Origin of the sequence: Halomonas sp. BN3-1, from assembly GCF_003056325.1 — a bacterium.
Classification (GTDB): Bacteria; Pseudomonadota; Gammaproteobacteria; order Pseudomonadales; family Halomonadaceae; genus Halomonas; species Halomonas litopenaei.
Map to the genome: position 1 here is coordinate 227,282 of NZ_PYVV01000002.1, position 57,671 is coordinate 284,952.

Here is a 57,671-nt window from a genome sequence, read left to right on the forward strand (position 1 = left end):
TTGGGGGAGCGGTGGCGGTGGTGCGGGGTGACGGCCCAGACGCCGGTATCGCTGTGGCGGTAGGTGTCGAGCACCGAGACAAGTTCGCCACGGGCCAGATGGTGCTCGACGTAGTAGTCGGGAAGCTGACCCAGGCCCACGCCCTTCAGCACGGCGTCGAGCAGGGCCGGGCCGGAGTTGCCCTGCCAGGGGCCCTTGATCGCCACTTCCCGGGGAATGCCGTCGACGGCGAAGCGCCAGCGATCACGTGAGCCATGCAGGCAGCGGTGGTGCTTCAGTTCGGACAGGGCGTGGGGCTGCGAGTAGCGCTGGAAGTAGTCGGGGGAGCCCACCACGTACTCGCGTCTATCGGCCAGGCGGCGGGCGATCATGGTGCTGTCCTCCAGCGTGCCCATGCGGATGCCGATATCGAAGCCCTCCTCGATCAGGTCCACCTGGCGGTTGGTGAAGTGCAGGCGCACGCCGAGCTGAGGGTATTGGATCAGCAGGTCGTTGATCAGAGGCGCCACGTAGCGCTCGCCAAAGGTGGTGGCGCAGGTCAGCGCCAGCTCGCCCCTGGGGTGAGCCTCGAAGTCCTTGACCACGGCGTCGGCCTCGCGAAAGCCGTCGACCAGCGCCTCGCACTGCTGATAGTAGAGCCGACCGGCCTCGGTCAGGCTTATCTGGCGGGTGGTGCGATACAGAAGCGGCGTATCGAGCCGGCTTTCCAGGGCGGCCACCTGTCGGCTGACGTGGGAGCTGGATACACCCAGGCGTCGGGCGGCGGCGGCAAAGGACTTCAGGCGTACCACTTCGATAAAGGCTTCAATGCCGGCCCAGGGATGCATGGCGCTCTCCATTGTTGCGAGACAGCAACAATGTTATGCCGAATGCGTGCTTTATCCCAGTCCGTAGCGAGGTCTAGACTGTGGTCATCATCCACCGGGTCAGGATGACCCGTGCCCCTTACGTCAGTACGCCAGGCTTGGTCGTTCATGCCTGGCGTGCAACCCCCGATCCGAGGAGATTGCCATGAAGTCTCGCGCCGCCATTGCCCTTGAAGCCGGCAAGCCGCTTACCCTGACCGAAATCGATGTCGAAGGCCCCAAGGCCGGCGAGGTGCTGGTCAGGGTGGTCGCCACCAGTGTCTGTCACACCGACGCCTATACCCTGTCCGGAGCAGACCCGGAGGGGCTGTTTCCTTCGGTACTGGGTCACGAGGGAGCCGGTGTGGTCGAAGAAGTGGGGGAGGGCGTCACCAGCCTGAAGCCCGGCGACCACGTCATCCCGCTGTACACGGCCGAGTGTGGCGAGTGCAAGTTCTGCCGTTCGGGCAAGACCAATCTGTGCAGCTCGGTCCGTGCCACCCAGGGCAAGGGCCAGATGCCTGACGGCACCACACGCTTCTCGCTGGATGGCAAGCCGCTCTATCACTATATGGGCACTTCCACCTTCAGCGAGTACACCGTGGTGCCAGAGGTTTCGCTGGCCAAGGTGTCCAAGGAAGCGCCGCTGGACAAGATCTGTCTGCTCGGCTGCGGGGTGACCACCGGGATCGGCGCGGTGATGAACACCGCCAAGGTCGAGCCGGGTGCCACCGTGGCGGTGTTCGGTCTCGGTGCCATCGGCCTTGCGGTAATCCAGGGTGCGGTGATGGCCAAGGCCGGTCGTATCATCGCCATCGACGTGAATCCGGACAAGTTCGAGCTGGCCAAGCAGTTTGGCGCCACCGACTTCGTCAATCCGAAGGACTACAGCGATTCCATCCAGCAGGTGATCGTCGACCTGACCGACGGCGGCGTCGACTACTCCTTCGAGTGCATCGGCAACGTCAACGTCATGCGGTCGGCGCTGGAGTGCTGTCACAAGGGTTGGGGCGAGTCGATCGTCATCGGTGTCGCCGGCGCCGGCGAAGAGATCTCCACCCGGCCTTTCCAGCTGGTGACCGGTCGGGTATGGAAGGGCTCCGCCTTCGGTGGCGTCAAGGGCCGTAGCCAGCTGCCGGGCTACGTCGAGCAGTACATGAAGGGCGAGCTGAACATCGACGACTTCATTACCCACAACATGGAGTTCGAGAAGATCAACGAGGCCTTCGACCTGCTTCACGCCGGCGAGAGCATCCGCACCGTACTGCATTACTGAGCCGGTAGCATCGAGACGGCGCTGATGAGGCCACGCCCGCCTGTCCCAAGCGATGGGCCAGGCGGGCGCCGATTGGCGGTGAGCCGATTGCTGGCGCAGTATTGATGCCAGCTCGCCCCACCGCCAGACGGCCGCGTCGTCCGCCAGAACGCACCGCGTCGTTTTATCCGCCCCGGACCTCGGGGCTTCATCGTTGAGGGGAAGTCGCCATGTCCATGAGCGAACATCTGGAACTGGTCAGCGCCAATCGCAGCTTCGGCGGCTGGCACAAGCGCTATCGTCACCACTCGCGGGCGCTGGACTGCGAGATGACCTTCGCCATCTATCTGCCGCCCCAGGCCGAGACGGAGAAGGTGCCGCTGCTGTGGTGGCTGTCGGGGCTGACCTGCACCGACGAGAACTTCATGCAGAAGGCCGGTGCCCATCGGCTGGCGGCGGAGCTGGGCATCGCCATCCTCTGCCCCGACACCAGTCCCCGGGGGACCGACCTGCCGGGTGAGCACGACAGCTACGATCTGGGTTCCGGGGCGGGCTTCTACGTCAACGCCACCCAGGAGCCGTGGAAGGCCCACTACCGGATGTATGACTACGTCACCGAAGAGCTGCCTTCGGTGGTTCGTCAGCACTTCCCGCTCAACGGTCGCGAGTCCATCAGTGGTCACTCCATGGGAGGCCACGGTGCCTTGATTCTGGCGCTGCGCAAGCCGGGGCACTACCGCTCGGTGTCGGCGTTCTCGCCGATCGTCAATCCGACCCAGTGCCCCTGGGGGCGCAAGGCGTTCTCGGCCTATCTGGGCGAGGATTCCAGCAAGTGGACCCAGTACGACGCCTGTGAGCTGGTGGCCCGTGGCGCCTCACGTCAGCCGTTGTTCATCGACCAGGGCGACGCCGATGACTTCCTCGATGAGCAGTTGTGTCCAGAGCGACTGGAGGCGGTCTGTGCCGAGCGCGATCACCCGCTGATCCTGCGTCGCCAGCCCGGCTACGACCACAGCTACTTCTTCATCGCGACCTTTATCGAGGATCACCTGCGCTACCACGCCGAGAAGCTCTACGCCAAGCGCTGAGCGAGACTTCTCGCCAGCCTGCAGTACCCTCCAAGGTATCCACCACGGCCCCCGATCATCGGGGGCCGTGGTGTTTCTGGGCTTATTTTTTTGCCCGGGATTTCTGCGGCCTGAACTTCCGGACCATGGAGTGGGGGAAGAGAGTGCTGGGTGTTGGCGTGTCCGGGCAGGGGGTGGGCGTGCGCTGGCTGGCGAGCCAAAGGCGGCGTCCCGGCAAGGCATCAACGGGTCGCCTGGAGAGATAGCCCTGTCGTGAATGGGGAAATATGGCCGATCCTTTGCCTTGTCAGGTGACAGATGCGACCTCGTCATAGTCACCTGCGACATCATTGTCGGAGACGACTGGTCAAGCGGCAGCCGATAGCGATTATTGTGATGCCGAGACTCAGTCGCCAGGCGTAAAGTCGTCGGAGAAAAGCACGGACGCTCCTGCCTGCGATACCCGTAGCGACGCTGGCAACGTCGAGGGTGTCGACACCATGCGCGAGTCCTGTTCCGTTTACGACGTCGCGATAACAACAAATGGACGTGACGGTACCTCGTGGCTTGCGACGAGGAGGCCGACGCTGTGGAGAAGATGACCATGACCCTGCCTAGCCGGCCCGAGGGGCCACAGACCGTAGGTTTTCTGCTGCTCGAGCATTTCACCCTGATCTCGCTGGCCTCGGCCATCGAGCCGCTGCGCATGGCCAACCAGTTATCGGGCCAGGAACTCTATCGCTGGTTCACCCTGAGCCTGGATGGTGCGCCGCTTCAGGCCAGCGACGGCCTGACCGTGACGCCGGACTCGTCGATCACGGTGCCGCTGTCGCTGGACATGGTCGTGGTCTGCGGCGGCGTGGCGCCGACCCGCCATGTGCACCAGGGCCACGTAAGCTGGCTGAAGGCCCAGGCACGCCACCTCAAGCGATTTGGCTCGGTGTGTACCGGCGCCTGGGCGCTGGCCCGGGCCGGGCTGCTCGAGGGTTATGAGGTCAGCACCCATTGGAAGTGCCAGGCAGCGCTGCAGGAGGCCTACCCGGGCATCGGCCTGACGTCGAAACTTTTCGCCATGGACCGGGACCGTTTCACCTGCTCCGGCGGCACCGCGCCGCTGGACATGATGCTGACGCTGATCGGGCGTGACCATGGGCGCGAGCTGGCGGCGGGCATTTCCGACATGTTCGTGTGCGACCGGGTGCGTGGTGAGCAGGACCAGCAGCGGGTGCCGCTCAAGCATATGCTCGGCACCACCCAGCCGCGACTGCAGGAGATCGTCGCGCTGATGGAGAACAACCTTGAAGAGCCCATCGACCTGGACGAACTGGCCCGCTACGTCAGCCTGTCGCGGCGCCAGCTGGAACGGCTGTTCCAGCGCAACCTGCACTGCTCGCCGTCGCGCTATTACATGCGCCTGCGGCTCAATCGCGCCCGTCAGCTGTTGAAGCAGACCTCGATGTCGATCATCGATATCGCCGCCGCCTGTGGCTTCGTCTCCACCCCGCACTTCTCCAAGTGCTACCGCGAGTGCTTCGGCCTGCCGCCGCGGGAGGAGCGACTGGGCTGGAGCGCCTTCTCGCCGGTGGTGGCCGGTAGCACCGTATCCCCGCTGCTGGCGGCGGCCCCTGACGAACCGGTGTCCCGGGCGCTGTCGGCGTTGGAAGAAGCCCGCGGGGAGCCGACCTACGGCAGCTTCAAGGTGTTGCCCAAGTAGCGAAGGGCGTGTTGAACAATGCGCCTTCGCTGGCTGAATTTGCTGGACGAGGCCTGGGACCAGGCTTCGGCATGCCTGGACGCCAGATATCGGCAGGAGAGCCTTTGGCCACACCGGTAAAATGCTGACAGCGGCGATTGCCCGCCCCACCCAAGGCCTTGATATACTCCCCGGATCGATTCCAACCGAGCCCGATGCATGCGCAACTGGTGGCGCCCTCTCAGCCGACTTCTGCTACGCGCCACCCTTGCCTTTGCGCTGGGGTCAGTGGTGCTGGTGCTGGTGTTTCGCGTGGTGCCGGTGTTCGGCTCCATGGTGATGCTGGAGCGCGAGGTCTCGTCCTGGTTCTCCGGCGAGCCGCTGGACATCCAGCAGCGCTGGCGTCCCTGGGATGAGCTATCCGACAACGCCAAGCTGGCGGTAATCGCGGCGGAAGACCAGCGCTTCCCCGACCATCATGGCTTCGACCTGGTGGAGTTGAAGCGTGCCATCGAGTCCGCGATGAATGGTGGCTCGCTGCGCGGGGCCAGCACCATTACCCAGCAGACCGCCAAGAATCTGTTTCTGTGGACCGGGCGGGACTATGTGCGCAAGGTGTTCGAGGCCTGGTTCGCCACCCTGATGGAACTGCTGTGGCCCAAGGAGCGCATCCTCGAGGTCTATCTCAATATCGTCGAATTCGACCGGGGGGTCTTTGGCCTGGAGGCCGCCAGTCGCCACTACTTTGGCGTCGGTGCCGATCAGTTGAGCGCCGCCCAGGCGGCCCGCCTGGCGGCGGTGCTGCCCAACCCGCGAGAGCGCAGCGCCTCGCACCCGGGGCCGCGCACCGCCCGTCATGCCGCCTGGATTCAGCGACAGATGAATAACCTGGGCCTTGGCTACCTGGAGAAGCTGTAGCCGGCAGGCGTCGCAGTCCTTGATCCTTTGGGTTCTGTCCACTCGCTTCTTTTTCCCTTCGCCCCTTCACTTCTGGCACGCCTTCCCTCGGTCTCGACGCTCGTCGTTTCGCTTCTTTCCTTTGCCCACGGGTGCCTTTTGTCGCTGCCGGAACGGCGGTGACGCTTTTGGAATTCTCGTCGTCGCAATCAGGCGTCGTGGCCCCCCGGGGCGGCGCTATCCTGCCCGCACAACGCCAGCGTTTGCCGCTGGCGCTCTCCCTGAAGCGGGTAAGGACAACAGCGATGAACTCCCCTCTGACGCAAACCGAAACTGGTGCCATCGACGCCCGGGCGCTTCACCGCGAGGCCACGGTGATCGACGGTCTGATCATCGCCAAGTGGAGCCGTGAACTCCTCGAGGACATGCGCCGTGGTGGGCTGTCGGCGGCCAACTGCACCGTGTCGGTGTGGGAGGGGTTCCAGGCCACGGTGGACAATATCGTGGCCACCAACGCGCTGATGGAAGAGTGCAGCGACCTGGTGCTGCCGGTGCGCACCACCGCAGACATCCGGCGTGCCAAGCAGCAAGACAAGACCGGCATCATCTTCGGCTTTCAGAATGCCCATGCTTTTGAAGACCAGATCGGCTACGTCGAGATCTTCAAGAAGCTCGGCGTCGGTATCGTCCAGCTCTGCTACAACACCCAGAACCTGGTGGGCACCGGCTGCTACGAGCGCGACGGTGGCCTGTCCGGCTTCGGTCGCGAGATCGTCGCCGAGATGAACCGGGTCGGGGTGATGTGTGACCTGTCTCACGTTGGCGCCAACACCTCGCGCGAAGTGATCCTCGAGTCGTCCAGGCCGGTCTGTTATTCCCACTGCCTGCCCTCCGGGCTCAAGGAACATCCGCGCAACAAGTCCGACGAGGAGCTCAAGTTCATCGCCGATCATGGCGGCTTCGTCGGCGTAACCATGTTCACCCCCTTCCTGCGGGCCGGGGTCAACGCCACCATCGACGACTACGTCGAGGCCATCGTCTACGTGATGAATATCGTCGGCGAAGACGCCATCGGTATCGGCACCGACTTCACCCAGGGCCACGACCAGGCCTTCTTCGAGTGGCTGACCCACGACAAGGGCTACGCCCGTCGCCTGACCTCCTTTGGCGAGATCATCAACCCCAAGGGGATTCGCACCATCGGCGAGTTCGGCAACCTCACCGAAGCGCTGCTGCGCCACGGCCTCAGCGAGGCCCAGGTGCGCAAGATCATGGGCGAGAACTGGGTACGGGTGCTGGCCGATGTCTGGGGCGAATAGCACACAACCACCACAACAATACCGCCTGCCAAGGAGTCGACCGTGACCAAGATGGCGCCTGAACTGCCCATAGAGGTGGACGTCGAGACCGGTGTCTGGACCTCCGATGCCCTGCCGATGCTGTATGTGCCGCGACACTTCTTTATCAACAACCATATCGCCGTGGAGCAGGCGCTGGGCGTCGAGGCCTACGCCGAGATTCTCTACCACGCCGGCTACAAGAGCGCCTGGCACTGGTGCGAGAAGGAGGCCGAGTTGCACGGTCTGGTCGGCGAGGCGGTGTTCGAGCACTACATGACGCGTCTGTCCCAGCGAGGCTGGGGCCGCTTCATCACCGAGGCCATCGACCTGGAGGCGGGGACCGCCCGGGTGCGACTGGAACACAGCGCCTTCGTCTACCAGCTGGGCAAGGTTGGCTACCGGGTCGAGTACATGTTCACCGGCTGGTTCGCCGGTGCCATGGACCAGATTCTGGCGGCCTCGGGGTCGGCGCTGCGTACCCGTGCCGAGCAGACCCAGAGCGCCGCCGAGCCAGGCTGCGAGGTAGGCCGCTTCGAGGTCCAGCCGCTCGCCACCGTGCCTCGCTGAGCTGCGCTATCTCGTCGATTCGGTGCGCCGCCCTGGTGTTCCTGTCAGGTGACGCTGTTCGGCGAACCCGATCGGCGACCCTAATCAGCAACCCCGGTCGGCGAGCTCAGCCAGCAACCCCCGTCGGCGAGCCCAGCCAGCGGCTCCCGTCAGCGACCCCAGTCAGCGACCACCGCAGGCCAAGCGTCTTTCGTGGTTCCACCTTCGTCCGGGCAGAGGAGTTTCCCCATGGCCTTTGACGCGATCTTCGAGCCGATCACCATCGGCAGTCAGACCATTCGCAATCGCGTGGTCAGCACCGCCCACGCCGAGGTCCACGCCACCGACGGTGGCATGACCACGGAGCGCTACGTGCGCTACTACGAGGAGAAGGCCAAGGGCGGCTGCGGGCTATGCATCTGCGGCGGCTCCTCGGTGGTCTCCATCGACAGCCCCCAGGCCTGGTGGAGTTCGGTGAACCTGTCCACCGACCGCATCATCCCGCACTTTCAGAACCTGGCCGAGGCGGTGCACCGCCACGGCGGCAAGATCATGATCCAGATTACCCATATGGGGCGTCGTTCGCGCTGGGATGGCCACGACTGGCCCACCCTGGTGTCACCCTCGGGCATCCGAGAGCCGGTCCATCGCTCCACCTGCAAGACCATCGAGGAGGAGGAAATCTGGCGCATCGTCGGTGACTTCGCCCAGGCCGCTCGCCGGGCCAAGGAGGGCGGTCTCGATGGGGTCGAGCTGTCCGCCGTGCACCAGCACCTGATCGACCAGTTCTGGAGCCCCCGCGTCAACAAGCGCGAGGACGCCTGGGGCGGCACCTTCGAGGGCCGCATGCGCTTTGGCCTGGAGGTGCTCAAGGCGGTGCGTGCCGAGGTCGGCGACGACTTCGTGGTGGGCATGCGCATCTGCGGCGACGAGTTCCACCCCGATGGCCTGACCCACGACGACATGAAGGCCATCGCCGCCTACTACGATGCCACCGGCAAGGTGGACTTCTTCGGCGTAGTCGGCTCCGGCTGTGACACCCACAACTCCCTGGCCAACGTCATTCCCAACATGTCCTATCCGCCGGAGCCCTTCCTGCACCTGGCCGCGGGTATCAAGGAAGTGGTCAGCGTGCCGGTGATCCACGCCCAGAACATCAAGGACCCGACCCAGGCCAACCGCATCCTCGAAGGCGGCTACGTCGACCTGGTGGGGATGACCCGGGCGCATATCGCCGACCCCCACCTGATCGCCAAGATCAAGATGGGCCAGGTCGACCAGATCCGTCAGTGCGTCGGCGCCAACTACTGCATCGATCGCCAGTACCAGGGCCTCGACGTGCTGTGCATCCAGAACGCGGCGACATCGCGGGAGTATATGGGCCTGCCGCATGTCATCAGCCAGAGCGAAGGCCCGAGGCGTCGCGCGGTGGTGGTGGGTGGCGGTCCCGGTGGCATGGAGGCCGCCCGGGTGCTGGCCGAGCGCGGCCATGAGGTGACCCTGTTCGAGGCCGAGGACAGCCTGGGCGGCCAGATCACCCTGGCGGCTAGGGCCCCGAGTCGCGACCAGATCGCCGGGATTACCCGCTGGTATCAGCTCGAACTTGCCCGGCTCAAGGTGGACCTGCGCCTGGGCACCCGGGCCGATGTACCCACCATCGATGACCTGAGGCCCGACCTGGTGGTGCTGGCCACCGGCGGACGGCCGTTTCTCGACCAGTACGCCGACTGGGGCTTCGACCCTGACCCGGAAAAGAGCCTGGTTGTCAGCACCTGGGACATCCTCTCGGGCAAGGTGGCACCGGGCCAGAACGTGCTGGTGTTCGATTCCATCTGCGAGTTCTCCGGGGTATCCGCCGCCGACTTTCTGGCCGACAAGGGCGCCCGGGTCGAGATCGTCACCGACGACATCAAGCCCGGGGCCGCGGTGGGGGGCACCACCTTCCCCACCTACTACCGCAGCCTGTACGAGAAGGAGGTCATCATGACCTCGGACCTGATGCTGCACGAGGTCTACCGCGAGGGGGCGTCGCTGGTGGCGGTGCTCGAGAACGAGTACAGCGGGGTGCAGGAGGAGCGCGTGGTCGACCAGATCGTGGTGGAGAACGGCGTGCGCCCGGACGAGCGGCTCTACCTCGAGATGAAGGAGGCCTCGCTCAATCGCGGTCAGGTCGATCTGGAAGCGCTCTACGCGGCCAGGCCGCAGCCCTGCCTGGCGCACCTGGACGCAGAAGGTGGCAGCGCTGGAGATCGCAGCGCCGGTTTCGTGCTGTTCCGACTGGGCGACGGGGTGGCGCCGCGCAATGTGCACGCCGCGATCTATGACGCCCTGCGTCTGTGCAAGGACGTTTGAGCGAGCCACGAGGGCGGCCCTGCCGCCGCCCGCCTGCCCCTCGTCGAGAGGAGATAGAAGATGCCCGCAACCGTTCTTCCTGACTTGCTGGCCGTGCTGGTGCTGGCCGTGCTGACACTGACCCTGGTGGGTGGGGCCAGACGCTTCACCCTGTGGCGACGCGGGCGGCCCTCGCCGGTGCCCTGGTTGGCGGGCCTGGCGGCGATGCCACGACGCTATCTGGTGGATCTGCACCACGTGGTGGCCCGGGACAAGGCCTTCGCCCACACCCACGTGGCCACCGCCGGGGGCTTTGTCGCCGCTGCGCTGCTGATGCTGCTGGTGTTGCTGGTGCCGATGCCGGCGGGGCTAAGGCTCGGCCTGACCGGCCTGATGCTGGCCGCCAGCGTGCTGATGCTGGTCGGTGCCAGGCTGGTCGCCAGGCGGCGGCGCTCGCTGCCGGCGCGGCTGTCGCGTGGCCCCTGGATGCGCCTGCCCAGGAGCCTCACGGTTTTCTCGGCAAGCCTTGCCGGCGTTGCACTGGTCAGTCTGCTTTCCTCGCTGCTGCCGCCAGGCTGGCTCGGCGGCATCCTCGGCTGGACGCTGGCTGGTGTGCTGCTGGTGGGGCTCGCACTGGGGCTCGCCGAGATGTTGCTGGGCATGACCTGGGGCGGGCCGATGAAGCACGCCTTCGCCGGTGCACTGCACCTGGCCTGGCATCGCCGGGCAGAGCGCTTTTCCACGCGCTCAAGCGAGCGTGAGGGGCGCACGCCGCGCTCCACTGGGCTCAAGGCGCTCGATCTGGACGACCCCGAGGCGCCGCTGGGGGTGGCGTGTCCCGAGGACTTCACCTGGAACCAGCGCCTGGGCTTCGATGCCTGCGTGCAGTGCGGGCGTTGCGAGGCGGTGTGCCCGGCCTTCGCCGCCGGCCAGCCGCTCAATCCCAAGAAGCTGATCCAGGACATGGTCCGAGGCATGACCGGTGCCAGCGCCGACAGCTACCACGGCTCGCCCTATCCCGGCCGGCCGCTCACTCAAGATAGAGGTCAAGACAAGTCTCAGAACCAGGGCCGGCCGGGAGGACCCATCGTCGTCGAGGCGGGTGGCGCCCTGCTCGATGCCGATACCCTATGGTCCTGCACCACCTGCCGGGCCTGCGTGGAAGAGTGCCCGATGATGATCGAGCACGTGGACGCCATCGTCGACCTGCGCCGTCACCTGACCCTGGAGCGCGGCAAGACCCCGGGCAAGGGCGCGGCGGTGCTCGACAATCTGATCGCCACCGACAATCCCGGCGGCTTTGCCCCTGGGTCACGCATGCACTGGGCGGCCGACCTGGCGCTCCCGCTGATGCGCGACTACGGCCAGGTGGATGTGCTGCTGTGGCTGGGGGACGGCGCCTTCGACATGCGTAATCAGCGTACTCTGCGCGCCCTGGTCAAGATCCTGCGGGCGGCGTCGGTGGACTTTGCCGTGCTTGGCAACGAGGAGTGCGATAGCGGCGACGTGGCGCGCCGGCTGGGAGACGAGGCGACCTTTCAGCGTCTGGCCAGGGCCAACGTGGCGACGCTTTCACACTATCGCTTTCAGACCATCGTCACCTGCGACCCCCACAGCTTCCACGTGCTCGGCAACGAGTACGGCGCCTTCGGCGGCGACTACCGGGTGCGCCACCACAGCACCTTCATTCAGGAGCTGATCGCTGACGGACGGCTCACGCTCGAATCCCGTCAGCGCGGCCGTGTCACCTACCACGACCCTTGCTACCTGGGGCGCTACAACGGCGAATACGAGGCCCCGCGCCAGGTGCTGGCGGCGCTCGGCATCGAGCTATCCGAGATGCAGCGCTCCGGTTTCCGTTCACGCTGCTGCGGTGGCGGTGGCGGCGCCCCGATCACCGACGTACCTGGCGAGCGGCGGATTCCCGACATGCGCATGGCCGACGTGGCCGAGACCGGCGCCGAGCTGGTAGCGGTGGGCTGCCCCCAGTGCACCGCCATGCTCGAAGGGGTGGTCGATGCCACCGCCCAGGTGCGCGATATCGCCGAGCTGGTGGCCGAGGCGCTGATCGAACCGCCTGCCGGCAAGCGCCAAGCGCGCAACGCGCCAGCACACGGCAGGACGGTCGCCGCAAAAGGAGGTGTGGCAAAAGGAGGTGTGGCAAGAGGCGTGGACCCGGTCGTGGACCGAGGCGTGGGCCGTGATGTAGAGGAGCTGAGCCAATGAACCCGTCCGATGAAGCGACGCGAGGCAGCGCCCCAGTAGCGATGGGTCGGCGGCGTCGCGATCCCCGGCAAGAGTGGATCGCCCGCAACCGCCTGCATCCGCAGCATCAGGCGGTGCTGGCCACGTTGGAGGGCGCCACCACGCCACAGGCGTGGATGGGCCCCCAAGGACGGTTGCGCCGGAACCCCCACGCGGTGGGCTTTATTGGCCCCAACGGTCGTCGGCGTATCGACCGCAGCGGTGTCCAGGCGGGAGCCGCCGCGTCGCCTGCAGGTCGCGCCCAGACCACAGACGTTCAGGTCGCCCGCGACCGGCGCCGAGCGGTGACGTTGGAAGCCCCGGCGGGCTGGATCGCGGTGGTCCCGGATACCGCGTCCGGCAGGCTGACCGAGCACGATCGCGATCTGTTCGGCCTGGCCCGCCGACTGGCCGATAGCGGTTCCAAGCCAGAGGGAACTGAACTGGCCGTGGTGGCCATCCTGTTCGGGGATTCGCCGCCACCCGCGCTGAAGCAGGCGCTCGGCGAGGCCGGGGCCGATCGGGTGGTCTGCCTGGCGGTGGCGGAGGGTTATGCCCCCGAGGCACGCCTGGCGGCCTGTACCCGAGTGGATGAAGCGCTGGCGCCGCGCCATTGGCTGTTTCCCGATACCGCCCTGGATGGCGGCGATCTGGGGCGCAGGCTGGCGGTACGGCTGGGCGAGCGGCCCGCCTGTGGAGTGTGGCGGGTCGAGGCGGATGGCGGGCTCGATGCCGGCGGGTCCTGCGTCTGTCGGACCGGGTCCGGGCGCGAGGACCAGCCCCGTCCGCTGCCGCGCATCCTGATGGCGCTGGCCGAATGCGCCGAGCCGGTGGTCGAGACCCGCCGCGAGGCGAGAGCGATGGCCCTGGAGCCACCGCACGCGCCTGAGATGAGGGTCGAGGATCTTGGCGCGGTGGCGGTGGACCCTGCCGAGATCGCGCTGCACGAGGCGCCCTTTATCCTGTCCGGCGGCAATGGCGTTGGCGACTGGCCCGGCTTTCACCGGGCCGCCCAGGCGCTGGGCGCCAGCGAAGGCGCCTCCCGGGTGGCGGTGGACGACGGCCATATGCCACGCCATCGCCAGGTGGGGGCCACCGGCACCTTCGTCAGCGCCCGGGTCTACCTGGCGGTGGGGATCAGCGGGGCGATCCAGCACCTGCAGGGGATCCAGCGCTGCGACAAGGTCATCGCCGTCAACCGCGACGCCGGCTGCGATATGGTCAAGCGGGCCGATCTGTCGGTGATTGGCAATGGCGACGAGATCCTCGCCGAACTGGTACGTCTGGTCGAGGCCGGGGGGGAACGTGGAGGCAAAGGTGATAGCGAGCGTGGCGATACCCACGAGTTCCGGCCAGCGGAAACATCCTCGAAGGAGGCCCTGAATGTTGCCTGAATCTTCCTCCCCCCATGGCGAGGCCCAGATCGGCGCCAGTGCCGATGCCAATGGCGGTGTCAAAAACAAAGCCAACGCCAACGCCAACGCCAAGGCCTCAAGCGCCGATGCTGGCAATTCGAAAGTCGGCGCCATTACCTCGCTTCGCCTGGATGTGCTTTTGTCGGTGGGGCGCCATCGTCTGACCGGTCGCGCCCAGCGTGCCGATGGCGACGCCCGGGCGCTGGAAATGGCGTTGTCTCTGAAACAGGCGCTGTCACTGAGAGAGGCATTAGTGGCTGAGAAGACGACCCCTCCCGAGGTGGAGTTGATTCCCTGGCACCAGGGGCCGGAGGGCGACGACACCGAAGCGGCGCTGCGTGGCTATCTGGGCATGGGCCTGGACGCCATTCGCTGGATCAAGGCACCGGCGGCGGCGGACGCCATGGCGCCACTTCGGGCGTCGCTGGCATCGCCTTCGGAGGGGGTCGCTCACCACCGTCAGGCGCGCCTGGTGCTGTGCGGGATGCGTGCCGAGCAGGGCGAGGGCACCGGCATGCTGCCGATGGTGCTGGCCGAGCAACTCGGCTGGGCCTGGGTCCCTGGGGTGGTGGCCCTCGAGCGTATTGAAGCGATCGAGGGTCGCCAGCGGCACGCTGAGGACGGTGAGCCGGGCAAGGTCAAGGACAGCGAGGAGACCGCGCTGTTCCGGGCCATCGTGCTGCAGGCGCTGCCGCAGGGACAGCGACGCCGTCTGGCGGTGACCCTGCCGGCCATCCTGGGGGTGGACAGCGCGGCACCGGCCGCGCGCCAGAGCGCCTTCGGTCCGGCCCGGCGTGGTCAGCTGCGTCTGGTCGAGTCAGGCGAAGAGCTGGTGCTGGACCCGGCGGTGGAGCAGTGGCCGCTGATACCGGCCCGCGCCCGCCCCAGGCGGCTCAAGATCGTCACCGCCACCAGCGCCCGGGATCGCTTCAAGGCCGCCGCCGCCAAGGCCGAAGGTGGCGGTGGTCGGGTGCTCGAGGATGTCTCGGCCACAGAAGGGGCCGCCGCCATCCTGTCGATGCTCGAGGCAGAGGGCGTCTTGCCTGCCGGCGGGGCCCGGCACGGTCAACAAGGTAGTCCACAAGGCGATGGACGCTGACGCCAAGCGGTGCCAGCATCAAGGCAGGGACCGCCAGTGGCAGGGCGCGTCGACCCGGCAAAGTCCGCACCGCTGCCTTACATGGACATAACTAGAGTCAAGCAATGACCGTCGAACCCGATACCACCGTGACTTCCGACGCCAGCCGATCCCGGCGTACCCGGGCGACCCTCAAGGGGCGCCAGACCGACCCCGACCTCCTCGAGGCATTGCGTCGGTTGCTGGGCGATGAACGCAAGCACCCCGAGCTGCGGCGGCGCGATCTCTTGATCGAGCACCTGCACGCTATCCAGGACGCCAATGGTCATCTGGCGCTTGACTGGCTGAGGGCGCTTGCGAGCTACATGACGCTGCCCATGGCGGCGGTCTACGAGACGGCGACCTTTTACGCTCACTTCAATGTGGTGCATGACGGCGAGGCGCCACCACCCGCACTGACGGTGCGCGTGTGCGACTCGCTGTCCTGTGAACTGGCCGGGGCCGAGCGTCTGGCCGAGGCGCTGAGCGACGGCCTCGACCCCGAGCAGGTGCGCGTTACCCGTGCCCCCTGCATGGGCCGCTGCGACCTGGCGCCGGTGGTCGAGGTGGGGCACCACCACCTGGGCCACGCCACCCCGCAGGCGGTGGAGGTGCTGGTGGAAACCGGCAAGGTCCACCCTGAGGCGGTGCTGTGGCAGCGCCTCGACGAATATCGCCGAGAGGGCGGCTACGAGCTGCTGCGCGGCTGCCGGGAAGGCCAGGTGACGGTCGATGAGTTGACCTCGATGCTCGAGCGCGCGGGCCTGCGTGGCCTCGGAGGCGCGGGTTTCCCGACCCATCGCAAGTGGCAGAGCGTTCGCGCCGAGTCCGGTCCTCGCTGGTGCGCGGTCAACGCCGACGAAGGTGAACCGGGGACCTTCAAGGATCGCTACTACCTGGAGCGCGCCCCCCATCAGATGCTGGAAGGCGCCCTGGTGGCCTGCTGGGCGGTCGAGGCAGAAGGCGTCTATATCTACCTGCGCGACGAGTATCCCGGCGTCCACCGGGTACTGATCGAGGCCATCGAGGAGCTCGAAGACGCCGGTATCGCGCAGCCGGGCCAGCTTATCCTCAGGCGTGGCGCCGGGGCCTACATCTGCGGCGAAGAGTCGGCGATGATCGAGTCGCTGGAGGGCAAGCCTGGCAAGCCCAGGCATCGTCCGCCGCTGGTCGCCCACAAGGGCCTGTTCGGCCGGCCTACGCTGGTCAACAACGTCGAGACCCTGTACTGGATACCGGTGCTGTGGCGCGAGGGGGTGGCCATGTACGCCGGTCAGGGCCGGCGCGAGCGCAGCGGCCTGCGCAGTTTTTCGCTGTCCGGGCGGGTGCGGCGGCCTGGTGTCTATCTGGCGCCCGCCGGCATCAGCCTGCGCGAGCTGGTCGACGAGTACGGCGGCGGCATGGCGCAGGGCCATCAGCTGGCCGGCTACCTACCGGGGGGCGCCTCCGGCGGTATCCTGCCTGCCGCCAAGGCGGATATCGCACTGGACTTCGACACCCTCCAGGCCGAGGGCTGCTTTATCGGCTCGGCGGCGGTGATCGTGCTGTCCGACCAGGACGACCTGCGTGCGGTGGCCACCAACCTGCTGGCCTTTTTCGCCGATGAATCCTGCGGTCAGTGCACCCCCTGTCGGGTCGGCAGCGAGAAGATGCTGAGCCTGCTCGAGCGCGATCGATGGGTGGTGGAGGACCTGGAGCGGTTGTCCCGGGTGATGCAGGACGCCTCGATCTGCGGCCTGGGGCAGGCGGCGCCGAATCCGGTGCTGAGTCTGCTGCGCCACTTCCGCGATGATCTGGGGCGCCACGACATCATCGTCACCGATACCGCCGAGGGAGCGTGCTGATGACCGGATCCAGGAACGCTTTTGTCTCCCACGTCGCTGATGATTCGACGCTTGAGTCCTTCACGCTGACGCTGGATGGTGTCGAAGTGAGCGCCTGGCCCGGCGAGACCCTGTGGCAGGTGGCCAAGCGTGCCGGGGAGACCATACCGCACCTGTGCTTCAAGGACGCCAGCGGCTACCGCGCCGACGGCAACTGCCGTGCCTGCATGGTGGAGATCGAAGGCGAGCGGGTGCTCGCCGCCAGCTGCCTGAGGGAGGCGCGCCCCGAGATGGTGGTCAGAAGCCAGTCGTCCGAGCGCGCCCGGGTCGCCCGCGAGGGCGTGCTGGAGCTGCTGCTCAGCGATCAGCCGCCGCGCGACGATAGCCCGGACCGTGCAAGCCAGCTGTGGCAGATGGCCGATCACCTGGCGGTGGACGCCACCCGCGCCCGCGCACGCTATCCCCGGCGCAGGCCCGACGTCGTGCGTCATGCGCCCGGCGCTCGCCTTCCCGGCCAGTGCCCGCCGATCGCAGACGATGCGAGCGGGGGGCGCCGTGCTTCCGCGACAGCAGGCCACGACACCAGCCATCCGGCGATGACGGTCAATCTGGACGCCTGTATCCACTGCACCCTGTGCGTGCGCGCCTGTCGTGAGGTGCAGGTCAATGACGTCATCGGCATGGCCCATCGCGGCGCCGCCAGCAAGGTGGTGTTCGACCTCGATGACGTTATGGGCCAGAGCAGCTGCGTGGGTTGCGGCGAGTGCGTCCAGGCCTGTCCCACCGGCGCCCTGTCGCCGACCAGCTTGATCGATGCCCAGGGCCGTGGTAACAGCGACAGCGCCGAGCGCAAGGTGGACTCGGTGTGTCCCTACTGCGGTGTCGGCTGCCAGTTGACCTACCACGTCAAGGATGACGCCATCCTCTACGTGGAAGGCCGCGACGGCCCGGCCAACCAGGGACGGCTGTGCGTCAAGGGACGCTTCGGCTTCGACTACGGCCGCCACCCGTCGCGGCTGACCCGGCCGCTGGTGCGGCGCGAGGGCGTGCCCAAGGGTATGGATGAGGGCTTCGATCCCGCCCGGCCACTGACCCATTTTCGTGAGGCCGACTGGGACGAGGCGCTGGCGCTGGCCGCCGGGGGCCTGACCCGGCTCAAGGCCGACCACGGTCCCAGGGCGCTGGCAGGCTTCGGCAGTGCCAAGTGCTCCAACGAGGAGGCCTGGCTGTTCCAGAAGCTGGTACGCACCGGCTTCGGCTCCAACAACGTCGACCACTGCACCCGGCTGTGTCACGCAAGCTCGGTGGCGGCGCTGATGGAATGCATCGGCTCCGGTGCGGTGACCGCCTCCTTCATGCAGGCGCTGAACGCCGACGTGGTGATCCTCACCGGCTGCAATCCGGCGGTCAATCATCCGGTGGCGGCGACCTTCTTCAAACAGGCGGCCAAGGGTGGCACCCGGTTCATCATCATCGACCCACGGGGCCAGGCCATGGGCGCCTATGCCCATCGGGTACTGCGCTTCACCCCGGGGGCCGACGTCTCGCTGTTCAACGCCATGCTGAACGTCATCATCGACGAGCAGCTCTTCGATGAGGCCTATATCCGTGAGCACACCGAGGGCTTCGAGCGGCTCAAGGCATCGGTGCGCGATCAGACGCCGGAGTCGGTGGCCATGGCCTGTGGCGTGCCCGCCGACGAGATCCGCGCAGCGGCGCGGGAATACGCCAACGCCGAACGGGCGATGATCTTCTGGGGCATGGGGATCTCCCAGCATACCCACGGCACCGACAATGCCCGCTGCCTGATCTCGCTGGCGCTGGCCTGTGGTCACACCGGGCGCCCCGGCACCGGCCTGCATCCGCTGCGTGGCCAGAACAATGTCCAGGGGGCCTCCGACGCCGGCCTGATCCCGATGGTGCTGCCGGACTACCAGCCGGTGTCCGACGCCCAGGTGAGGGCCTCCTTCGAGGAACTCTGGGGCAACGCTGGCACAAGCAGCGACGGCAGCGGCGACGCCCTGGATCCCGAGCCGGGACTCACCGTGGTCGAGATCATGGACGCCATCCACGCCGGCACCATCCGCGGCATGTACATTCTGGGCGAGAACCCGGCCATGTCGGACCCGGACCTGACCCACGCCCGTGGGGCGCTGGCAAGCCTCGAACATCTGGTGGTGCAGGACCTGTTCGTCACCGAGACGGCGCAGTTCGCCGACGTCATCCTGCCGGCCTCGAGCTGGCCGGAAAAGGACGGTACCGTGACCAACACCAACCGTCAGGTGCAGCTAGGGCGCCAGGCGCTGCCGCTGCCCGGTGATGCGCGGCCGGACTGGTGGATCATCCAGGAGATGGCGCGGCGCTTCGGTCTCGACTGGGACTATGGCCACCCGCGCGAGGTCTACGCCGAGATGCAGAAGGGGATGGCCTCGCTGAACCATATCGACTGGGAGCGACTCGAGCGCGAAGGCGCGGTCACCTATCCCTGCCTGGCGGAAGGGGCGCCGGGCGAAGACGTGGTGTTCTCCGAGGCCTTCCCCACGGCGAGCGGCAAGGCGCGTTTCTCGCCGGCGTTGCCGCTGCCGCCCGATGAACCCATAGACCGCGACTACCCGACGGTGCTGTCCACCGGACGCCAGCTTGAGCATTGGCACACCGGGTCGATGACCCGCCGGGCCCAGGTGCTCGACGACCTGGAGCCCGAGGCGGTGGCCAGCCTGTCGGCGGGGGAGCTCACCCGGCTGGGCGTGCAACCGGGAGAGCGGGTGACCATCACCACCCGGCGTGGCGCCATCACACTGGTGGCGCGGCTCGACGACGGCATGCCCGACGGCATGGTGTTCGTGCCCTTCTGCTATGTTGAGGCGGCGGTCAATCTGCTGACCAATCCGGCGCTGGACCCCTACGGCAAGATTCCGGAGTTCAAGTATGCCGCCTGTCGCTTGAGCCGCGCCGAGCCGGCCCAGGTCACCTAGGCGCTGTCCGAAAAGTCGACGAGCGAAGGTTAGACAAGGCAAAAATCGGTGAGAAAGCGCAGTTTACGGGGTGTAAATGAGCATTTTGATCCGATTTTTAACGCCGTATTACCGAGCGCAGGCACTTTTCAGACAAGCCCTAATCTGAACGTAAGACACAGCAACAAGGAGTCACCCACCATGATGATTGCCGAGCTGATCGACGGTCGTGACTTTCGTGATCGGCTGTTGGCGCTGGGAGTGCGCCTGCCCGAGGATGCCTGCCCCGAGACCTGCGCCAGGATGGCCCGGCTCAAGGCACGTGAGGTCGGCCTGCCCGGCCTTGCGGCGCTGGTGCGCGAATTGATGGACAAGCAGGAGGTGCTGTTGCCGTCGGTCCAACAGGCCATCCAGGCCCACCTGCTGGGGCTCGATGATAATGGCGAATCCAGGGCAGCAGGGAAGGGCCTAGCCTAGGGCGCCGTCTATGGTGCCGTCTATGGCTCAGCCTGGGGCGCAGGCCGGACCGCCGGCTTGCAGCCGCTCAGTCGCAAGGCGAAGATGGCGTTTCTTCGCCAGCGGCGGCAGGTGGCCCCATGATTCTGAGCGCTGAGCTCGCACAGCAGATCATCGACAAGACCCAGGATATTCTCGACGCCAACATCAACGTGATGGACGCGCGCGGAGTGATCATCGCCAGCGGTGATCACTCGCGTCTGGGTACCCTGCATGATGGCGCAATGCTGGCGCTTCAGCGTGGCAATGGACTCGAGATATCCGAGCATGACGTCGATGCCTTCAAGGGGGCGCGACCGGGCATCAATCTGCTGCTTCAGTGCGCCGGCGAGACCGTGGGAGTGCTCGGTATCACCGGTCCGCCATCGCAGGTACGTCAGGCGGCGCGGCTGGTCAAGGTGACCGCCGAGATGCTGGTCGAACAGGCCGACATGCTGAGTCAGCTTGAGTGGGCCAAGCGCCACCGGGAAGGTTTTATCCTGTCATGGGTCAACGCTGAGCTTTCTTCCGAGCAACTTCATGACTGGGCCGAGCGACTGGGGATCGACGTCGCCTGTCAGCGACTGGCGGTACTGATCGAGCTGGACAGAGGATCGCCCAGCGCAGACCTGGACGCCATGCAGCGACTGATGGAGCTTCTGGCCCGTGACAGCCTGGTCACCCAGGTCTCACCCCATCGCGTTCTGGTGCTCCAGCCTGTGGTGGATCAGGCTGGACAGCGCAGGCAGGGCGCACACCCAGGCCCCGACGGGACTATCGAAGCCCTGCTGGCGCGACTGGCACGCCACGATATTCACGGGGCCAAGGTCGCCGTCGGGCGCGCCTTCGATGCACCCGGCCACCTCCACCTGTCCTACGAGAGCGCTCGGCAGGTACTGGCGATCGGCAAGCGCCAGTTTCCCGAGCGAATGACCTATCACTACGACGAGCTGCGCCTTCCGGTGCTGTTGTCGCCACTGAACGATGGCTGGCAAGGCGAGCAGTTGCGCGAGGCGGTCGAGCGCATTCGTGGCGCCGACAGCCATGGGCGCCTGCTCAAGACCCTGGCGATGCTGATCGAGCACGAGGGCAACCTGAGTCGCTGCGCCGATGCCCTGCATGTCCATCGCAACACCCTGCGCTATCGGCTGGATCGCATCCAAGAGATTACCGGTATTTCTCCCCATCGCTTCACCGGCCTGGTGGAGCTTTTCCTGGGTCTGGAGCTGTCGTCCGGCGACGGCGCTCATTGAAACCCACAGGCTGATCTTTCTCGCGGGTGGCGAGCGGCGGCTTGCGAGCTGTCGCTTGCGAGGTAGTGCCTAGATGCTGTCCGTCATCATGTCGCAGGGGGCATCGGGCCTGCTGGTGTGTCTGCAGGTAGGGTGGTGGTTGCCACAAAGTCTGCCGTCAGGACTTGCCCGCGATAAGAATGTGAAGCCACGGCGCTTAGCTTGTGGCTTTTTTCTTACATTAAATTACGAATTAGTTACCGAGAGTCGTAGCGACATTTTGTGCAGGATAATTAGCAGGGAGACAAATCTGTGCAGCTTTCCCCTGAGGCGGGCTGATCTAAGGCGTTCGCCCAGGAGGCTTGCGCCGCCCATCTGGACGCTCCTTCATCACAGAGGCCGGCCGATGAGTGACTGGAAGTCCGAGGAAGAGCGGAGTCTGGGCTTTCCGCCACTGCTGCTGGTGGTGCTGACCTTCGGGGCCCTGATGGCCCTGCATACCCTGTTCGCCTCCTCCTCGTCCTCATTGTTCCTGTTCGATCTTCTGACTTTCAGCCGTTCGGGCGCGGTGGCGTCGTTGCTGGCGACGCTCGGTATTCTGGCGCTGGTTATCGGCTGTGATCGTGTCAGGCGGCTGGCCTCGTTGGCGCTGCTGGGGTACAGCCTGGGACAAGGGCTATGGCTGCTTGATCAAGTCAATCGTCAGGTGAGCCTCGAGGCGCTGCCGGCAATGTCGTTGCTGCTGATGCTGCTGTTCGCCTTCTGTCTGTGGCACGGTCGAGGCGTCGGGCGCAGGCGCTACGCGGCCCTGGGAATCGTGTGCATGGTGGCTGGTGCGCTGGGATTTTCGATCCTTTGGACGACGGAGGATGCCCCTCGTTGGCGCCTTGTACTGTTCGAGTCTCGACCGCTTGGCACCGTCATGGTGTTTACCTACGGAGTCATCTTCTGGCTGGTCGCCCGCCAGCGCAGCTTGAGCTTGCGACGGCTGGCGCCCAGGGTGATCAAGGTCGGGCTTATCGGCACCAGTCTCAGCATGCTGGTGGGCTTTGGGGGCTACCACCTCTATTCGCTCGATCTGAAACAGGATCTGAGCACGCAGCTGGATGCCTTGAGTGAGCGCATCGCCAATTGGGAAGAACGCTACCGCCTGGGCTGGAGCGAATGGAGCCTTCCGCTGACCCAGGCAGGAGGGTCGCCGGAACCCACCGGTCCCGCAGCCCGGGGAGAGGTGCCTGCCTACGTCTGGTGGCAGGACAAGGGCGCATTGCGCTGGAACCCCGCTGACGGTGGTGGGGCGACGTCTCGACTCGAAGAAATGCTGGCGTTGCACGAGGTTCGAAGTTGGCTCGAACAGCGTCAGAACGAGGCCATGCGCTGGTGGATTCCGGGCAAAGGCGCGGCGCTGCTGGAGGTCAACAGCTTCGGTGCTGCGGGCCCCCGGCTGGTCGTACTGGTCGACACGACGCTGTGGCTTGAGCATATGAGTGAAGGACTGACGGCGAACCTGTCGCTGTCGGGGCTCCGCCCAGCAGAAGCGTTGGATCATGCTGCCCGCGAGGTCTGGGTCGAGCGCGGCAGGCTGGCCGGCGTGATGCGAGACGATATTGCCCTGGCTGGCGGCACGCTGCTGCGGGTTCAGGCATCGAAGCCGCTGTCGCTCAAGTGGGTGCTATTGCCTGCGCTGTTGCTGGCGTTGGGCCTTTTTGTCACCTATCAACTGATGACCTGGATTGCGCTGGCGCGATTGCGTAGAGAGCAGGCGATTTCGCTGGCGACGCGTGAACAGGAGTTTCATTCCCTGTTCGGACTGCACCCCGTGCCGATGCTGCAGGTTCGACGTTCGGGCCTGATCGGTGCGCTCAACGACTCTGCCACGGAAGCTCTGGGTGACCGCGCAGGGGAGGCTATCGCTCGACCCTTCACCGAGGTAGCCAGTCGACTGCTGGGATGCGGTGATGCGCCCGATGAATTGATGAAGCACTTCGACAATGTCATGACCGGGCGACAGCGGTCCGTGGTGTTCGAGTGCTCGATCGCGGATTCTACCTTCAGGATACGCCTGCAGCAGGTCCGGGTGAGGGCGGCCTGTGTGGGCCTTTTCGCCAGTTTCGCCGACATCAGTCTGCGTCAGAAGGAGCAAGCCAGGCTGTCGATCATGGAGCACTGCCTCAGGGAGAGCAGCAATGGGGTCGTGATCTTCGACGCCCAGTCCAGGGGCTGCCCCGTGATGTATGCCAACGCTGCTTTGTGCCGCATGCTGGATGCTTCGGCATCCTCGGTGACCGGACTGCTGGCGAGTGAGCTTGCCAGGACCATGTGTCTGGACCCGGTGACCGAAGCCGAGATCTGTCACTGGATGAAGACCCAGCAGCCGGGCTCGGTCACTGCGCTGGCCAGCCAGGGAGGAGGAGGCGGTCGCTGGTACGACCTGACGCTCTCGCCGGTGCATGCGCTCCGCGAAGGGGTAAGTCACTACATCGGCATCGTCGATGACGTCAGTCAGCGCAAGGTTCAGGAAGAGATGCTGGCCCACCAGGCCACCCACGACGCCCTGACTGGTCTGCCCAATCGCACCCTGCTGGCCGACCGACTGGAGCACGACGTAGCCCTGGCGACACGTCATCGGCAGGGGCTGGCGGTGCTGTTCATCGATCTGGATGCGTTCAAGCCGATCAACGATAGCCTGGGGCATGAGGTCGGTGATCGCGTGCTGATACAGGTCGCCAAACGCCTGAGCCGAGGGCAGCGACGCTCGGATACCCTGGCGCGTCTGGGCGGGGACGAATTCGTGCTGGTGCTGGTGGATATCGGTGGCAAGGACAAGGCCATCGCGGTGGCCGAGCGTCTGCTGAACCAGTTGCGTGAACCCTGCCGCGTCGACGGCTTCCAGCTGCAGATATCCGCGAGTATCGGGATCGCCTTGCTGGACACCGGGACCACCCTGTCGCCACAACGGCTGATCCAGCAGGCCGATCTCGCCATGTACCAGGCCAAGCAACGCGGGCGAAACCAGTATCAGTTGTTCACACGCACCCTGGACGGTGTCCCCGGGCGTCATGTGACCCTGCGCAACGCGCTGCGTATTGCCATGGAACAGCAGCGGCTGCAGTTGTTCTATCAGCCCCAGGTGGATGGCGAGGGCAGGATCACCGGTCTGGAGGCGCTGATACGCTGGTCCCATCCCGAATTCGGCTGGGTACCGCCGTCGGAGTTCATTCCACTGGCCGAAGAAACCGGCCAGATCATCGATCTGGGGCGCTGGGTGATGCGCAGGGCCTGCTACGACGCCAAGCGCCTGTGGCGAAGTGGACTCAAGCCGGGGCGAGTGGCGGTGAACCTGTCACCGCTGGAATTTCATCGCATGGATTTTCTATCGAGCGTGTGCCAGACGCTGGATCAGACCCACCTGCATGCCGAGTGTCTGGAGCTGGAAATCACCGAAGGCATGTTGCTGGATGACCAGGAACGCGTGGCACGTACACTGGGGGCCCTGGCGGCCCGCGGGGTCACCACGGCGATCGATGACTTCGGCAAGGGATACTCGAGCTTCGATTACCTCAAGTCCCTGCCCATCGACAAGATCAAGATCGATCGTGGTTTTGTCGCCCAGTGCCTGGACAGTGAACGAGATATCGCGGTCTGTCGCAGCGTGATCACCCTGGCCCAGGAGTTGGGCCTCGAGGCGCTGGCAGAAGGGGTCGAGACACCGCATCAATGTGCCGCCCTGAAGGACCTGGGGTGCACCACCTTCCAGGGCTATTTGTTCTCTCGACCGGTGCCTTTCCGGGAGCTTGCCGGCCTGCTGCGTCGCCCCCATCTGGCGCCGCAGCAGGAGGTCCCGATGGATCGGCAGGACTTGATTGGGGCGGAAGCGCGCCGACGCTGAGCGCCCGCCGAGTCCTGAAATCCGCCCTGGTGTCGTCTTGAAGACGACACCAGGGCTGGCTTCGGGGCAAGCGATGACGGCAGGCTGTGTCAGCGGGCTATGTCAGCAGGTCGGACACCAGGCCGTGACAGAGAGACACCCAGGGGACCGCGCTCTCGACGAGCGCAGGGACTTTTCCCCCAGGCCCTAGGCGCTGTCCGAAAAGTCGACGAGCGAAGGTTAGACAAGGCAAAAATCGGTGAGAAAGCGCAGTTTACGGGGTGTAAATGAGCATTTTGATCCGATTTTTAACGCCGTATTACCGAGCGCAGGCACTTTTCAGACAAGCCCTAGCCGCTGGCCAGGCTCAGCGCCGGGCTACTGCCCAGGTTGGCTGCCAAGGTGGTGCGGTACCAGTCGATAAAGTCGATCACCCCGTACTCGTAGGTGGGGGAGTAGGGGCCGGGGCGATAGGCCAGGGAGTTGATGCCTCGCTGGTTCTCTTCGGCAAGCCTTCGGTCCTGGGCGTTGGTGGCGTCCCATACCCGGCTCAGGTTCTCGACGTCGTAGTCGACACCCTCCACCGCATCCTTGTGGACCAGCCATTTGGTGGTGACCTGAGTGCGCTGGGGACCCAGCGGCAACACCCGGAACACCGCGGCGTGGTCGCCGACAAAGTGATTCCAGCTATTGGGCAGATGCAGGATGCGCAGGGAGCCCATGTCCTCGATGCCCTGATGGGTCAGCGGCCGGCGACAGGCGGCCCTTCCGTCCATGGTCATGGACACGGTGCCCTCGACCAGCGGGGTGCGGGTCAGGCGATTGCGCTTGCCTCCCGCCCAGCTCATCTTCCAGGGGATGCCGAGGCCGTCCCACTCCTGCTGCTTGCGTGCTACCAGACTGCGGTATTCCGGCGTGGCACGGGGGTCCTCGGTGTCGTCAAACTCGTAGAGCGACTTGATCAGCTCCGGGTGAGAGCCGTTGCAGTGGTAGCACTCGCGGTTGTTCTCGAGCACCAGCTTCCAGTTGGCTTGCTCCTCGATGGTGGTGGTCACGGCCACCTTGAGGTTGGCCATGTCGTAGAAGCTCAGGTAGCTGTCGAAGATGGCCTTGAGGTCGCTCACGTCCGGCGGATTCTCGGCGAGGCTGACGAACAGGTAGCCGCCGGCTTCGGTCAGCGCGACCGGGGCGAGTCCGTAGTCCTCGAGTCGAAAGTCCTCGCCCATCTCGGTGCCGGCGAACAGCAGGCGTCCGTCCAGCTCGTAGGTCCACTGATGGTAGGGGCACACCAGCTTGGCCAGCTTGCCCTTTTCGGTGGAGCACAGGCGAGATCCGCGATGGCGGCAGGTGTTGTGGAAGGCGTGAATGGCGTCGCCATCGCCGCGCACGATGACCACCGGATTATGGCCGATGTCGAGGGTGATGAAGTTGCCCTTGGCGGGAATCTCGCAGCTCATGCCGGCGAAGATCCACTCGCGCTCGAAGATGGTCTGCATGTCGAGCTGGAACAGTCGTTCATCGTTGTAGAACGGCTGCGGCAACGAGAAGCCGAAGGGGTGATGTGACATCGTCTCCAGGGCGAAACGACGGGCGTCCCCCAGGGGATCCTCCAGATTGAGATGGGCGATGGGCTCCATGGTGCACTCCTCGTGATGCGATAGATGCGGTGTCGATGGGCGCGGTGGCCCATGGCAAGGGGCGCCGCTATGGATCAGGGGAAAGCATTAGCGGCGCTATCGGCTGGCGTGCGTCGCGGTTGTCATGCTGCGCAGTCTGGGGCAAGGGGGATGACCCTGGGTATCTGGCGGCGACACCAGATGATGCCGTTGCGACCTCTTTGTCGCTGCAGCGAGCGTGGCCGGAGGATTCGAGTATGCTGATGTCGCGATCAGACAAGTGGCGCGCGAGGAGCGAGGGGCAGAATGCGCTCAATGACCAGGCCTCGAACGAGGTTCGGGGCCTGGATGAACCGCCGACTGTCTGCGAGCGAAACCGCCATGGTGACGAATTTTCTCAATCCGGTGACCACCCAGACCTGGGCCAATGGCCGCCACGTCGTGCGCTGCGTCAAGGTCATCCAGGAGACCTGGGACGTCCGAACCTTCTGCTTCATGGCCGAGCAGCCGGTGATGTTCTTCTTCAAGCCGGGGCAGTTCGTCACTCTGGAGCTCGAGGTCGACGGTGAGTGCGTCTTCCGCTCCTATACCATCGCCAGTTCACCTTCCATCCCCTACAGCTTCTCGATCACCGTCAAGCGGGTGCCGGGGGGGCGCGTCTCCAACTGGCTGCATGACCAGATGGACGTGGGCCACGAACTGGCGGTGCACGGTCCGGTGGGGGACTTCAACTGCATCGACCACACCGCCGACAAGGTGCTGATGCTCTCCGGCGGTGTCGGCATCACGCCGCTGATGTCGATGACCCGCTGGTTCTTCGATACCAATGCGGCGGTGGACCTGGCCTTTATCCACTGCGCCAGGACCCCCAGGGACATCATCTTTCACCGTGAGCTTGAGCATATCTTCTCGCGGATTCCCGAGTTCCGGCTGAATATCGTGTGTGAACGGGACAACGAGCTGAACCAGGCCTGGTCGGGTTTCCGCGGCTTCCTGTCGGAGCCCATGCTGGAGCTGATGGCGCCTGATTTTCTGGATCGAGAGGTCTTCTGCTGCGGGCCCACGCCCTTCATGTCGGCGGTCAGGCGTCTGTTGACCCAGCGTGGCTTCGACATGAGTCGCTACCACGAGGAATCCTTCGGTGCCACGCCGGTCGACGTCCAGGAAGACGTCCACGAGCTGGCGGAGCAGGCCGAGGCGGAGGCCGAGGAGCTTGTGGCGGCCGACATGCACTGTGTCGAATTCGCCTCGGCGGGCAAGAGCGTGCGCATCCAGCCGGGCGAGACCGTGCACGCTGCGGCCTCAAAGCTCGGACTGCATATTCCCAAGGCCTGCGGCATGGGCATCTGCGGCACCTGCCGGGTGCCGCTGGTCGCCGGTGAGGTGGACATGGAACACAACGGTGGCATCACCGACGAGGACGTGGCCGAGGGCTTCATCCTGTCCTGCTGCAGTCGACCCAGGGGTAACGTCACGGTGGACTGGTAGCGGCGGTGGCTCCCGGCGGAGGAGGGTCGTGGGCCACCCAGCGCGGCAGTGGTGTAACCGTCCGGTGCAGGTGACTCTGTATGGCGTTGATAAATAGGAGGGCCGTGAGAAATTCGGTTAGGCTGGAGTCTGATTTTTGCTGGTATTTGGACGCCATGCCATCCTCGCCCCTGCACCCGCTCCATCCATCACGGCCATCGCCGGCACCATCGTCAGCACAGCAAGGGCACGCCGATGTCTCTGGCGGCGAGCCGCTCACGCCGGCGCTGTCGGTGGGCTTTGTGTTGCTGTCGCGCTTTACCTTGCTGCCCTTTGCTGCCTTCGTCGACTGCCTGCGGCTGGCGTCCGACGAGGGCGATCGCAGTCGTCAGCTACGTTGCCGCTGGCGCTTTCTGTCAGAGGATGGCGCCGAGGTTGCGTCGAGCTGTGGTGCGGTGATCTCGCCCTGCGAGCCGATAGGGGGGCGTCATGGGCAGCCTTTCTGTGATCCCCGCCAGTTCGACTACCTGGTGGTTATCGGCGGGGTGCTGGGGGAAGGCGAGGAAGCTGATAGCCCTGAGCGAACGAGCCCTGAACGACGGGCTCTCGAGCGAAACCGCCCCGATCGAGATGGCGGCACCCTCGACTATCTGCGCCATGCGGCAGCGCTGGGCGTGCCGCTGGTGGGGGTGTGCACCGGGGTCTACTCGCTGATCCAGGCCGGTGTGATGGAGGGGCGGCGTTGCTGCGTCAGCTGGTACCACCACCTGGATCTGACCCGGCGTTTTCCCGCCGTCAGCGCGGTGGCCGACCGCCTCTATGTCGACGATGGCGACCGCTTGACCTGTGCCGGTGGTGCTGCGGCGGCGGACCTGGCCGCCTATCTGGTGGAGCGCCACCTGGGACGCGCCTGGGCACGCAAGAGCCTGCATATCATGCTGCTGGACGGCCACCGAAGCGGCGACCACTCCCAGCCCCAGCCGGTGGTCTTCGATCGCATCGAGGACCGCATCGTGCGTCGTGCCGTGGCAATTCTCGAGCAGCATCTGGGCGAGCCGCTGTCGGTGGATGAGCTGGCGACGCGCGCCGGCGCCTCGCGTCGGGGGCTCGAGCGCAAGTTTCGCCAGGCCTTCGGTGTCGGCCCGCAGAAGTTCGCCCGTGACCTGCGCCTGCGCTACGGTCTGTGGCTTCTGTACTTCACCGACCATAGCGTCACCGAGATCGGCGAGCGCTGTGGTTTCGCCGACACCGCCCACTTTTCCCGCCACTTCCGCAGCGCCTTCGGACAGTCGCCCTCACGTCTGCGTCGCGATCCCGTCGGTCGCGAGGAGGCCGGCGTCGACCCCTTCTTTCTGCATGTCGGTGCACGCCTGGGGCATCGCTGAGCGCCCCCCGCTGGCGCAATTGCCCCTGATATTGCTCCTGATAGTGCCGCTGATAGCTCCCCTGATCGTGCCGCTGGCAACGTCATCCAAGCGCTCGTCCACGGCGCTCGGCTCATGCCTGCGTCCAACAAAGCTGTCGCATTTGTTCAAGTTCTGAAGGAGCCGCTCGGCTTCAATGACCTTATCCCGCCGGGCACCTGCGCTCGTCTGGGCCGGGCTTTGCCCGTATTGGCCCGTCTGGGCCTATCTGGGCCCGTCTGGGCCTATCTGGGCCCATCTGGGCCCATCTGGGCCGGTCTGGGCCGGTCTGGGCCGGTCCGGGCAGCGTCGATGTCCCTGACGGCGACGCCGATGTCGTTTCCAGAATGTCGGCGCCGGGATAGCGGCTTACCTTGGAGGCGGGGGACTGCCCGTCTTCGTCAGCCATCACAACGACAACATCGACCAGGCGAAAGCGGCCGCGAAGAGGCGCTTCGCCATTACCGGAGATACCCCATGCCAAGCGCTCATCTGTCCAGCTCGTCACTGTCCAGGTTCGATCCGCAGATCGCCGAGGCCATCGCCGACGAGGTCGTTCGCCAGCAGGATCATGTGGAGCTGATCGCCTCCGAGAACTACGCAAGTCCGGCGGTGATGGAGGCACAGGGCACCCAGCTGACCAACAAGTACGCCGAGGGCTATCCCGGCAAGCGCTACTATGGCGGCTGCGAGCACGTCGACGTGGTAGAGCGTCTGGCCATCGAGCGGGCCTGCGCGCTGTTCAGCGCCGACTACGCCAACGTGCAGCCCCACAGCGGCGCCCAGGCCAATGCCGCCGCCTTCATGGCGCTGGTGTCCCCCGGCGATACCGTGCTCGGCATGAGTCTGGCTCACGGCGGCCACCTGACCCATGGTGCGGCACCGAACTTCTCCGGCAAGCACTACCACGCGGTGCAGTATGGTCTGGACGAGGCCACCGGCCAGATCGACTACGCCGAGGTCGAGCGTCTGGCCAGGGAGCATCGCCCCAAGTTGATCGTCGCCGGCTTCTCGGCCTACTCCCAGGTGGTCGACTGGCGCCGCTTTCGCGCCATCGCCGACAGCGTCGGCGCCTGGCTGCTGGTGGACATGGCCCACGTCGCCGGTCTGGTGGCGGCCGGGCTCTATCCAAGCCCGCTGCCCCACGCCCACGTGGTCACTACCACCACCCACAAGACCCTGCGCGGGCCGCGCGGTGGCCTGATCCTGTCCGCCAGCGGTGACGAGGCGCTGTACAAGAAGCTCAACGGCGCGGTCTTCCCCGGCCAGCAGGGCGGCCCCCTGATGCATGTCATCGCGGCCAAGGCGGTGGCCTTCCGCGAGGCCATGAACCAGGACTTCGTGCGCTACCAGGAGCGGGTCATCGTCAATGCCAAGGCCATGGCCGGGACCTTTCTCGAGCGCGGCTACGACGTGGTCTCCGGCGGCACCGAAGACCATCTGTTTCTGGTCTCGCTGATTCGCCAGGGGATCACCGGCAAGGACGCCGACGCAGCCCTGGGTCGCTCGCACATCACCGTCAACAAGAACGCGGTACCGGGAGACCCGCAGAGCCCCTTCGTCACCTCGGGCCTGCGCATCGGGACCCCGGCGGTGACCACCCGCGGCTTCGATGCCGAAGAGTGCGAGCGGCTTGCCGGCTGGATCTGCGATGTGCTGGACGTGCTGGCCCGTGGCGAGAACACCGCCGCCATCGAGGCCGACGTACGCCAGCGGGTCGGCGAGCTGTGCGCGCGCCACCCGGTCTATCCGACCCCTCGGCAAGCCGCTGCCGAGCCGGCCTGATCGGCATGATGCCCCCCCGGCGGTCGTGACGCACCAGCGACCGCCCAGGCACTTTTCAGACACGCTCTAGCCCAGAGTTTTGAGGGACACCCTATGCAACGCTACTCCGGATTCGCGCTGGCCCGCCACGCCCTGAGTCACCACGAGAACTGGCAGCGCCAGTGGCGCAACCCGACCCCCAAGGCCGCCTACGACGTGATCATCGTCGGTGGTGGCGGCCACGGCCTGGCCACCGCCTACTACCTGGCCAAGGAATTTGGCGTGCGCAATGTCGCGGTGATCGAGAAGGGCTGGCTGGGCGGCGGCAACACCGCCCGCAACACCACCATCGTGCGTTCCAACTATCTGTGGGATGAGGCCGCCGCGCTCTATGAGCACTCGATGAAGCTGTGGGAAGGGCTGTCCCGGGATCTCAACTACAACGTGATGTTCTCCCAGCGTGGCGTGCTCAATCTTGGCCATACCCTGCAGGACATGCGCGACATCCAGCGCAGGGTCAACGCCAACCGGCTCAACGGCATCGACGGTGAGGTGCTCGACGCCAGGGGCGTGCAGGAGATCGTGCCGATCCTCGACTGCTCGAAGAACGCGCGCTACCCGGTGATGGGGGCCTCCTGGCAGCCCCGCGCCGGGGTCGCCCGCCACGACGCCGTGGCCTGGGGCTACGCCCGAGGTGCCGATGCCCTCGGCGTCGACATCCTGCAGCAGACCGAGGTGACCGGGTTCAAGATCCGTGACGGCCGCATCCTTGGGGTGCACACCAATCGCGGCGATATCGAGGCTCGCACCGTGGGCTGCGTGACCGCCGGCAACTCCGGGGTGATGGCCTCGCTGGCGGGGCTGCGCCTGCCGCTGGAGAGCCACCCGCTGCAGGCGCTGGTGTCAGAGCCGCTCAAGCCGGTGCTCGATACCGTGGTGATGTCCAACCACGTGCACGGCTATATCAGCCAGTCCGACAAGGGCGACCTGGTCATCGGCGCGGGCATCGACGGCTACAACGGCTACGGCCAGCGTGGCAGCTACGCCACCGTCGAGCACACCCTGCAGGCCATCGTCGAGATGTTCCCGATCTTCTCGCGGGTGCGCATGAACCGGCAGTGGGGCGGCATCGTCGATACCTGCCCGGACGCCTGTCCGATCCTGTCGAAGACCCGGATCGAGGGGCTCTACTTCAACTGCGGCTGGGGCACCGGTGGCTTCAAGGCGACCCCCGGTTCCGGGCATGTGTTCGCGGCGAGCCTGGCCAAGGGCGAGATGCATCCGCTGGCTGCCCCCTTCTCGATCGACCGCTTCCACAGCGGCGCGCTGATCGACGAACACGGCGCCGCCGGTGTCGCCCACTGATTCAGGAGGTTTCCATGTTCCATATCCATTGTCCCTACTGCGACGAGTGGCGCGAGGAAGAGGAGTTTCATCCCAGGGGTCAGGCGCACATCGCACGCCCCGAGGATCCGGCCGGCTGTTCCGACGAGCAGTGGGGCGACTACCTGTTCTTCCGCGATAACCCCCGCGGCATCCACCACGAGCTGTGGGTCCACGCGGTGGGCTGTCGCAAGTTCTTCAACGTGACGCGCCACACCCAGAGCTACGAAATCCTCGAGACCTATCGCATCGGCGAGCGACCGCGCTTTACCCGGGACAACCCCGACGGGGTGGTGGCGTCCGCGCCTGAGTCCCTTGACGACAGCTATATCGCCACCGCCGCCCAGGAGGTTCGCGCATGAGCCAGCCCAATCGCCTCGACACAGGGGGACTGATCGACCGCAGCACACCCCTGCGCTTTACCTTCAATGGCAAGGAGTACACCGGCTTTCACGGGGACACCCTGGCCTCGGCGCTGCTGGCCAACGGGGTGGACGTGGTCAATCGCAGCTTCAAGTACTCGCGTCCCCGCGGCGTCGTCGCCGCCGGTGCCGAGGAGCCCAATGCGGTGGTCCAGCTCGGCCAGGCCGAAGCCGAGCAGGTGCCCAATGTGCGCGCCACCCAGCAGGCCCTGTTCGAGGGGCTGACGGCACGTTCCACCAACGGCTGGCCCAACGTCCAGCGCGACCTGATGGGGACCATCGGCAAGCTTGGCGGCAAGCTGATGCCCCCCGGCTTCTACTACAAGACCTTCATGGCGCCGGCCTCGCTGTGGATGACCTACGAGCGCTATATCCGCAAGAGCGCGGGGCTGGGGCGCAGCCCGCTGGAGCACGACCCGGATATCTACGACCACATCAATCGCCACTGCGAGGTGCTGGTGATCGGGGCAGGGCCTGCGGGACTGGCTGCCGCCCTGGCCGCCTCGCGCAGCGGCGCCCGGGTGATCCTGTGCGACGAGCAGGAGCTCTTTGGCGGCTCGCTGCTGGACGGGCAGGACTTGCTGGACGATCGTCCGGCGTGGCAATGGGTCGAGGAGGTGCTCGAGGAGCTTGCCGCCAACCCCGAGGTGACGCTGCTGCCGCGTACCACCGCCAACGGCTACCACGACCACAACTTCGTCACCCTGCACGAGCGGCGCAGCGAGCACCTGGCCCACTGCGCGCCTCGAGTGGAGGGACGGCGTCAGTCGCGCTCGCGCCTGCATCGGGTGCGCGCCGCGCGCGTCGTGCTGGCCACTGGGGCCCATGAGCGTCCGCTGGTCTACGCCGGCAATGACGTGCCGGGCAATCTGCTGTGCTCGGCGGTGTCCACCTACATCCGCCGTTACGGTGTGGTGCCGGGCAAGCGGCTGGTGGTCTCCACCGGCAACGACGACGGCTACCGTGCCGCGCTCGACTGGCTGGATGCCGGGCGTGAGGTGGTGGCGGTGGCCGACGCCCGCCCCGCACCCGACGGTGAACTGGTCGAGATCGCCCGGGCTCGCGGTATTCGCATCCTGCCGGGCTCTGCCGTGGTCGAGGCCAGGGGCGAGCAGCGGGTCACCTCAGCGCGGGTCGCCGCCATCGATATCGACGCCTTTCGCGTTACCGGCGCCAGCGAGACGCTCGACTGCGACACGCTGGCCAGTTCCGGTGGATTCAGTCCGGTGATTCACCTGGCCTCCCATACCGGAACGCGGCCGAGCTGGCGCGACGACCTGATCGCCTTCGTGCCCAACCTGCCCAGGGGCATGTTGGCGGCCGGTGCAGCCGGCGGCACCTTTGGCCTGGCCGAGGTGCTGGCGGAAGGTCGCGACGCCGGCCTCGAGGCGGCGAGCCAGGCCGGCTTCGAGGGTGCCGAGCTTATACTGCCGGCGGTAGCGTCGCGGCGAGACGGTGCGGCGGTGGCGCTGTTCCAGGTGCCCCACGAAAAGCCGACCCTGCGGGCGCCCAAGCAGTTCGTCGACCTGCAGAACGACGTCACCGCCGCCGGGATCGAGCTTGCCACCCGGGAAGGCTTCGAGTCCATTGAGCACGTCAAGCGCTACACCGCCATGGGCTTCGGTACCGATCAGGGCAAGCTTGGCAATATCAACGGCATGGCCATCGCCGCGCGCTGCCTGGGGCGCTCGATTCCCGAGGTCGGCACCACCGTGTTCCGGCCCAACTATACCCCGGTCACCTTCGGAGCCATCGTCGGTCGCCACTGCGGTGCGTTGTTCGATCCCGAGCGCTACAGCGCGCTGCACCAGTGGCACGTCGGGCAGGGCGCCGAGTTCGAGGACGTGGGCCAGTGGAAGCGGCCCTGGTACTTCCCCAGGACCGTCAACGGCAAGCGCGAGACCCTGCACGAGGCGGTGATGCGCGAGTGCCGCGCGGTGCGCGAAGGCGTCGGCATCCTCGACGCTTCGACCCTGGGCAAGATCGATATCCAGGGGCCGGACGCCCGCGAGTTTCTCGGCCGCATCTACACCAACAAGTGGGCCAAGCTGGGCGTGGGTAAGGTGCGCTACGGCTTGATGTGCAAGGACGACGGCATGGTCATGGATGACGGCACCACCAGTTGTCTGGCCGAGGATCACTTCCTGATGACCACCACCACCGGTGGCGCCGCGGGAGTGCTCGAGTGGCTGGAGCTGTGGCACCAGACCGAGTGGCCGGAGCTCGACGTGAGCTTTACCTCGGTCACCGACCACTGGGCCACCATGACCGTCACCGGCCCCAGGGCGCGGGAGCTGATGAGCGAGCTTACCGAGGGCATCGATCTGGATCGCGAGGCGTTTCGCTTCATGGACTGGCGTGAGGGCAAGGTGGCCGGGGTGCCGGCACGGGTGTTCCGGATCTCCTTCACCGGCGAGCTGGCCTACGAGATCAACGTCCAGGCCCACGCTGCCATGCACGTGTGGAAGGCGCTGTTCGCCCACGGCGAGAAGTACGACCTGACACCCTACGGGACCGAGACCATGCACGTGCTGCGTGCCGAGAAGGGCTTCATCATCGCAGGTCAGGACACCGACGGTTCGGTGACCCCGGAGGATCTGGGCATGCAGTGGGCGGTAGGCTACGACAAGCCGTTCTCCTGGGTGGGCCAGCGGGCGCTGACCCGCAGCGACACCGCGCGCCAGGACCGCAAGCAGCTGGTGGGGCTGAAACCCAGGGATCCGTCGGTGGTGCTGGAGGAGGGCGCCCAGATCGTGCTCGACCCTGACCATCCGATTCCCATGCCGATGGTCGGCCACGTGACCTCGAGCTACTACAGCCCGACGCTGGAAACCGGCTTCGCCCTGGCGGTGGTCAAGGGTGGCCACCAGCGGATGGGCGAGACCGTCTACCTACCCTGTGTCGACGGCAAGGTCCACGAGGCCGAGATCGTTTCCACCATCTTCCTTGACCCCAAGGGGGAGCGCCAGAATGTCTGAAGCTATAGAACGTGCCCGTACCTTTGATGCCTTTCCGGACGAAGGCATCCCCCTGGAGTCACCGCTGGCCTGGTCGTTTCAGCATGTCGGCTGCCCGGCGCCCGGCACCCACTCGCGGGTAATGATGCGCGAACGCCAGCACGACCATCTGATCCTGCGCGGTGGTGCCATCGTGCTCGACGAGGCGGTGCGCGCGGTGCTGGGGCTGTCGTTGCCGGCGCGTCCGCTGGAACTCAGTCAGGGAGATAGGGCTTCGCTGCAGTGGCTAAGTCCCGACGAGTGGCTTGCCGTGCTGCCCCAGGGTGACGCCTTCCGCGTGGAGACGGCGCTGCGCAGCGCCCTGGGCGACGCCAGCGTGGCCTTCTCCGACGTTAGCGCCGGTCAGACGGTGATCGAGCTGACCGGTGATGACCAGGCCATGCGCGAGCTGTTGATGAAGTCGGTGGTCTACGACGTTCACCCGCGCCACTTTGCGGTGGGCAAGGGGGTGACCACGGTGCTGGCCAAGACTAGCGTCATCCTGCGTCGCCCCGACGAGCGACGCTGGGAGCTGGTGGTGCGGCGCAGTTTCGCCGACTACGTTTATCGTTGGTTGCTCGATGCCGGTGAGGAGTTCGCCATCGGCGTCGAGCGTGACGTCACCGCCGGGGAGACGACATGACGATCAGCGTGAGCGCCGTGCGCACGACCCATTGGATCCTGACCGCCCAGTGCCCCAGTCGTCTTGGCACCGTGGACGTGGTCACCCGCTTTCTGCGCGAGCAGGGCTGCTACATCACCGAGCAGCAGTCCTTTGACGACAGCAGCTCCTGTCGTTTCTTCATCCGCACCGAGTTTCGCCCTCCCGAGGAGGGCGAGCTCGATGCAGGCGCCTTCGAGGCGGCCTTTGCCGAGCGCGCGGCGCCGTTCTCCATGGCATTCGAGCTGACCTCACCAGAGCGCCTCACACCGGTGGTGATCATGGTTTCCAAGGCGGATCACTGCCTCAATGACCTGCTCTATCGCTATCGTACCGGCCAGCTTCCGGTGGCCATCAAGGCGGTGGTGTCCAACCACCCCGATCTGGCGCCGCTGGCCGAGTGGCACGGGCTGCCTTATCACCATCTGCCGATCAGCGCCGAGACCAAGGCCGAGCAGGAGGCCCAGGTATGGCGGATCGTCGAGGACAGTGGCGCAGAGCTGGTGATCCTGGCGCGCTACATGCAGGTGCTGTCGAGCGAGATGAGCGAACGCCTGGCCGGTCGAGCGATCAATATCCATCACTCGCTGCTGCCCGGCTTCAAGGGCGCCAAGCCCTACCACCAGGCCTTCGAGAAGGGCGTCAAGCTGGTCGGGGCGACCGCCCATTACATCAACGATGACCTGGACGAAGGCCCGATCATCACCCAGGGGGTGGAGCCGGTCACCCACGCCGATACCGCCGAGGACCTGGTGGCCCGGGGGCGTGACATCGAGTGCATCACCCTGGCCCGGGCGGTCACCCTGCACCTGCAGCGTCGGGTGTTTCTCAACGGCTCGCGCACGGTGGTCTTCCAGCGCTGACGTCAGGGACAGACAGGCGGCGACGACGAGGCGCTGAACTCCATCTTGCTGAACCAGGCGGTGGCGTCGCCTCCGGCGTTGTCGCCATCGCTCATCAGCGCCAGGCCATCGACGCCGTCGGGGCTCGCGCCGAACAGTCGACGGTAGTCGGCGGCCACGTCGCGCACCTCGCCGACCCACTGACCAGCCTTGGCACCTCCGCTTTGCAGCGCCAGCAGGACGGCACGATCGGTAAAGGCGTTGGGCCAGCTGGTGCCTGCCGGCTGATTCGATGACCACACATAGTTGACCGACTCCACCTGCCAGGGCAGAAGGCCGGTGCGTCTGGCCACGTAGACCCGGGCGGGATAGTCGTCGCCACTCTCTGTGCGTTCGTCGACCCCGGAATAGACCCCGGATACCTGCCAGCACCAGCGCAGGTAGGGCGTCTCGCCGAGGTCGATGTCGCGCTCCAGATAGCGGGCCGAGGCCTGCCCCCGGGAGCGCGCTTCGAGCACGCTGACGCCATCGTGCTCGACCAGTCGGTAGGCCGTTTCGCCGGCGAAGGATTTGGTTGGCCAGTCGAGCATGGCGCGCGGGCTGAAGGTCTGGGCCTGGGCGCAGGAGGCCATCAGGACCGCAGCCGAGACAAGGGCGCAGGTCAGGGTACGCGGCGGTGGGGCAGCGAGGTGGCGAAGGGGAAGAATCCGGGCCATGCAGGCTCCTGTCGTCGGCAATCGGGGAAGCGGCTGAAACGACGTGAACGATATGAACGATATGAACCCTCAGGTGCAAATCGTGTGGGCGACCATCGCCTGTGCGCACATCGTGTAGCTGCAGTTGTGCGCACTATGCCCAGTCGCGTCGGCTATGGGTGCTGGGTCGTCGCCCCGGCGTTGAACCTTACACAGCGTCAACCCGGATTGTGAGAGATTTCCCCTTGTGGTGGTCGGGGACCGGCGACCATGCTGTAGGCACATTGACCTGGAAAGGAAGCTCCATCATGAAGCAGTGCTATCGCAAGATGTTCACCCTGTGCCTGGGCAGCGTGCTGGCGGGATCGATGGCGACCATGGCCTGGGCGCAGGGCGAGGTCGAGGTGAGCGACAGCGGTATCGCCAGTCTGACGTCGACCGATAGCCTGGAGGCGGTGGAATCTCGCTTCAAGGAGGGGCTGGAAAAACGGGGAATGGGACTGATGGCAAGCATGGACCACCAGGCCAACGCCGCCGGGGTGGAGCTGGAATTGCCAGCGACACGCACCTACATCTTCGGCAAGCCCGAGGTGGGCACTCGACTGATGCAGTGCGAGGGTAGTGTCGCGCTGGATCTTCCCCAGAAGATGCTGGTTCGCCAGCAGGAAGATCACCTGGTGATCGAGTGGAACGACCCTCATTACCTGGTGGAGCGCCACGGCCTGCAGGACTGCGAGCTGCCCGTGGACAAGATCGCCGAGGCCCTGACCGGGCTGGCGCGGGAGGCAGCGGGCCAGCAATGATGGCCTGGTCTTGCCCAGGCATCTCCCGAGCCTTGCTCACCGGGTCCGGCTCGGGACCTCTTTACCGGGGATCTGGCACGCAATCGCTTGAGGCTGACTCAGGTGGGGGGTAACTGGCGCCCCGTCGGCGGGCTGCCTTGGTGGCCCGCCAGGGGGAGGCAGAATGGTGGGTCGACCAGCGAGATGCTTCCCTCGAGGTAGGGCAGTCGAGGTAGGGCAGTCGAGGTCCTTGCGCCAAGTCCGTCAGCCGAGTCCTTCAGTTCTGGCGACGGGTCTCCGCCTCGGCCATCGCTTCCTTTACCTTCAGCAGGTCCTGATCACTGGCGACGTTGTCGGTAGTCGCGCCAGGGGACGTACCGTCCTGGGGTTTATCAATTGTGCCGTTATAGGCATTGCCGACCCGGTGCAGCATGCTGAACTGCTTTTCGCAGTTGCGACAGGCCGAGCACAACATCAAGTGAAACCGCAGCGAAATACGCTCCCTGGCCGTCAGGGGGGCATCCAACTGCTTTGACATCAGCCGCGTAGCGGCCTTGCACATCATCATGCCGCGTCCTCCTTCCATCCCTTTTCAATGCAAGCGCGAAGCTTGAGGCGAGCCCGATGCAGGATCACCCAAGCGTTGTTTTCCTTGATGCCCACTTCCTTACAAATATCGTCGGTGGAAAGGCCCATCAATTCGCGCAGGGAGAAAACGCGAGCCACGTTTTCTGGAAGACTCAGCATACAAGCGTCGAATACTTTCCAGAAATTTTCGTTCTCGAACGCTTGCTCCGGGGTGCTCCATGCCTGGGGCTTGGCATCGGCGGCCCAGTGCCCATCCTGTTGAAACATGCGGTCGATGGCGTCGTCGCTGTGCTCTTCATCGAAGGGCTCCCAGCGACCATGACGCTTCTGCTGGCGCATCTGGTCGAGCAGCTTGTACTTGAGGATGCCGAATACCCAGGTTTCGTAGCCGGAGCGCCCCGAAAAGCTGTCGTTCTTCTCGATGGCGGCGATCATGGCTTCCTGCACGGCGTCCTCGGCGGCGGCATGATCGCGCAGGTGCATGCGGGCGAAGGACACCAGGCGGGGGCGCACGGCGGCGAGTTTCTTGTGGCGGTCGGTGAGCGTTTCTTGGGTCACGGCAGAATCTCCAGGGCGAGGGCTTCCATGTCGGCGAGGCGAGCCAGGTCCTGGGGCGTATCCAGGTCCCATACGGTCGTTGGACACTCCAGCGTCCACAAAAGCTCCGCAAGACGTGTGCGCGTCTGGGACATGACGCTGGACGTGCCCCAGTCGATTCCTCGGAAGAGACGGGGATCGGGGCGACGAACTCCAACCAGAGCATAGCCGCCGTCCTCGGCCGGAAGAAAGACGCTATCTGCGTCTTTAAGCCGTTTATGACAAGTTTTTAGTAATGTCTTATCCAATATCGGGCAATCTGTGCCGATTAGAAGGCTCGGGCCACCTGCCGAGCACAGCGCCGCGTGCATGCGTACCCCCAGGTCGCCTTCAGGCTGTGGTCTCAGCGTCACGCCGAACCGCTGACGGATATCGACAAAGCACGGATGGTCGTGCTCAAGCGCCGTCCACAGCGTGATGTTGCGCGCGGACGTCGTCTCCAGCGCCGTCTTCAGGGTGTACTCGATCAGTCTGTGCTGGAGACGAGCAGCGCCTTCGGCGCCGAGGGCGGGAATCATCCGCGTCTTGGCCTGGCCGGGGATCGACGCCTTGGCCAGGATGGCCAGCTTCAGGCCATCCTCGTGGTGAACACGGTGCTGATCGCCGAGCCCCTGGCCGCACGCCTGGCTATGCGACTGGCTATTCGCCAGATCCGGGCTGGCTGCCATCCCGTCGCTATCGTGGTCAGCGCACATGGCGATACTCCTCGGCCAGGCGAACGGGATCGGCCCCTCGCCAATAGCGAAAGCGCAGTCGCCACATCAGCAATATCGTCGTCAGCACGCCGCCCTGCTCCCAGCGGCGACCGTCGGTGAGCACCTTGAAGCCAAGGCAGGCGGGAGGCGACAGCCGCTTGAGGCGCTTGGACACTTCGATGTCTTCCATCAATGGCTGGTCGGGAAAGCCACCGACGGCGTCGAAGGCGCTGCGACGCATGAACATCGCCTGATCGCCGGTGGCGATGCCGGTCAGGCGTGAGCGCAGGTTCATGCAGGCGGCGATCAATGATAACCAGCGTGAGCGGCCCAGGATGCGCACGTCGAAGCGCCCCCAGTGGCGTTTCTCCAGCGCCTTCAGTATCGCCGGCATGGCCGCCGTGGGCAGTCGAGTGTCGGCGTGCAGAAACAGCAAGGACGGCGCACTCGCCGCAGCGGCGCCCTGGTTCATCTGGCGCGCCCTTCCGCGGGGGGCATCGATGACCCGGTCGGCCAGGGGACGGGCAAGCGCCCGGGTATCGTCGTCGCTTCCGCCATCGACGACGATCACCTCGACGCCCTGCTGGCGCCACTCGGATAGCCGCTCAAGACCCGCGACGATGGTCGCTGCCTCATCGAGGACGGGAATGACCACACACAGACGTGGGGCGACGACTTCGGACCCTGGTTCAGCGAGATGCACGGCGGGCACCCTGCCAGGCGGCCCCGGCGGGGGCTTCGGTGGCGGCCGCCAGTTCGACGATCGGGCCCGCCGCTGCCTCGGCATCTGCCCTGTCGTGGGTGACCAACAGCGCCGGAAGACGATGGTCGCGGATGCGCTGGAAGACCAGGTCACGCATCTCCTGGCGGAGCGCGGCGTCGAGCTTGGAGAAGGGCTCGTCCAGCAGCATCGCCTGGGGACGCGACAGCAGGGTGCGCATCAGCGCGACGCGAGCGCGCTGGCCGCCGGACAGCGTTGCCGGATCACGCTCACCGAATCCGGCAAGACCGATATCCGCCAGGGCCTCTTCGATGGCCTCGCGGCGCTCGCGTCGGCTGGCAGACGACGGCATGCCGAAGGCCAGGTTGCCGGCGACGCTGAGGTGGGGAAACAGCAGCGCATCCTGGAACAGCAGACCGAGTCGGCGGGCCGAGGCTGGTAGGTCGGTGACTCGCCTGTCACCGAGGCGGACCTCGCCCTGGGCGTCAAAGGCGGGGGCGAGAAAGCCCGCAGCGTAGGCCAGCAGGGTGGACTTGCCGACACCGGAAGGCCCCATGACGCTGACCACCTCGCCGGGGGCGACCTGAGCATTCAGTGATACCAGGGGGGCACCGTCCAGCGAGATCACGACCCGATCGAAGACCAGTGCGCCCGTCGGGTTCGCTGGAGACGTGGGGGGAAGGTGGCATCGTGTGTCTGGTGTCTGTGACATGGTGGGCTCGGATGGCGTTGAGGCGGTTCAGGTCAGCAGGGCGCGTCGGTGGCGATGCAATACGCGCGGCAAGCCGATGGCGAGGGCGAAGCCGAGTGCCGGCAAGAGTAGCTGGGCCAGGGCATAGACCGCCGTCAGGCGACGATCCCCGCCGGAGGCAAGCGATACCGCCTCGGTGGTCAGGGTGGTCAGGCGTCCGGCCCCCAGCAGCAGCGTCGGCAGATACTGGCCGACGCTGACGGCGACCCCCACCGCGGCGGCGGTGGCGATAGGGGCCAGCAGCAGCGGCAGGCGAACGCGTACAAAGGCGGCGGCCGGGCCATGGCCGAGACCTGCGGCGACCTGGGCCCAGCGGGGGTCAAGCCGCCGGTAGCTCTCGGCCAGTGACAGAAAGACGTAGGGCAGCACGAACAGGCAGTGTCCCAGTACCACCACCATGAAGCCCGGTGCCACCGATAGCTGCGCCTGAAGTTGCACCAGACCGTAGAGAAAGGCGACCGGTGGCACCAGCAGCGGCAGGTAGAGCACCAGGGTGGCGCTCGCTCCCACGCTGCGGTGATTGAGCGCTTCGCTCTCGAGACAGCCGATCACCAGGATGGTCGCGAGAGCGGTGGCGGCCAGCGCCAGCCATAGGGTGTCGAGGGCGGCCGGCAGTAGGCCTGGCAGCGCACGACCCCAGTTGGCCAGGGTCAGGGGCGTGGGCCAGGCCGAGGGAAAGGGCCAGAAGGCCGCCAGCGACCACAGCGTCAGCCCCAGCAGACTGGCACCGAGCAGGGTGACGCTGAGCCAGGTCAGACCGCCGCCCAGCAGGCTGCCGAGGCGTTGACCGCTGTTGCGTCGGCCGTCGGTCAGGCGTGGCGTGGCGCACCAGCGTACGGCCTGTTCCAGGCACCACCAGCAGGCCAGTGCCAGCAGCGTGATGCCGAGCTGGCTCAGCGCTGCGGCGGAGGCCATGAAGCGCATCGACAGGTCGGGATCGCCAAGCCAGCGGACCACGCTGACCGCCAGGGTCGGTGGGGTGGACGGCCCCAGGATCATGGCCACATCGACATTGGACGAGGCAAAGGCGATGACCGCATAGACCGGTAGCCGAATCAGCGGGTACAGGCTCGGCAGTACCGCCTTGAGAAAGGCGGTCACCGGCGAATAACCCAGCGACAGTGCCAGGTGCCGACGATCGTCGGCCTGGCACTGAGGCAGCGCCGATAGACTCATCAGCAGCAGAAAGGGGACTTCCTTGACCACCAGTCCGGCGATCAGCGCAAGGCCAAAGGGATCACTGGGAAACAGGTAGTCAGGAGGCGTGGCGTGACCGCTCAAGGCCGGGGAGACCAGGCGCATGGCCAGGCCCGAGGGCGCCAGCAGAAAGGCCAGACCGATGGCGGCGGCGGCGTGGGGCACCGCCAGGAGCGGCGACAGCAGGCGCTTGAGCCAGACAAAGGCGGCGCTGTCGGCGAAGGCACCGAGAAACAGCACCACGATGGTCAGGGCCAGAGCGGTGCTGATCAGGCCAGTGGTGAAGCTGAGCACCAGCATCTCGAAAAGCCCGGGGGTGTTCGCCAGGCTCACCCAGGGCGCCAGGCTCAGCTGCTCTCCACCGAGCACCGGCAGCCAGCCGAAGGCCGGCGCCGCAGCGCCTGCCAGGCCGGCCACCACCGGGGCCACCAGCAGCAGTACCGTCAGCGCCGGCGCCAGCCCCACCAGGCGGGAGAAGGTCGAGGTATCAGCGGCTGCCATAGCGCTCGAGCCAGGCCGCCTCTACCGCTTCCATCCAGCTCGGGTGCGGCTCGGGCAGGGTCTGTTGCAGGGCCTGTGGCGCCAGTCGCGCTGGCTGGTCATCCATGGGCGTCAATGCCTGACGCTCGGCCTCATTCAGGCGCGCGAGATCGAGCACGCTGGGGTCGCCCCAGACGTCCAGGCGCTGCTTGCGAGCCTGGGCCTCGGGCGAGAGCAGGAAGTTGGCGGTGACCATGGCGCCGGCCTGGTGGCTGGCGTTGAACGGGATGGTGACAAAGTGAACGTTGCCGATGGTCCCGCCGTCGAGCACATAGCTGCGAATCGAGGGAGGCAGTTGGTAGTTGTTGACCGCAGCGGCAGGCTCGGCGGGGTTGAAGGTAAAGGCCAGCGACAGTTCGCCGTCACCCATCAGGCTTCTGAGCGCAGGCCCTGAAGCGGGGAAGTCCCGCCCCTGGCGCCACAGATGGGGGTGCAGGGCGTCGAGATAGTCCCACAGCGGTGCCATGGCCGCTTCGGCGTCGGCTTCGCCGACGGGGCGGGCAAGCACCGCCGGGTCGTCGATCAGTGCGATAAGCGCCTGCTTGAGAAAGGTGGAACCGTGGAAGTCCGGGACCAGTGGGTAGGTGAAGCGCCCAGGATGCTGCTCGGTCCAGTCGAGCAGGGCGGCCATGCTGGTCGGCGGCGCCTCGACACGCTCGCTGTCGTAGTAGAAGGTCAGCTGGGCCTTGCCCCAGGGTGACTCGAAACCCTCGGTGGGCACGGTGAAGTCGGTGGTCATCTCGGGATTGGCGTCCGGCGAGGTCAGCGCGAAGTTCGGCAGGCGCTGGGCAAAGGGCCCGAGCAGCAGATCATTGGCCTTCATCGCGGCGAAGTTCTCGCCGTTGATCCAGATCAGGTCGATGGCGCCCTCGTCGAGGTTGCCGGCGGACTTCTCGGCCAGGACGCGGGAGACCGCAGCGGCGGTGTCGTCGAGCTTGACGTGGACCAGGTCGATGTCGTGGCGCTGTTCGAGCTCGCCGGCGACCCAGTCGAGATAACCATTGACGTTGGGGTCACCGCCCCAGGCGTTGAAGTAGACCGTCTGCCCCCTGGCCTGCTGCTCGATCTCCTGCCACGGCTGGTTCAGCGGCGTGGATGTATCCTGGGCCCAGGCGGGCGAGCCGAGCCCCAGGGCAGCCAGGGCGGTGAGGACGAAGGCGCCACCGGGAAGCCAGGTCAAGCGGAGGTCGGTAAACGGGCGTCTACAGGAAAAAGGCGTGGTCATGGTCGCGTCCTTGTGACGATGGATAGGCAGGGTTGGATAGAGCCGGACAGGCTTGGACAGCGCCGGGCAGGCTTGGACAGCGCCGGGAGCGTCATCCGGCACGGGCGAGTTCCTCGAGTTCGTCGGCGACACGCCTGATGATGGGGGCCGAGAGGTAGTGATCGACGCGGTCGGCCACATGGGTGATCAAGGCCTGGTCGCTTAGCTGTGCCGACCAGTCTTCACCACTGTGCTGCCTGTCGACCTGGCGGCGCTGCTGGGCACGCCATTTGGCACACCAGGTCAGCGACCATAGCCACATGGCGCGACGACAGGTGATCAGCGTCGACCAGTCGCTGTGATGGCCGTCTTCGGCCATCAGTTCCTGCCAGCGCCGATACAGCGCCACCAGATCCTCGACGAACAGCACCGCGCGGCTGTTGAGGTCCCAGGTGGTGGAGGTGTAAAGGCTCAGGTGGGCCAGGTCGAAGCCGGGTAGCGAATAGCGGCACTTTTCCAGATCCACCAGTACGGCGCATCCGTGAGGCGTGATCAGAAAGTTGCCGGGGTGAGCATCGAAGCTGATCAGGCGAATCTCGTCGTCGGCGATGCGAAGTCGCTCGGGGAGCTGTGCCAGTGCCTGTTCGATCAGGGCCGTGCTGGTGCGAGATAGCCCGGCCCTGGGGAGAAAGCGGGCCTGGGTGGCGATCTCGTCGAGCATCTCTCGCCAGGGATCCACCGGTGAGGCCAGGGGGGCGCGTTGATCGGGCAGCGGCAACCGGTGCAGGCTGGCCAGGGCCGAGGTCAGGGCCGGCAGGTCCGAGGGCAGGCTGGCGGGACGGCCATCGATAGCCTCCACCACCAGCGCGCCTCTGGGCAGCAGGTCGTCGCAGGGCAGCCAGTCATCGAGTCTGGGTGTATGACCACTGGCCTGGGCGCGATCGAAGCAGGCGACCTGATAGGCCAGGTTGGACGCCGCGTCCAGCCCCATCTGGCTCTGCTTGGGCAACCGCGCCAGCCAGCCGCCCTTGTCACTGCCGCCGGCCAGGCGCACATGCCAGTGGGCCAGGCCGGTATCGGCCAGCGGTTCCAGTCGATGCCCGGACAGAGGCCACCCATGGCGCGCGAGACTATGCTCGAGCGCTATCAGCGGCGGGCCCGGCGATGGGCTCTCCGTTCGCGATGACGGTGGCGTCGAGGCGCATCGCTCCATGTCGCGTTCCTTGGACGTAGTCAGCTGAGTCGGCAGGGGGCAACGATCCTTACACATTTTTTTCAGAAGATGCCACCGGGCGGACTTGGCCGAATCGAGACTGGGGTGGCGACAAGGCGGCGACAAGGCGGCGACAAGGCGGCGACAAGGCAAAGACAGGCTGGGTAGCAGCGTCGCCTTGCTCAGGTGGTTCTGGTAAACTGCGCCCCTTCCCGTGTCTCCACTACATCATGACAGCGCCAGGCTAACGCCTCCCGGTGCGCTGCTGTCGTGGAGAAACGGTCGGCCCTGGGCCGCTTGTCGCGATATCTCACAACCACTCCCCCTGGACCGCCTCATGATGCGATCGATCAAGCAAGACTGGTTTTCCAATATTAGGGGCGACGTGCTGTCCGGCATCGTCGTGGCCCTGGCGTTGATTCCGGAGGCCATCGCCTTCTCCATCATCGCAGGAGTCGATCCCAAGATTGGCCTCTACGCCTCCTTCTCCATGGCGGTGATCATCGCCTTCGCCGGTGGTCGGCCGGGGATGATCTCTGCCGCCACCGGCGCCATGGCACTGTTGATGGTGACCTTGGTCAAGGAGCACGGACTTCAATATCTGCTGGCCGCGACCCTGCTGACCGGGGTACTGCAGATCATCGCCGGCTATCTGCGCCTGGCCGACCTGATGCGTTTCGTCTCGCGCTCGGTGGTGACCGGCTTCGTCAACGCCCTGGCGATCCTGATCTTCATGGCCCAGCTGCCCGAGCTGACCAACGTCACCTGGCACGTCTACGCGATGACCGCGGCGGGTCTCGGCATCATCTATCTGTTCCCCTACGTGCCCAGGATCGGCAAGCTGCTGCCGTCCCCGCTGGTGTGCATCCTGGTGCTGACCGGCGTCTACCTGGCGACCGGCATGGACATCCGCACCGTCGGTGACATGGGCGAGCTGCCCGATACCCTGCCGATGTTCCTGTGGCCCGACGTGCCGCTGAATCTCGAGACCCTCGGCATCATCTTCCCCTATGCGGTCATGCTGACCGTGGTCGGTCTGCTCGAATCGATGATGACCGCCACCATCGTCGACGATCTGACCGATACCTCCAGCGACAAGAACCGCGAGTGCAAGGGCCAGGGTCTGGCCAACATCGGTACCGGTCTGCTCGGCGGCATGGCGGGCTGCGCGATGATTGGCCAGTCGGTGATCAACATCAAGTCCGGCGGGCGTGGACGCCTGTCTACCCTGCTGGCGGGGGTCTTCCTGCTGCTGATGGTGGTGTTCCTGTCGGACTGGGTCTCGCGCATCCCCATGGCGGCGCTGGTGGCGGTGATGATCATGGTGTCCATCGGTACCTTCAGCTGGAGTTCGCTGCGCGACCTCAAGAAGCACCCGATGTCCACCAATGTGGTGATGATCGCCACCGTGGCGGTAGTGGTGTGGACCCACAACCTGGCGATCGGTGTGTTCGTCGGTGTGCTGATCGCCGCGCTCAACTTCGCCAACAAGGTCGGCAACTTCCTGTACATCGCCAGTGACGAGCTGGAACAGCAAGAGGAGCTTGGCAAGGGACGGCGCTACCGCGTGGTCGGCCAGGTGTTCTTCGCCTCGTCTCAGCGTTTCTCCGCCGCCTTCGACTTCAAGGAAAGCGTCGAGAAGGTGGTCATCGACCTGTCACGTGCCCACTTCTGGGACATCACCGCGGTCCAGGCGCTGGACATGGTGGTGATCAAGTTCCGCCGTGAGGGCACCGACGTCGAGCTGATCGGGCTCAACGAGGCCAGCGCCACCATCGTCGATCGCTACGCCATCCACGATAACCCGGCGGCGGTGGAAAAGCTGATGGGTGGTCACTGAGGCAGGCGCCGAAGATGTGACGGGTGTGTGCCAGTTGGTGTAGAACTGGAGGTAACACCCGGATCGGGCTAGACAACAGGTCTGAGGGTCGCGCCCCGCTCGGGCGCGACGACAAGGCCACAATCGATGGAACGCGACGTCTGAGGACGCGCGTTCGCCCCCAACGCCAGGCAGGACGATTTCATGACAGAACAGGTGATGGCCGCCATCGACGGGTCCCAGTTTTCCGAAGGGGTCTGCGACTCTGCCGCCTGGGCCAGTCAGGCCCTCGATGCGCCGCTGACGTTTCTTCACGTGGTGGATAACCACCCCCAGACCGCCGAGGCCGATCTGTCCGGTAACCTGGGACTCGGCGCCAGGGAGCACCTGCTCGAGGAGCTGGCCAGTCTCGATGAGCGGCGGGCCAAGGTCGCCCAGGAGCATGGCCGCCTGATGCTCAAGGCGGCCAAGGATCGCGCCAGCGCCAGTGGTGTTGATGACCTGCATTGCCGACAGCGCAACGGCACTCTGGTGGAGACACTGCTGGAGCTGGAAGACGAGATCCGCCTGCTGGTGATCGGCAAGCGGGGCGAGAGCGCCCAGCAGGCCAGCGAGCACCTGGGCTCGAATCTCGAGCGGGTGGTCCGCGGTCTGCATCGGCCGATTCTGATGGTGCCGGAGAGCTTCACGCCGCCGACCCGGGTGATGATCGCCTTCGATGGCAGCAAGACCACCCGCAAGGGCGTCGAGCTGCTGGCCAGGAGCCCGCTGTTCAAGGGGATCGCCTGTCACGTGGTGATGGTCGGTGCCGATACCGGTGATAACCGCACCCAGCTGGAGTGGGCGCTGGACAGCCTCAAGGGCGCCGGTCACGAGGCCCAGGGCGAGATTCGCGCCGGAGAGGTCGAGGAGACCCTGCGCGCCTACCAGAAGGACCACGCCATCGAGATGGTGGTGATGGGAGCCTATGGCCACTCGCGGATTCGTCATCTGCTGGTGGGCAGCACCACCACCAGTGTGCTCAGGCGCACCTCGCTGCCGGTGCTGCTGCTGCGCTGACGAGGCTGAGCCGACATCGACATCGACCCGCCGCCGAATCCTGTTCGGCGGCGGGTCGTTTTTTATGCGTCTATGCGTCGTCGACGCGTTCCTGCTGCTGCGTCACCGGTTCGCGACCTTTGCCCTTCATCCTGCATAGCAGCCACTCCAGCGAGAGACAGCCGCCGCCGCGCAGGATCAGGGTGGCGAGGCTCGCCGCCCAGAGTCCGTGGGTGACCCAGGCCTCGGGATAGACGAAGGTCTGGATCACCAGGGTCATGATCAACAGCCCGAAGGCCGCCAGTCGTGTGGCAAGCCCCGCCCACAGCAGCAGCGACAACGAGAACTCGGCGAGTGTTGCCAGGTAGGCGGCCAGCACCGGTGAAATCAACGGCAGGGCGTATTCGTGCTCGAACAGGAAGAAGGTGCTGTCGGCGATACCGAACCCCTCCACCTTGGTCAGCGCCGACAGAAAGAACACGGCGCCGAGTACCAGGCGCATCAACGCCAGCACCAGATCCAGCGAACGACGTTCGAGCCAGGGGCAGAGTCGCCCATAGTAAGTGTCCAGCAGATTTGTCATCGGTGTCATGGGGTGCCTCGTAGCAAAGTGGGGGCGGCGTCCAGTACCGCGAGCGCGCCATGGCCGACCAGGGTGCCCAGGGCGTGGCCGAGCGCATCCTCTGCCACGCCGCGGTCGGCCAGTTCGCTCAGCGCCTGGGACAGCGAGGTCGGTGTGTCCAGCAAGCCGTACAACGCTGCGCTTGCCGCATCGAGTGGCCTAAGCCTGACCTGGCGACCCGAGCGGATCACCAGCCAGTGGCCGGCGCCTCGCTCGCCCAGGGGGGCGCCACCCTCTCCGCGCTCCAGCGCCTGCCACAGGGCTTCGACGTCATGTTGGCAACGGATGGTCCGGCTGGCCGGACGGGCCTGGACGAGCCGCTGGTCATCAAGGACGGCGCCGATATCGGACGCCTCCAGCGGCGCTGTCTCGGCGGCGTGACTGACCTGAAGCCGGGCGTGCTCGAGTCGCGCGATATCGGCAACGAACTGATAGGGCGCAAGCGCCGGTGCGCGCGCCAGAGCGTCGGCAAAGCCCTGGCCATAGCGGCTGAGTCGAGGGTCCTGCGGGGGGCTTGTGGCCACGAAACTCGCGGCCTCGGCGCTGAAGCAGCCCTCGCCCAGCAGGGTCAGGGTATGGGGAAAGGCTTCCTTCAGGGCCTCGATCAGGCTTGAGCGAATATTGTTGCGGTAGACGTCGAGCCCGGCCTTGTGGCCGAGCTGTGGTGGCGTCGCCTGGGGGCGATGCATGGCATCGATAAAGCTACGCTGCCAATCTAGCAGGCCGCTCATGGCGCTCTCCCTGTGTCTCGCACCGAGGCGCTGGCTGCCAGGGCGGTGCTCGCATCGGCGCCGGGGCCATGGGCAGCATGCTGATGCTGGCGTGCCAGGTCGACCTCCTGCATCCAGCGCTCTAGCGTCGGCACCCGGTTGTCCCACTCGATCAAAGTGGGCAGGCCGGGACGCCGGGCGAGCACCTGGCGGTAGCGCTGCCACACCGGCTCACTGACGGCACTGCCATGGTCGTCGATGTACAGCTCGCCGGCGGCATCGAGGCTGTGGCCGGCCAGGTGCCATTCGCCGACGGCGGCCCAGGGCACCTCGTCCAGATAGGCATCCAGGTCGCGTCCCAGATTGGCGGCGCTGATATAGGCGTTGTTGACGTCGAACAAGAGCCCACAGCCGGTCGTGTCCACCAGCCGCTGGAGGAACTCGGTCTCGCTGAAGCGATTGTCGAGGCTGACGTAGAGGCTCGGGTTCTCCACCAGCAGGCGGCGGCCGAGACGGTCCTGGGTGCGTGCGATATTGTCGCCGAGAACGCGCAGCGATTCCTCGGTCAGCGGCACCGGCAGCAGGTCGTTGTAGCTGTGGCCATCAAGACGGCTCCAGGCCAGGTGCTCGGAGACCAGCGCGGGGTTCAGGTGATCGACCAGGCGTGCAAGACGCTCCAGGTGGGCCGGGTCGATGCCCTCGGCACTACCCAGCGACAGGCCGACGCCGTGGACCGAGAGCGGGTAGCAGCGTTCCAGTTCATCGAGTCGATCCTGAAGGGGCCCGCCGGCGTTCATGTAGTTCTCGGCGTGTAGTTCGAGAAAGTCCGGGGCCTGGGGCACGTGAGCCGACTGGGCCGAGTGAGCCAGATGGACCAGCGCCTGCATATGCTGAAACTTGAGGCCGATACCGACCGCATTGGCCGCCATTGGCTGTGGCGCTGGCAAGGACGCCGAGACGGGCGTCTCGAGCGACTCGCGTGGATGGCTGGATGACAGGGAAGAGGGCATGGGCGATTCGCTATGGCTTGAGGCTTGGCGTGTGAACGTCACGGGAAGGCCGTAGCCTCCCCGTGGCGCCAGTGCTCTGGCTCAGGGGCGCTCGACCTCGCTCAGGCTGCCATTGCCGTGGGGCGTTTCGATATCGGTACAGGTGCCTTCCGGGACCAGGGTCCAGGCGTTGCCCTGGTAGTCGACGGTAGAGGTGCCGGCGCAGGTGGTGCCTGGCCCTGCCTTGCAGTCGTTCTCTCCGGCCAGGGCGACGCCGTAACACTTTTCCATGTCGCCATCGGCGGCCTGGACGGTGGCGATGGCGCCGGCTTGCGCCAGGGCGGTGGACAGCACGGCGGCCATCATGACGGAACGTTTCATTTGCAAACCCTCATATAAACGGTTGGGCGACAGCAGGACTGTCGTGACTATGTCGCCGGGGTGAGGGATACCTGACATCGCAAAAGAGGCAAAAGCGCGACAACGGACTATCTGGCGCAGGGAGAAGTTGGCTATATTGGGCGGCTGTCTAACGTTGCAGAGAAGACACTGGTGAAGAGGTGGTCGAATCGGCTGTCTTTTCGAGATTTTTTAGAAGTACCGACTTTTTGGAGAGAGCGATGAGCATTCAGCGTCACGACACCAAGACCCGCATGAGCCGCGCCGTCATCCACCACGGTGTTGCCTACCTGTGTGGTCAGGTCGCCGGACCGGACGCCCGTCAGGGGGATATCACCGCCCAGACCACCAGCATGCTGGAGCGTGTCGATGAGCTGCTGGCCGAAGTGGGCAGCGACCGCGAGCATCTGCTGAGCGCCACCATCTACCTGCAGAACGGCGAGGACTTTGCCGCCATGAACGCGGTATGGGACGCCTGGGTGCCGGAAGGCCACGCCCCCGCCCGTACCTGCGTGTGCGCGCCGATGCCGGCCAAGGAACTGAAGGTCGAGATCACCGTCACCGCCGCCGTCAAGGGCCTGTAACAGAGCCCCAGTGACCTAGCCGTTGACATAGCCGTCCGCTCGAACAACAACGCCGGCCCCGTGGCCGGCGTTGTCGTTTGTGTCGGTTTTGAGGCATTGGTCCTGGCGTCAGGGTGCGCCGGATAAAACGCCTGTGCCGCCCTTCAAGGCGTCTTGTCTTCTGCGCAGGCAGGGATCTGCCCTTCAGCGCAAGCAGGGGTCTTCCATAGGCGGCTCACAGGGCCTCAGACGGCGGGCCAGGGCGTCGACGGCGATATTGAGCAGGGCGGTGATCACCAGCAGGGCGAAGGCCACGTCGAACATCAAGGTCTGGAAGGCGTCATCGATATTGTCGCCGAGGGTGGCGACCCCAAGCATGCCGAGCAGGGCGCTTTCACGCAGGATCACCTCGGCGCGGTAATAGACCAGCGCCAGCATGCCCGGGTACAGCCGTGGCAACAGCTCGTAGGCCAGCCGCCCCGAGGCCGGGAGTCCCGGCATGCCGGGCTCGATGGCCTGAGCGTGGCGACATACCAGAAAGGCGATCAGGGCGCCGTTATGCAGCGCCAGGGCCAGCCAGGCCGGCAGCAGCGATGGCCCCAGCAGCAACAGGAAGACGAAGGCCAGCATCAGCTCCGGGGTCGAGCGCAGAAAGATCAGCAGACCCTGGCCGATGCCCTGGCTGACGCGATTGCCGAAGTGGCGCGAGGCCAGGGGCCACAGCACCAGGGCGAGCAGCAGGGCGCCGACGGTGCCGAGTAGCCCCAGCAGCAGGGTATTGGCCACCGCGCCGACGAGGTCGGGCAGTTCGGCCAGCCAGCGGAGCACACCGCCGATGTCGCCCTGGAGCAGGGCGCGGGGCCAGATGTCTACGCTGACGAAACGCCATAACAGGCCTGGGTCGATCTCGGGCCAGGGACCCAGCAACCACACGCTGGCCAGCCCCAGCGGCAGCAGCAGGCGCCGGTGGGCCCACCAGGGCAGGGTGGCGATCAGCAGGTAGAAGGCCCACAGCAGGGCACCGGCCTCGAAGTAGCGGCCCTCGCGAAAGGCGCTCTCGAGCTGGTAGCCCAGCGTCGGCAGACCGACAAAACCCAGCAGCACGCTGCTTCTGAGCGCGCACTCGAAGCGGTAGCGGGTGTAGGCGGCCAGTTGGGCGAAGGCCTGGGGCAGCTCGGTATAGGCCAGCCGGGCAAGGCGCCCGGTACCCTCGGGCAGCGCCGCCTGGGGCGCCTGGGGCGTCTGCTCGAGGATCTCGGCGTAGACCTTGGCGAAGATGCCGGCGTAGGGAATCGCCAGGGCCGCCAGGGCGGTCAGCGCGGACAACCCGAACACCTGCAGGAACAGCAGCGCCCAGAACAGCTCATGTACCGCCCGCACCGCGGCACTGGCCGCGCGCACCAGGCGTGAGCGGGCGTAGACCAGCGCCAGGGGCAGCCCCAGCACCACGCCGGCCAGGGTGCCCCAGAAGGCCACCGCGATGGTAAGGCCGATGGCCTGCAGGGGCGTCTCGATGGCGCCGAAGTCAGGCAGCGCCAGGCCCATTGCCATGCGTCCGAGTTCGCCCCAGGGATCGCGGCTCAATATTTCGAGGTCGGCCAGCGGAATCGCCAGGGCAGCCAGCACCACCAGCCACAGGCTGTGGCGTGCCAGGCGGGCACCGATACCGTCGCCGGCCAACAGGCCTGGGCGTGTCGCTTGCGTGGCGCTCACGGCCGTGCCTGCTCCTCGCCGGCCTGGTGCGAGGCGTGGCGAGCGCTGGCCTTGGCCGGCGAATCGCTGCTGTCGTCGCGAGCAGGGCTGGGAGCAGCGGGCGTGGGAGCCGTGCGTGACGCACTGGGGTAGAGCGCGTCGAGATCATCGAGGCTTAGATCTTGGCTGCGCGCGTCGAGCACCACGCGACCGCCGGCCAGCCCCCAGACGCGATCGAAGTGGCTCAGCGCCAGCTCGCGCTGGTGCAGCGCCATCACCGTGGTAGCGTGCTGGGCATCGATTCGATCGAGCAGCGCCATGGCCTGGTGGGGGTCGACGCTGGCGACCGGCTCGTCACCGAGAAAGACCTGGCGGCGCTGATAGAGTGCACGGGCGATGGCGACTCGCTGGCGCTGGCCACCCGACAGCCGACCTACCGGGCGCCTGATGGCGCCTTCGAGCCCTAGTTCAGCGCACAGACTTGAGACATCTTCCCAGGCCTGGCGCAGCGGCCTGACCAGGTTCCACAGGTTGACCAGCGCCGAGTGGCGCTCCAGCCTGCCCATGTAGACGTTATGGTAGACCGATAGCTGAGGCACCAGGCCGTGGTACTGGGGACACCAGGCGGCGTGGCGGCCAAGACGGCGGCGCAGTTCCGCCAGCAGGGTGGACTTGCCGACGCCGCTTTCCCCGAGCAGGGCGACGCGCTCGCCGGGCGCAAGGCGAAGGTGGACGTCATGCAGCACCCTGTGGTCGGCGTGGCCCAGGTCGACCCCGTCGAGGATCAGTGTCGGGAAGTCACCGTGGCCGTTGTCCCGGCCGCCGGTGACCTGACGTTGGCCATCGTCCATCAGCGCAGCAGGCCGAGGCTCTCGGCGACCGTCTCGATGGGGGCGTACATGCTGTTGTCGGCGGGAATGAAGCCGGAACGCGGGAAGCTCTCCAGCAGTTCGGGATCTTCCATCTCGAGCAGTGCCTGGCGAACCCTGTCGGTAAAGCCTTCGCCGAAGGCCTCATCGGCGTCGCCGCGCAGGGTCCACTGGTAGTCCGGGTAGCTTGGGGTAGACCAGATCACGCTGACCTTGTCGGTGTCGACATCGCCATTTTCCAGCGCCGCGTCCCACACCTTGAAGTTGACCGCGCCCAGCTCGTAGGTGCCGGCCTCGACCAGGGCGATGGTGCGTGAGTGATCACCGGAGAAGCCGACCCGTGAGAACAGCTCTTCCGGCGCGGCGTCGAAGCGCTCGCGCAGGTAGTGCTCCGGCATCAGGCGACCGGAAGTGGAGGTCTTGGCGCCAAAGGTGAAGGTCTTGCCCTCGATCTCTTCGGGCAGCGGGTCGGCGGCCTCGAGTCCGGTGCTGGAGTGGGCGATGAAATAGCTCTCGAAGGCCGCATCCTCGACGCCCTGGGCCAGCGCCTGGGAACCGGGCACCAGACGACGGGCCTGGACACCGGACAGACCGCCGAACCAGGCCAGCTGAACCTGGTCGTTGCGGAAGGCGGTGACCGCCGCACCGTAGGACTTCACCGGCACGTACTCGACCTCGACCTCGAGCGTCTCGGACAGATAGTCGGCCACCCGCGAGAAGCGCTCCACCAGACGCGATTCGTCCTCGTCGGGGATGGCGGTGAAGCGGAAGGTCTCGGTCTGGTCGGCCAGCGTCGGCAGGCTGAACAGCCCCAGGCTCAAGACGGTCAGAACAGAGGTCAGGGATGGCAGTGATCGCATGAGGCTTCCTGGCAATGGTGTGGATGGCGGCGTGCGGACAGGGACGCAAGACAGGCCGCTATTGTTGTGCCAATACGCTAAGGAGGCAAGCCGTGGAGCGGGCCTGTCGTTGTTGTCACTCGTCGACGCTGTACCTTGTGCTGCGCAGGCTGTCCTTGATCTTCTTGAGGTGGTGCAGGAAGTCCTCGCCGCGACGCAGGGTGACGCCGGTGGCCAGCACGTCGATCAGCGCAAGCTGTACCATGCGTGAGGTCATCGGCATGTAGTGGTCGGTGTCTTCGGGCGCGCTGACCGCAAGGGTTTCGGTGCACTGGCGCGACAAAGGTGAGTCCGGCGCGGTGATACCGAGCACCACGGCACCGTTTTCACGGGCCAGGGCGGCGATGTCGACCAGTTCCCGGGTGCGCCCGGTATAGGACAGTACCACCACCACGTCGCCGGTGTGGCAGGCCGAGGCGACCATGCGTTGCATCAGTACGTCGATGTAGGCGCTGACCGGCAGGTTGAAGCGAAAGAACTTGTGCTGGGCGTCCTGGGCCACCGCGCCGGAGGCACCGAGTCCGAAGAAGTGGATCTGCTTGGCCTGGATCAGGTAGTCGACCATGCGCTCGATGCGCTCGGGAGCGACCTCCCGACTGGCGAGGTCCAGCGCCGCGATGGTGGCGCCGAAGATTTTGCCGCTGTAGGCCTCGGCACCGTCATCGGGTTCCACCGCCTGGCTCACATAGGGGGTGCCGCCGGCCAGGCTCTGGGCCAGCTGGATCTTGAAGTCGGGATAGCCCTTGGCCTCGAAATTTCGGCAGAAGCGATTGACGGTGGGTTCGCTGACCGAGGCAGCTTGAGCCAAACTGGCGATACTCATGCCGGTTGCGGCGGCGGGGTCGGCCAGAATGACGTCGGCGACCTTGCGCTCGGAGCGGTTGAGCTCGTCGAGGCGGGTGCGAATGCGTTCGATAAGGTCGTGGCGAACCATGGTCGAGGTCGGCTCCGTGACGAAAGGCGCGGGCAACTGCGCGGTGGTGCGCGGGCAGCGGCGCATTTATTGGGGTACCCGAGACAATTCTCTCTGGGGATGTGGTGATTTAACTACGTATTGGCGGCTATCCTAGCGCTCCACCGATCTACATCCAACGTATAAGCGCGCCAGCGGGATATTTTGTGTAAGTTTACAAAATATTTTTCAATCTGGCCGTCGAAAGTTGACCATTTTTTTGTAAACTTAGATACCCTGACGGTAAGCAGGACACATCTCGCTCGATAGCCTTCTGCGATATCCAGGGGTCTACCACCAAACGAGGACGGTTATGACACGACACACCCGATCCGGTGACGCCGAGCGTACCGACATCGATCTGGCGTTGTTCGGCGCCCTGGGCGACCTGTCTCGCCGCAAGCTGTTCCCGGCGCTCTACCAGTTGGACCGCGAGGGACTCTTGCATGACGACACCCGG

The 57,671-nt window shown here is 65.9% G+C and carries 46 protein-coding genes and 1 pseudogene (2 of these 47 running past the window's edge); 28 read left to right on the forward strand and 19 right to left on the reverse strand.

Annotated features, from left to right (window positions below; genetic code table 11):
* Positions 1–827, reverse strand: partial view of a LysR family transcriptional regulator gene (locus C9F12_RS04415; RefSeq protein ID WP_108448106.1) — the 5' portion only. Its footprint begins 103 nt before the window's first position; only the first 827 of its 930 coding nucleotides appear in the window; it begins with the start codon at positions 825–827; its stop codon lies off the left edge, out of view.
* Positions 828–1,011: 184 nt separating this feature from the next.
* On the opposite strand from C9F12_RS04415, the gene C9F12_RS04420 reads away from it, so the two are divergent.
* The 15 genes and pseudogenes from C9F12_RS04420 to C9F12_RS04490 all read left to right on the forward strand — a co-directional run bounded on the left by C9F12_RS04420 (position 1,012) and on the right by C9F12_RS04490 (position 25,143).
* Entirely contained in the window at positions 1,012–2,121 is a 1,110-nt protein-coding gene (locus C9F12_RS04420; protein WP_045994980.1) for an S-(hydroxymethyl)glutathione dehydrogenase/class III alcohol dehydrogenase, read from the forward strand.
* A 209-nt stretch (positions 2,122–2,330) separates the two neighbouring features.
* A complete protein-coding gene (fghA, locus tag C9F12_RS04425) occupies positions 2,331–3,188 on the forward strand; it encodes an S-formylglutathione hydrolase (RefSeq protein WP_045994979.1) in 858 nt (285 codons plus the stop codon).
* Positions 3,189–3,765: 577 nt separating this feature from the next.
* Entirely contained in the window at positions 3,766–4,881 is a 1,116-nt protein-coding gene (locus C9F12_RS04430; protein WP_108448187.1) for a GlxA family transcriptional regulator, read from the forward strand.
* Positions 4,882–5,079: 198 nt separating this feature from the next.
* On the forward strand, positions 5,080–5,778 hold the full coding sequence (gene mtgA, locus C9F12_RS04435) for a monofunctional biosynthetic peptidoglycan transglycosylase (protein WP_045994978.1): 699 nt from the start codon (positions 5,080–5,082) through the stop codon (positions 5,776–5,778).
* A 284-nt stretch (positions 5,779–6,062) separates the two neighbouring features.
* Positions 6,063–7,076, forward strand: coding sequence for a dipeptidase (locus C9F12_RS04440; RefSeq protein WP_108448107.1), 1,014 nt, complete (start codon positions 6,063–6,065; stop codon positions 7,074–7,076).
* A 42-nt stretch (positions 7,077–7,118) separates the two neighbouring features.
* Positions 7,119–7,664 carry a DUF5943 domain-containing protein gene (locus C9F12_RS04445; protein ID WP_108448108.1) on the forward strand — a complete coding sequence of 182 codons (546 nt, stop codon included), beginning with the start codon at positions 7,119–7,121 and terminating at the stop codon, positions 7,662–7,664.
* A 228-nt stretch (positions 7,665–7,892) separates the two neighbouring features.
* A complete protein-coding gene (locus C9F12_RS04450; RefSeq protein WP_108448109.1) occupies positions 7,893–9,995 on the forward strand; it encodes an NADH:flavin oxidoreductase in 2,103 nt (700 codons plus the stop codon).
* A gap of 60 nt (positions 9,996–10,055) precedes the next feature.
* Positions 10,056–12,044, forward strand: a pseudogene (locus C9F12_RS04455) ((Fe-S)-binding protein); the annotation flags it as partial.
* 152 nt (positions 12,045–12,196) lie between these two features.
* On the forward strand, positions 12,197–13,612 hold the full coding sequence (locus tag C9F12_RS04460; protein ID WP_240184166.1) for an electron transfer flavoprotein subunit alpha/FixB family protein: 1,416 nt from the start codon (positions 12,197–12,199) through the stop codon (positions 13,610–13,612).
* Positions 13,602–14,732: an electron transfer flavoprotein subunit beta gene (locus C9F12_RS04465; RefSeq protein ID WP_240184167.1), complete on the forward strand. Its 1,131-nt coding sequence runs from the start codon at positions 13,602–13,604 to the stop codon at positions 14,730–14,732. Before C9F12_RS04460 ends, C9F12_RS04465 begins: the two co-directional genes overlap by 11 nt.
* Before the next feature lie 104 nt (positions 14,733–14,836).
* Positions 14,837–16,594: an NADH-ubiquinone oxidoreductase-F iron-sulfur binding region domain-containing protein gene (locus C9F12_RS04470; protein ID WP_205254625.1), complete on the forward strand. Its 1,758-nt coding sequence runs from the start codon at positions 14,837–14,839 to the stop codon at positions 16,592–16,594.
* The gene (gene fdhF / locus C9F12_RS04475) at positions 16,594–19,548 is read left to right on the forward strand and encodes a formate dehydrogenase subunit alpha (protein ID WP_108448111.1); all 2,955 of its coding nucleotides are present in this window, start codon (positions 16,594–16,596) and stop codon (positions 19,546–19,548) included. Before C9F12_RS04470 ends, fdhF begins: the two co-directional genes overlap by 1 nt.
* Positions 19,549–19,728: 180 nt before the next feature.
* Complete coding sequence (locus tag C9F12_RS04480; protein WP_108448191.1) at positions 19,729–20,004, forward strand: hypothetical protein; 276 nt, start codon at positions 19,729–19,731, stop codon at positions 20,002–20,004.
* A 119-nt stretch (positions 20,005–20,123) separates the two neighbouring features.
* Positions 20,124–21,275 (forward strand): sugar diacid recognition domain-containing protein, encoded by a 1,152-nt coding sequence (locus C9F12_RS04485; protein ID WP_108448112.1) that lies wholly within the window; start codon positions 20,124–20,126, stop codon positions 21,273–21,275.
* A gap of 385 nt (positions 21,276–21,660) precedes the next feature.
* Complete coding sequence (locus C9F12_RS04490) at positions 21,661–25,143, forward strand: bifunctional diguanylate cyclase/phosphodiesterase (RefSeq protein WP_162816389.1); 3,483 nt, start codon at positions 21,661–21,663, stop codon at positions 25,141–25,143.
* Positions 25,144–25,472: 329 nt separating this feature from the next.
* On the opposite strand, the gene C9F12_RS04495 is transcribed toward C9F12_RS04490, so the two are convergent.
* Entirely contained in the window at positions 25,473–26,759 is a 1,287-nt protein-coding gene (locus C9F12_RS04495) for an aromatic ring-hydroxylating dioxygenase subunit alpha (protein WP_108448114.1), read from the reverse strand.
* A gap of 360 nt (positions 26,760–27,119) precedes the next feature.
* Between C9F12_RS04495 and C9F12_RS04500 the strand changes: the two genes are divergently transcribed.
* The 8 genes from C9F12_RS04500 to purU all read left to right on the forward strand — a co-directional run bounded on the left by C9F12_RS04500 (position 27,120) and on the right by purU (position 37,697).
* Positions 27,120–28,226 carry a hybrid-cluster NAD(P)-dependent oxidoreductase gene (locus C9F12_RS04500; protein ID WP_108448192.1) on the forward strand — a complete coding sequence of 369 codons (1,107 nt, stop codon included), beginning with the start codon at positions 27,120–27,122 and terminating at the stop codon, positions 28,224–28,226.
* A 155-nt stretch (positions 28,227–28,381) separates the two neighbouring features.
* Positions 28,382–29,590: a GlxA family transcriptional regulator gene (locus C9F12_RS04505; protein ID WP_108448115.1), complete on the forward strand. Its 1,209-nt coding sequence runs from the start codon at positions 28,382–28,384 to the stop codon at positions 29,588–29,590.
* Positions 29,591–30,085: 495 nt separating this feature from the next.
* Complete coding sequence (glyA, locus tag C9F12_RS04510) at positions 30,086–31,393, forward strand: serine hydroxymethyltransferase (RefSeq protein WP_108448116.1); 1,308 nt, start codon at positions 30,086–30,088, stop codon at positions 31,391–31,393.
* A 93-nt stretch (positions 31,394–31,486) separates the two neighbouring features.
* Complete coding sequence (locus tag C9F12_RS04515) at positions 31,487–32,737, forward strand: sarcosine oxidase subunit beta family protein (RefSeq protein WP_108448117.1); 1,251 nt, start codon at positions 31,487–31,489, stop codon at positions 32,735–32,737.
* Positions 32,738–32,751: 14 nt separating this feature from the next.
* A complete protein-coding gene (locus C9F12_RS04520; protein WP_108448118.1) occupies positions 32,752–33,117 on the forward strand; it encodes a sarcosine oxidase subunit delta in 366 nt (121 codons plus the stop codon).
* Positions 33,114–36,155 (forward strand): sarcosine oxidase subunit alpha family protein, encoded by a 3,042-nt coding sequence (locus C9F12_RS04525; protein ID WP_108448119.1) that lies wholly within the window; start codon positions 33,114–33,116, stop codon positions 36,153–36,155. The genes C9F12_RS04520 and C9F12_RS04525 overlap by 4 nt, the downstream gene beginning before the upstream one ends.
* Positions 36,148–36,816 (forward strand): sarcosine oxidase subunit gamma family protein, encoded by a 669-nt coding sequence (locus tag C9F12_RS04530; RefSeq protein WP_108448120.1) that lies wholly within the window; start codon positions 36,148–36,150, stop codon positions 36,814–36,816. The genes C9F12_RS04525 and C9F12_RS04530 overlap by 8 nt, the downstream gene beginning before the upstream one ends.
* Positions 36,813–37,697: a formyltetrahydrofolate deformylase gene (gene purU / locus C9F12_RS04535; RefSeq protein ID WP_045991005.1), complete on the forward strand. Its 885-nt coding sequence runs from the start codon at positions 36,813–36,815 to the stop codon at positions 37,695–37,697. Before C9F12_RS04530 ends, purU begins: the two co-directional genes overlap by 4 nt.
* Positions 37,698–37,699: 2 nt before the next feature.
* On the opposite strand, the gene C9F12_RS04540 is transcribed toward purU, so the two are convergent.
* On the reverse strand, positions 37,700–38,392 hold the full coding sequence (locus C9F12_RS04540; RefSeq protein ID WP_108131362.1) for a DUF3047 domain-containing protein: 693 nt from the start codon (positions 38,390–38,392) through the stop codon (positions 37,700–37,702).
* A 287-nt stretch (positions 38,393–38,679) separates the two neighbouring features.
* Between C9F12_RS04540 and C9F12_RS04545 the strand changes: the two genes are divergently transcribed.
* Positions 38,680–39,174 (forward strand): DUF302 domain-containing protein, encoded by a 495-nt coding sequence (locus C9F12_RS04545; RefSeq protein ID WP_240184168.1) that lies wholly within the window; start codon positions 38,680–38,682, stop codon positions 39,172–39,174.
* 256 nt (positions 39,175–39,430) lie between these two features.
* On the opposite strand, the gene C9F12_RS04550 is transcribed toward C9F12_RS04545, so the two are convergent.
* From C9F12_RS04550 to C9F12_RS04585, 8 genes are all read right to left on the reverse strand, one after another.
* Positions 39,431–39,721 (reverse strand): zf-HC2 domain-containing protein, encoded by a 291-nt coding sequence (locus tag C9F12_RS04550; protein WP_108131363.1) that lies wholly within the window; start codon positions 39,719–39,721, stop codon positions 39,431–39,433.
* Positions 39,718–40,299 (reverse strand): sigma-70 family RNA polymerase sigma factor, encoded by a 582-nt coding sequence (locus C9F12_RS04555; protein WP_045991008.1) that lies wholly within the window; start codon positions 40,297–40,299, stop codon positions 39,718–39,720. The genes C9F12_RS04550 and C9F12_RS04555 overlap by 4 nt, the downstream gene beginning before the upstream one ends.
* A complete protein-coding gene (locus C9F12_RS04560; RefSeq protein ID WP_240184169.1) occupies positions 40,296–41,033 on the reverse strand; it encodes a TIGR04282 family arsenosugar biosynthesis glycosyltransferase in 738 nt (245 codons plus the stop codon). Before C9F12_RS04560 ends, C9F12_RS04555 begins: the two co-directional genes overlap by 4 nt.
* On the reverse strand, positions 41,023–41,736 hold the full coding sequence (locus tag C9F12_RS04565) for a TIGR04283 family arsenosugar biosynthesis glycosyltransferase (protein ID WP_240184170.1): 714 nt from the start codon (positions 41,734–41,736) through the stop codon (positions 41,023–41,025). Before C9F12_RS04565 ends, C9F12_RS04560 begins: the two co-directional genes overlap by 11 nt.
* Complete coding sequence (locus C9F12_RS04570) at positions 41,723–42,466, reverse strand: ATP-binding cassette domain-containing protein (protein WP_108131365.1); 744 nt, start codon at positions 42,464–42,466, stop codon at positions 41,723–41,725. The genes C9F12_RS04565 and C9F12_RS04570 overlap by 14 nt, the downstream gene beginning before the upstream one ends.
* A gap of 27 nt (positions 42,467–42,493) precedes the next feature.
* Positions 42,494–44,203: an ABC transporter permease gene (locus tag C9F12_RS04575; RefSeq protein ID WP_108448122.1), complete on the reverse strand. Its 1,710-nt coding sequence runs from the start codon at positions 44,201–44,203 to the stop codon at positions 42,494–42,496.
* Positions 44,190–45,467 carry an ABC transporter substrate-binding protein gene (locus C9F12_RS04580; protein WP_108448123.1) on the reverse strand — a complete coding sequence of 426 codons (1,278 nt, stop codon included), beginning with the start codon at positions 45,465–45,467 and terminating at the stop codon, positions 44,190–44,192. Before C9F12_RS04580 ends, C9F12_RS04575 begins: the two co-directional genes overlap by 14 nt.
* Before the next feature lie 91 nt (positions 45,468–45,558).
* Positions 45,559–46,659 carry an aminoglycoside phosphotransferase family protein gene (locus C9F12_RS04585; RefSeq protein WP_240184171.1) on the reverse strand — a complete coding sequence of 367 codons (1,101 nt, stop codon included), beginning with the start codon at positions 46,657–46,659 and terminating at the stop codon, positions 45,559–45,561.
* Between the two features lie 337 nt (positions 46,660–46,996).
* Here C9F12_RS04585 and C9F12_RS04590 point away from each other — a divergent pair, with 337 nt between their 5' ends.
* Together C9F12_RS04590 and C9F12_RS04595 are read left to right on the forward strand one after the other, a co-directional pair.
* Entirely contained in the window at positions 46,997–48,499 is a 1,503-nt protein-coding gene (locus C9F12_RS04590) for a SulP family inorganic anion transporter (RefSeq protein ID WP_045991010.1), read from the forward strand.
* Between the two features lie 183 nt (positions 48,500–48,682).
* Positions 48,683–49,537, forward strand: coding sequence for a universal stress protein (locus tag C9F12_RS04595; protein WP_108448124.1), 855 nt, complete (start codon positions 48,683–48,685; stop codon positions 49,535–49,537).
* Between the two features lie 70 nt (positions 49,538–49,607).
* On the opposite strand, the gene C9F12_RS04600 is transcribed toward C9F12_RS04595, so the two are convergent.
* From C9F12_RS04600 to C9F12_RS04615, 4 genes are all read right to left on the reverse strand, one after another.
* A complete protein-coding gene (locus C9F12_RS04600) occupies positions 49,608–50,108 on the reverse strand; it encodes a DoxX family protein (protein ID WP_108448125.1) in 501 nt (166 codons plus the stop codon).
* On the reverse strand, positions 50,105–50,869 hold the full coding sequence (locus tag C9F12_RS04605; RefSeq protein ID WP_108448126.1) for a DNA-binding domain-containing protein: 765 nt from the start codon (positions 50,867–50,869) through the stop codon (positions 50,105–50,107). The genes C9F12_RS04600 and C9F12_RS04605 overlap by 4 nt, the downstream gene beginning before the upstream one ends.
* The gene (locus C9F12_RS04610) at positions 50,866–51,858 is read right to left on the reverse strand and encodes a DUF692 domain-containing protein (RefSeq protein ID WP_240184172.1); all 993 of its coding nucleotides are present in this window, start codon (positions 51,856–51,858) and stop codon (positions 50,866–50,868) included. Before C9F12_RS04610 ends, C9F12_RS04605 begins: the two co-directional genes overlap by 4 nt.
* 81 nt (positions 51,859–51,939) lie before the next feature.
* A complete protein-coding gene (locus C9F12_RS04615; protein ID WP_045991014.1) occupies positions 51,940–52,218 on the reverse strand; it encodes a DUF2282 domain-containing protein in 279 nt (92 codons plus the stop codon).
* Positions 52,219–52,457: 239 nt separating this feature from the next.
* Here C9F12_RS04615 and C9F12_RS04620 point away from each other — a divergent pair, with 239 nt between their 5' ends.
* Entirely contained in the window at positions 52,458–52,820 is a 363-nt protein-coding gene (locus tag C9F12_RS04620) for a RidA family protein (RefSeq protein WP_045991015.1), read from the forward strand.
* Positions 52,821–53,003: 183 nt separating this feature from the next.
* On the opposite strand, the gene C9F12_RS04625 is transcribed toward C9F12_RS04620, so the two are convergent.
* The 4 genes from C9F12_RS04625 to C9F12_RS04640 all read right to left on the reverse strand — a co-directional run bounded on the left by C9F12_RS04625 (position 53,004) and on the right by C9F12_RS04640 (position 57,193).
* Positions 53,004–54,512 (reverse strand): ABC transporter permease subunit, encoded by a 1,509-nt coding sequence (locus C9F12_RS04625; RefSeq protein ID WP_108448128.1) that lies wholly within the window; start codon positions 54,510–54,512, stop codon positions 53,004–53,006.
* Entirely contained in the window at positions 54,509–55,342 is an 834-nt protein-coding gene (locus C9F12_RS04630; RefSeq protein WP_108448129.1) for an ATP-binding cassette domain-containing protein, read from the reverse strand. The genes C9F12_RS04625 and C9F12_RS04630 overlap by 4 nt, the downstream gene beginning before the upstream one ends.
* A complete protein-coding gene (locus tag C9F12_RS04635) occupies positions 55,342–56,220 on the reverse strand; it encodes a putative selenate ABC transporter substrate-binding protein (RefSeq protein ID WP_205254626.1) in 879 nt (292 codons plus the stop codon). Before C9F12_RS04635 ends, C9F12_RS04630 begins: the two co-directional genes overlap by 1 nt.
* A 115-nt stretch (positions 56,221–56,335) precedes the next feature.
* On the reverse strand, positions 56,336–57,193 hold the full coding sequence (locus tag C9F12_RS04640) for a MurR/RpiR family transcriptional regulator (RefSeq protein ID WP_045991062.1): 858 nt from the start codon (positions 57,191–57,193) through the stop codon (positions 56,336–56,338).
* Between the two features lie 331 nt (positions 57,194–57,524).
* Between C9F12_RS04640 and zwf the strand changes: the two genes are divergently transcribed.
* On the forward strand, positions 57,525–57,671 hold the beginning of the coding sequence (gene zwf / locus C9F12_RS04645) for a glucose-6-phosphate dehydrogenase (protein ID WP_108448130.1). Its footprint extends 1,353 nt past the window's final position; the window shows 147 of its 1,500 coding nt (coding positions 1–147); its start codon is at positions 57,525–57,527; its stop codon lies off the right edge, out of view.

Bases quoted from the DNA above. Each gene is read 5' to 3' on its own strand.
- C9F12_RS04420 (WP_045994980.1), top strand. From the start codon at position 1,012: ATGAAGTCTCGCGCCGCCATTGCCCTTGAAGCCGGCAAGCCGCTTACC.
- fghA (WP_045994979.1), top strand. From the start codon at position 2,331: ATGTCCATGAGCGAACATCTGGAACTGGTCAGCGCCAATCGCAGCTTC.
- C9F12_RS04430 (WP_108448187.1), top strand. From the start codon at position 3,766: ATGACCATGACCCTGCCTAGCCGGCCCGAGGGGCCACAGACCGTAGGT.
- mtgA (WP_045994978.1), top strand. From the start codon at position 5,080: ATGCGCAACTGGTGGCGCCCTCTCAGCCGACTTCTGCTACGCGCCACC.
- C9F12_RS04440 (WP_108448107.1), top strand. From the start codon at position 6,063: ATGAACTCCCCTCTGACGCAAACCGAAACTGGTGCCATCGACGCCCGG.
- C9F12_RS04450 (WP_108448109.1), top strand. From the start codon at position 7,893: ATGGCCTTTGACGCGATCTTCGAGCCGATCACCATCGGCAGTCAGACC.
- C9F12_RS04460 (WP_240184166.1), top strand. From the start codon at position 12,197: ATGAACCCGTCCGATGAAGCGACGCGAGGCAGCGCCCCAGTAGCGATG.
- C9F12_RS04465 (WP_240184167.1), top strand. From the start codon at position 13,602: ATGTTGCCTGAATCTTCCTCCCCCCATGGCGAGGCCCAGATCGGCGCC.
- C9F12_RS04470 (WP_205254625.1), top strand. From the start codon at position 14,837: ATGACCGTCGAACCCGATACCACCGTGACTTCCGACGCCAGCCGATCC.
- fdhF (WP_108448111.1), top strand. From the start codon at position 16,594: ATGACCGGATCCAGGAACGCTTTTGTCTCCCACGTCGCTGATGATTCG.
- C9F12_RS04480 (WP_108448191.1), top strand. From the start codon at position 19,729: ATGATGATTGCCGAGCTGATCGACGGTCGTGACTTTCGTGATCGGCTG.
- C9F12_RS04485 (WP_108448112.1), top strand. From the start codon at position 20,124: ATGATTCTGAGCGCTGAGCTCGCACAGCAGATCATCGACAAGACCCAG.
- C9F12_RS04490 (WP_162816389.1), top strand. From the start codon at position 21,661: ATGAGTGACTGGAAGTCCGAGGAAGAGCGGAGTCTGGGCTTTCCGCCA.
- C9F12_RS04495 (WP_108448114.1), bottom strand. From the start codon at position 26,759: ATGGAGCCCATCGCCCATCTCAATCTGGAGGATCCCCTGGGGGACGCC.
- C9F12_RS04500 (WP_108448192.1), top strand. From the start codon at position 27,120: ATGGTGACGAATTTTCTCAATCCGGTGACCACCCAGACCTGGGCCAAT.
- C9F12_RS04505 (WP_108448115.1), top strand. From the start codon at position 28,382: ATGCCATCCTCGCCCCTGCACCCGCTCCATCCATCACGGCCATCGCCG.
- glyA (WP_108448116.1), top strand. From the start codon at position 30,086: ATGCCAAGCGCTCATCTGTCCAGCTCGTCACTGTCCAGGTTCGATCCG.
- C9F12_RS04515 (WP_108448117.1), top strand. From the start codon at position 31,487: ATGCAACGCTACTCCGGATTCGCGCTGGCCCGCCACGCCCTGAGTCAC.
- C9F12_RS04520 (WP_108448118.1), top strand. From the start codon at position 32,752: ATGTTCCATATCCATTGTCCCTACTGCGACGAGTGGCGCGAGGAAGAG.
- C9F12_RS04525 (WP_108448119.1), top strand. From the start codon at position 33,114: ATGAGCCAGCCCAATCGCCTCGACACAGGGGGACTGATCGACCGCAGC.
- C9F12_RS04530 (WP_108448120.1), top strand. From the start codon at position 36,148: ATGTCTGAAGCTATAGAACGTGCCCGTACCTTTGATGCCTTTCCGGAC.
- purU (WP_045991005.1), top strand. From the start codon at position 36,813: ATGACGATCAGCGTGAGCGCCGTGCGCACGACCCATTGGATCCTGACC.
- C9F12_RS04540 (WP_108131362.1), bottom strand. From the start codon at position 38,392: ATGGCCCGGATTCTTCCCCTTCGCCACCTCGCTGCCCCACCGCCGCGT.
- C9F12_RS04545 (WP_240184168.1), top strand. From the start codon at position 38,680: ATGAAGCAGTGCTATCGCAAGATGTTCACCCTGTGCCTGGGCAGCGTG.
- C9F12_RS04550 (WP_108131363.1), bottom strand. From the start codon at position 39,721: ATGATGATGTGCAAGGCCGCTACGCGGCTGATGTCAAAGCAGTTGGAT.
- C9F12_RS04560 (WP_240184169.1), bottom strand. From the start codon at position 41,033: ATGTGCGCTGACCACGATAGCGACGGGATGGCAGCCAGCCCGGATCTG.
- C9F12_RS04570 (WP_108131365.1), bottom strand. From the start codon at position 42,466: ATGTCACAGACACCAGACACACGATGCCACCTTCCCCCCACGTCTCCA.
- C9F12_RS04575 (WP_108448122.1), bottom strand. From the start codon at position 44,203: ATGGCAGCCGCTGATACCTCGACCTTCTCCCGCCTGGTGGGGCTGGCG.
- C9F12_RS04580 (WP_108448123.1), bottom strand. From the start codon at position 45,467: ATGACCACGCCTTTTTCCTGTAGACGCCCGTTTACCGACCTCCGCTTG.
- C9F12_RS04585 (WP_240184171.1), bottom strand. From the start codon at position 46,659: ATGGAGCGATGCGCCTCGACGCCACCGTCATCGCGAACGGAGAGCCCA.
- C9F12_RS04590 (WP_045991010.1), top strand. From the start codon at position 46,997: ATGATGCGATCGATCAAGCAAGACTGGTTTTCCAATATTAGGGGCGAC.
- C9F12_RS04595 (WP_108448124.1), top strand. From the start codon at position 48,683: ATGACAGAACAGGTGATGGCCGCCATCGACGGGTCCCAGTTTTCCGAA.
- C9F12_RS04600 (WP_108448125.1), bottom strand. From the start codon at position 50,108: ATGACACCGATGACAAATCTGCTGGACACTTACTATGGGCGACTCTGC.
- C9F12_RS04605 (WP_108448126.1), bottom strand. From the start codon at position 50,869: ATGAGCGGCCTGCTAGATTGGCAGCGTAGCTTTATCGATGCCATGCAT.
- C9F12_RS04610 (WP_240184172.1), bottom strand. From the start codon at position 51,858: ATGCCCTCTTCCCTGTCATCCAGCCATCCACGCGAGTCGCTCGAGACG.
- C9F12_RS04615 (WP_045991014.1), bottom strand. From the start codon at position 52,218: ATGAAACGTTCCGTCATGATGGCCGCCGTGCTGTCCACCGCCCTGGCG.
- C9F12_RS04620 (WP_045991015.1), top strand. From the start codon at position 52,458: ATGAGCATTCAGCGTCACGACACCAAGACCCGCATGAGCCGCGCCGTC.
- C9F12_RS04630 (WP_108448129.1), bottom strand. From the start codon at position 55,342: ATGGACGATGGCCAACGTCAGGTCACCGGCGGCCGGGACAACGGCCAC.
- C9F12_RS04635 (WP_205254626.1), bottom strand. From the start codon at position 56,220: ATGCGATCACTGCCATCCCTGACCTCTGTTCTGACCGTCTTGAGCCTG.
- C9F12_RS04640 (WP_045991062.1), bottom strand. From the start codon at position 57,193: ATGGTTCGCCACGACCTTATCGAACGCATTCGCACCCGCCTCGACGAG.